Origin of the sequence: Ralstonia soli, from assembly GCF_023955655.1 — a bacterium.
Taxonomy (GTDB): domain Bacteria; phylum Pseudomonadota; class Gammaproteobacteria; order Burkholderiales; family Burkholderiaceae; genus Ralstonia; species Ralstonia soli.
In genome coordinates, this window is sequence record NZ_JAMXHT010000003.1 from 115,344 (window position 1) to 173,014 (window position 57,671).

Consider the following 57,671-nt stretch of genomic DNA (forward strand, 5'->3'; position numbering starts at 1 on the left):
GCGCGGCTCGCTCGTCGGCTCGTTGCCGGGGGTGCCATCGGGATGCACGACAAAGCTCTGCGCCCCCTTGGCGACGACGGCCGACGGTGCAACCGGGGCCTGGCCGTTCTCCTGCAGGAGCGTGTTCGAAATGCGGCCTACATGCCAGAGCTGCTGTGAAATGCGGCCACCCTTGGCGTGCACGGCGTCCACCACGGCCTTCCAGCCGGCTTCCTGCGCGTCGGTGTACATGCCCGGCGTCCAGGCATAGCCCTGGCCCTGGCGGGAAATTTGCGTGGCTTCCGTGACGATGAGCCCGGCGGTTGCGCGCTGCGCGTAGTAGGTCACGTTCAGCTCGGTCGGCACGTCGCCCGGTTGGCCCGCACGCGAACGCGTAAGCGGCGCCATCACGACGCGATTGGCCAGGGTCGTGCGGCCGGTCTGAACGGGGGACAGCAGTTGTTGAGTCATATCAGCTCCTGGACGAGAGACTATTCGACCGGTCATCTAGAACCGGGGAAAAAGAAAAGCGAGGAACATGCCTCGCCGGCAATGGATTCGGTGTGATCAAGGTTTGGGCTTGGCCAGCAGAATCTCGGTTTGCGCCACGCAGCTCTTGAACGCGGCGACAGTGCGATGCGCCTTGGCCAGCAATGCACCGCCCATCCACATGGCGTACAGGCCTTCGGCCAACTGGCGGGCATCTTCCACCGGGGCCAAGGAGCCGTCCGCCATGCCGGCCTCGATCGCGGCGGCAATGCGGTCGACCATGCGCGTCATGCCGGTCGACAGCACCTTGCGCATCGGCTCCGACAGATCGGACACCTCCCCCGACAGCTTGACGGCCAGGCAGGTGACTTCGCACGCGCTGCGCTCGTGCAGGTCGATCCAGGCGGCAAAGTAGCGCAGCAGCCGTTCGCGCGCGGTCAGGCGCGTGTCGTTGAACAGGCTGACGACGCCCGCGTCGTAGTCCTGGAAATAGCGCTCCAGCATGGCAACGCCAAAGTCTTCCTTGGACCCGAAGTAGTAGTAGAACGAGCCCTTGGGCACCTGCGCGCGGCCGAGAATCTCCGCCAGCCCCACGGCCGAGAAACCGCGGCCGAGAATCAGCTCGGCACCGGCGTCCAAAATACGGTCGCGGGTGTCGTGCCGGGCCTCTGCGCCTTCAGCGGTGACGGGTTCGGGGTGCTTGCTCATGGTGGATGGCATTATAGTAGACCGACCGTCTAGTTGCATGACCCTGCTCCAGGCAGGGTCGATGTGACGGATAGCGCTTTTCGCTCAGAGCTTCTCAGTCTCGCCGGTCTTCGGCTGCCAGCGCATCAGGCGCTTTTCCATCAGGCCGACCAGCCAGTCGAGCACCAGCGCAAATACGGTCAGCACCACGATGCCGGCGAACACGGTGTTGATGTCGAACGTGCCTTCCGCCTGCAGGATCAGATAGCCGACGCCGCGCGCGGAGCCGAGGTACTCCCCCACCACCGCGCCAACGAAGGCCAAACCCACCGACGTATGCAGCGACGAGAACACCCAGCTCGTCGCGCTCGGCAGGTAGACGAAGCGCAGCAGTTGCCGTTGCGACGCGCCCAGCATGCGCGCGTTGGCCAGCACCACCGGGCTCACTTCCTTCACGCCCTGGTAGACGTTGAAGAAGACGATGAAGAACACCAGCGTCACCGCCAGCGCCACCTTCGACCAGATCCCCAGCCCGAACCACACACCAAAGATCGGCGCCAGGATCACGCGCGGCATCGAGTTGGCGGCCTTGATATACGGATCGAGCACCGCCGATGCGGCCGGGCTCAGCGCAAGCCACAACCCGGCACCCAGGCCAGAGGCCGTGCCGATGACGAACGCCAGCACCGTCTCGGCCAGCGTGACGCCGAGGTGCTGGTAGATATCGCCTTCGGTCACGAACCAAGCCCAGACGCGCTGGGCCACGATGAGCGGTTCGCCAAAGAAGAACGCGACCTCCTGCGAGCGCGTGGCGAAGTGCCACACGGCCAGCGTCACGACCAACAAGCCAAGTTGCCAAGTGCGCAGCGCGAATGGGGAAAGCGAACGGTTAGCCATGAGAGAGTTCGATCGGATTCGGTTCAGGCCACGCGGCGGTGTTGCGCGTAGCCCTTGAGCACTTCTTCGCGCAGCACATCCCAGATGCGCGCGTGCAAGTCGACAAAGCCGGCCTGGTCGCGAATTTCAGCCACATCGCGCGGGCGCGGCAGGTCGATCACGAATTCGCCGATCGGGTGGGTGCCGGGGCCTGCGGCCAGCACGACCACGCGGTCGCTCATGGCAATGGCCTCGTCCAGATCGTGCGTGATGAACAGCACGGCCTTGCGCTTGGCGGCCCAGAGGTCGAGCACCTCGTTCTCCATCAGCTGACGCGTCTGGATGTCGAGCGCCGAGAACGGCTCGTCCATGAGGATGATGTCGGGGTCCAGCACCAGCGTTTGTGCCAGGCTCACGCGCTTGCGCATGCCACCCGACAGTTGGTGCGGATAACGGTCTTCAAAGCCCGCCAGGCCCACGCGCGCCAGCCATGACATCGCCAGATCGCGCGCTTCCTTGTCGGGCATGCTGCGAAACTGCAACCCCGCCATGACGTTGTCGAGCGCGCTGCGCCACGGCATCAGCGCCTCAGCCTGGAACATGTAGCCGGCGCGGCGGTTGATGCCGACCAGCGGCTCGCCAAACACCCTCACCTGCCCTGAAGACGGCTGCAGTAGCCCCGCCGCCAGATTCAGCAAGGTCGATTTGCCGCAGCCCGTCGGGCCAACCACCGAGACGAACTCGCCGGCCTGGATGTCCAGCGTGGTGTTCTGCACGGCGGTGTAGCGCTGCCCCGGCTTATCGGGGGAGATGAACGTGCAGGTGATCTGATCAAACGAAAGCGCGGGATGGGGCATGATGTGCGGTCCAAAAACAATGCGCCCGGGCGGAACCGGGCGCGTTGCTGAAAGCCTGTTGGGCTTACTTGTACTTGGCGTTGGCCTTTTGCACGAAGGCGTTGGTGAAGGTCTGGTCGAGCTTGATCGGCTTGCCCTTCACTTCTGCGTCGAATTCCGACAGCGTGCGCAGCGCCGTGGCCGGGCCGTCGGCCGGCATCGTGCCGTCCGGCGAAATGGCTTCGCGCACCTTGTCCCATGCGGCCAGGTAGAGCGCGCGGTCGCCCAGCAGATAGGCTTCCGGCACGGTCTTGACGATGTCCGACGGGCCCGCCTTCTGCAGCCACTTGAGCGCGCGCACCATGGCGTTGGTCAGCGCCTGCGTGGTGTTCGGGTTCTTCTGGATGAACGAGGTCGACGCATACAGGCAGCCGGCCGGCATGTTACCGCCGAACACCGCCTTGGTATCGGCCAGCGTGCGGGTGTCGGAGATCACGCGCACTTCGTTCTTCTGCGTGAGCATCGACATCACCGGGTCCAGGTTGGCCAGGGCATCGATCTGGCCTGCGCGCACGGCGGCAATCGCGCCGCTGCTCGCACCCACACCGATGATCGACACCTCGTTGGGCTTGATGCCGGCGCGCGCCAGCACGTAATTGACCATGATGTTGGTCGACGAGCCCGGCGCCGTCACGCCGATCTTCTTGCCCTTCAGATCGGCGATCGACTTGTAGTTGGGCATCGTCTTGTTGTTGACGGCCAGCACGATCTGCGGAGCGCGGCCTTGGAGGACGAACTCCTGATACATCTGGCCCTTCGCCTGCAGCACCAGCGTGTGCTCATACGCGCCGCTCACCACATCGGCGCTGCCGCCGACCACCGCCTGCAACGCCTTCGCTCCACCGGCAAAGTCGACGATGTCAACGTCCAGGCCCTCATCCTTGAAGTAGCCCAGGCGCTCGGCAATCGTCAGCGGCAGGTAGTAGAACAGCGCCTTGCCGCCCACCGCGATGGTGACCTTGCTCTTTTCAGGCTTGCCCTGCGCCAGGACGGCGGGGCTGGCGGCCAGCAGGCTCGTCGCGCACAGTGCAGCGCCCATCCATTTCGCCCAGCGGCTGATGCCTCGTGTCCCCATGCTTGTCTCCTGTTCTGTGGCATTCACTGCCTCGGCGGCGATATTACCGCAATGGTTTGCAACACAATATGCGGGATCGTCCTAGCTGGTTACCCCTTGCCCTCGGCGACGATGCCCTGCGACACCAGCGCATCAATCTGCGCATCGGTCAGGCCATGGCTGCGCAGCACGTCGCGCGTGTGCTGGCCCAGGCGTGGGGCGCTCATCTGCACAGCACCCGGCGTGCCGGAAAGCTTGGGCACCACGCCGGGCATCTCGACATCGATACCGGACTGCGCGCGCACCGTTTCGATCACGCCGCGGGCCCGGTAGTGCGGGTCGGCGGCGATATCCGCGACGGTATAGATGGGGCCGCTGGGCACCTCGGCTTCCTGCAGCGCCACCAGAACATCGGCGATGGGCAATGCACCCGTCCACGCGTTGATGGCGGCGTCGATTTCTTCCACACGGGCAGCGCGGCCATCGTTGCGCGCGAGGCCCGGGTCGTCCGCCAGATCCTGCCGGCCCATCTTCAGCATCAGGCGGCGAAAGATGTTGTCGCCATTGGCGGCAACCAGCACGTACTCACCGCCGGCGCAGCGGTAGGCGTTGGACGGCGCGATGCCCGGCAACGCACCGCCGGCTGGCTGGCGGATCGCCCCGAACACCGAATACTCGGGCAGCAGGCTCTCCGTCAGGTTGAAGACGGACTCGTACAGCGCCACGTCGATCACCTGCCCGCGGCCGCCGCGCGCGTCCCGCTCGTACAGGGCCAGCAGCACGCCCAGCGCACCGTGCAGCCCGGCGATCGTGTCGCCCAGCGACAGGCCGGCACGCGCGGGAGGACGCCCCGGTTCGCCGGTCAGATAGCGCAGGCCGGCCATGGCCTCGGCAATGGCCGCGAAGCCAGGCTCATCGCGCTTGGGGCCGGTTTGGCCGTAACCCGACACGCGCAGCATGATCAGCTTCGGGTTGATGGCGGACAGCGCCTCGTACGACAGCCCCCACTTCTCCATCGTGCCGGGGCGGAAGTTCTCGATCAGCACGTCGGCCTCTGCGGCCAGCTTACGCACGACCTCCTGGCCCTCGGGCACGCGAAGGTCCACGCAGACCGATTGCTTGTTGCGCGATTGCGCCTCCCACCAGACCGACGTGCCCTCATGCAGCATCCGCCATTTGCGCAGCGGATCGCCCTGCCCCGGCGGCTCGATCTTGATGACCTGCGCGCCGAAATCGGCGAGCGTCTTGGCGGCAAACGGCCCGGCAATCAGTTGCCCGAGCTCGAGCACGCGGATGTCCTGCAAAACCTGTGTCGACATGGTCGTAGAGAGAACGTTGAATTCAGAGCGCGGCAGGGTTGCCGAGCAGATGTGTCATCAGCAAACGCGCCGAGCTGGTCAGCGCATCCGGGTCACGCACACCCACCAGCAGGCGGCGATGTGCCCATTCGTCATGCAACGGCACCAGCGCGAGCCCCGCCCCAGGCAGGCTCGATACATGCCCTTGCGCGGCAATGCGGGGCAGCACGCCCACGCCCAGCCCCGAAGCCACCATCCGGCAGACGGCTTCGAAGCTGCGCACCTGGATGCGCAGGCGCAGCGGCTTGCCCATGCGCTGGCTTTCTTCCAGCAACTGCGCGGCAAGCGATGTGCCCGGCGGGAGGCTGACGAAATCGAAGTCGACCGCATCGGCAAAGTGCACGTGCTTGCGCCCGGCCAGCGGATGGTTGCGGGGCGTCACGAGGGCAAGATCGTCCTCGCGGTAGTCGAACGACTGCAGCCCGTCGCACGGCGTGCCGGCCGCGAAGATGCCGAGATCTGCTCGGTTCTCGCGCAGCGCGGCAACGATATCGCCGCTGTCCTGTTCTTCCAGTGCGATGCGAATGGCCGGATTGGCCAGCATGAAGGCGGCCAGGTCGTCGGCCAGGAACTGGGTGATCGACGAGGTGTTCGCCCACACGCGCACCAGCCCGCGCGTGCCGGCGGCAAAGTCCGACAAGGCGCCGGCCATGCGCTCAACGTCCTGCAGGATGCCCACGGCATGGCGGAAGCACGCCTGGCCTGCCTCGGTCAGCTCCACGCCGGCGGCATGGCGGTACAGCAGCGGCGCGCCCACGGCGGCTTCCAGATCGGAAATGCGCTTGCTTGCCGCGGCCACGGCCAAGTGCGACTGCCTCGCCCCCGCCGAGATGCTGCCCAGCCGGGCCACCGCCACAAACAGGCCGAGGGTGACGAGATCAAAGCGGGCGAGGTTCATCGTGGAGCCATCTGGCGAAGTTGGGGAAACGCTACAGGTCAGCAAAAACGGCGCCGTTTTCACCGGCTAGTCATGGCTCGACGTTTACCATCGACGAGTTTTTACCCATCCCGAGCACACAAGCTTGGAATTCTAGCGGTTGCCCGCTCCAGTGCCTCATGCCTTTGCTGCCTCTTCGCCCCACATCCTTCTCCCAGCAACGTCACTTCAGCCGCGCCAACGCCGCCAGGCAGGGGCTCACGGCCATCACGCTGGCGATCGGGCTGCAAGGCATTGCGGTGGCAGCGGACGCAAGCGCACCCAGCACAGACATGCCCGAACCGGAGCGCTGGAACATCCACGGGCAGGTCACCAACGTGACGCAATGGCACCCTTCGTTTCACGCGCCCTACAGCGGCACGAACAGCCTGACGCCCGACAATAGCAATAAGGAAACGACCGACGTCACGCTCTACCTGGGCCTGCGCCTCTGGAAAGGGGCCGAGCTGTACGCCAACCCTGAAATCGACCAGGGTTTTGGGCTGAGCAATACAGTGGGCCTGGCGGGTTTTTCCAGCGCCGAGGCCTACAAGGTTGGCAACAATACGCCTTATCGCAAGCTGCCTCGCCTCTTTCTGCGGCAGGTGATCGACCTCGGCGGCGAGCAGCAGGCCGTCGAGTCGGGCCCCAACCAGCTCGCCGGCAGCCATGCCGCGGACAACGTGACCATCACCGTCGGCAAGTTCTCGGTGGTCGATATTTTTGATACCAACACCTACGCGCACGACCCGCGCGGCGACTTTCTGAACTGGGCCGTCGTCGACGCCGGCGCATTCGACTACGCGGCCGACGCCTGGGGCTACACGCACGGCTTGGCGGTCGAATGGACGCAATCGTGGTGGACGCTGCGCGGCGGGCTCTTCACGCTGTCAAAGGTACCCAACAGCGAAACGATCGACACCACCTGGAAGCAATACCAGTGGGTGGGCGAATTCGAGGCGCGCCAGAGCTGGTTTGGCCGCCCCGGCAAAGTCAAGCTGCTCGCCTTTGCAACGCGTGGCCGCATGGGCGGTTACGGCGATGCAATGAGCCTCGCGCAACAGTCCGGCAGCACGCCGGACACCGGCCTCGTGCGACGCCTCGCCTGGCGCCCCGGCGTCGCCGTAAACGTTGAGCAGGAAGTGACCGACGAGCTGGGCGTCTTTGCCCGTGCCAGCATGAACGACGGCAGCAAAGAAACGTACGAGTTCACCGACATCAATCGGTCGATATCGGCAGGGCTCGCACTCAAGGGAACGCGGTGGGGCCGGCCGAACGACACGTTTGGCGCAGCGGTGGTGGTGAACGGCTTGTCAGGCGCGGCGCGCCAGTATTTCGCGGCCGGCGGCATGGGAGTGCTGATCGGCGATGGCGCGCTCAACTACGGCACCGAACGCATCGCCGAGCTGTACTACAACGTGGCGGTCATCAAACACCTCACGCTCGGGCTGAACTACCAGTACGTGGTTCACCCGGCCTACAACCGCGATCGCGGCCCGGTGTCGATCGTCGGCGCGCGCATTCACGCCGAATTCTGAGCAGCCGCCCGGGAAATCAAAGCTGGCGCCGGTCGAGCACCGCGCGGGCAATGGTGCCCGCATCGACATATTCCAGCTCGCCGCCCACCGGCACACCACGCGCCAGGCGCGTCGCCTTGATGCCGCGCGCCTTGAGCATTTCGCCGATGTAGTGCGCGGTCGCCTCGCCTTCGCTGGTGAAGTTGGTGGCAAGGATGACCTCGGTGCACGGCCCGCCCAGCGCCGGGTCGGTCGCACGGGCCAGCAGGCGTTCGAGGTGAATCTCTTTCGGGCCGATGTTGTCCAGCGGCGAGAGCCGCCCCATCAGCACAAAATATTGGCCGCGATACGTGAGCGTCTGCTCGATCATCATCTGATCGGCCGGCGTTTCCACCACGCAGAGCACAGAGGCATCGCGGCGCACGTCCAGGCAGGTTTCGCAAACATCCTGCTCGGTGAAGGTATTGCAGCGGCTGCAGTGCTGGATCGACTCCGTGGCCTCGGCCAAAGCCTGCGCCAGGTGTGCAGCGCCATCGCGATCGTGCTGCAGGAGGTGATACGCCATGCGCTGCGCCGACTTGGGACCGACACCCGGCAGCACACGCAAGGCCTCAACCAACATCTGCAGCGCCGACGGCGTACCCGAGCTGTTGCGCATCACGCGTACTCCGGAAGCGTTGTGACCGACGGCAGCATCACGCAAATGACGTGGCGCGCCTTGCCGAAGGCCGCCTTAACGGCAGCCTCCTGGCCCGGCTCGACATACGGCAGCGCGGATTCCAGCACCATGGCGATCCTGACCGGTGTGTCGGCTCAGAACGGCAGCTTGAAACCCGGCGGCAGCATGCCAGCCATGCCGCCCAGGCCCGAGGTGACCGAGCCCATCTTCTCTTGCGTGGTGGCCTCGGCCTTGCGCACGGCATCGTTGAACGCCGCGGCGATGAGGTCTTCCAGCAGGTCCTTGTCCTCCCCTTCGGCCAGCAGGCTCGGGTCGATCGACACGCGCTTCACATCGTTCTTGCAGGTCATCACCACCTTCACGAGGCCGGCGCCGGACACGCCTTCCACCTCGATCTGGGCGAGCTGGTCCTGCATCTTCTTCATGTTTTCCTGCATCTGCTGGGCTTGCTTCATCAGCCCGGCGATCTGGCCTTTCATCATGGTCGTTGCTCCTTGGAATGGGTCATACGAGGCGCGCCGTTCGGAGGGGCGCGCCGTTGTTCAGTTCGGGATGGCGATTCAGTGCGCGTGCGGTTGGATCGAACCCGGGACGACCTGCGCAGCAAAGTCCCGGACCAGCGCCTGCACAAACGGGTTGGCGGCGATGGCGTCTTCGGCATCGCGCTGGCGCTGAGCCCGCTGCTCGGCATCGACGGCAGCCGCAGTGGCGCGTGCAGCGCCGATATCGCACGCCACGCGAACGGGCGTACCGAAGTGCTCGGTCAGTGCCGCCTCAAGGCGCTCGACGACATTGGCTTCGGTCAGTGGGGGCAGCGGCACGCGCACGCGCATCGTGACGCCTTCCACAGCCACCAACTCACTCTGGTATGCCAACTGCTGAGCCAAGCCGCGGATCGGCAGGCTCGCCGCCAGTGCAGGCCAGTTGCCGTCGAACGTGGTCAGGCTGCTGGCACTCAGGTCAGGCGGCGTGGCGGCGGCCACGGGCTCCGGCGAGACAACCTTGGCGGGAGCAGGCACAGCAGCGGGGGCTTCGATCTGCGCGGGGCGCGTAGCGGGCTCAGGCGTGCCCGGGCGCGCGCTCGAAGCGGAATCCCAGCCGGCGAATGCGGCATTGATCTCCTCGAGCGACGGTGAAGCAAACTCGCCCGGCATTTCATCCCAGGGCGGCGGGCCATCGTCGACAGGTTTGGCAACCGCAGCCGGCGATTCGCGACGCGGCGGCGCCGATGCCGGTGCAGCAACAGGATTTGGGCGCGGCCCGGCAACCGCAGGGCGCGCGACGGGCGCGGGCGCGGCAACAGGCACAGCCGCGGGCGCCGCGGCGCCGCCACGACCACGACTCGATGCCTGACGCGCCGCGGCCAATGCCTCCATGGCCGGCGAGCGACGCGCCGGTGCCGCGACCGAAGCCTCAGCCACGGGCGCAGTTGGCGCAGAAGCCGGCGGGCTCACCTGATAAGTCGCGCGCGGCGCCTCAACCACGGGTTCCTGACGCGCAACTTCCACCGGAGCCGCCTGAGCAACCGGCGCCGCCACAGGCGCGGCTGCGGCCATCGCCGAGCGCGCCGATGCGGCCGGCGTACTCGCCAACGACATCGTGCGCTTGCCACCACCGCCCGAAGGCGGCGTGGGGGCTCCACCCGACTGCCCGGGCTGGAACGCCAGCATGCGCAGCAGCGTCATCGTGAAGCCGGCGTACTCATCCGGTGCGAGCGCCAGCTCGTTGCGGCCGAGGTTGGCAAATTGATAGAACAGTTGCACCGACTGCGCATCGAAACGCTCGGCCAGGCGGCGCACATCGTCCGCTTCGGGCCAATCGTCCTGCACGGCAGCGGGCACGACCTGCGCCAGCGCAATCTTCTGCAGCAATGACGCAAGATCCTGCAGCGCGCCCGAGAAGCTCAGGCTGCGCCCGGCCATTTCGTCGGCAATCTCGACGAGCGCGGCGCCGTTCTCGTCGGCCAGCGCATCGAGCAGCCGCACGAGATAGCTCTGGTCAATCGCGCCGAGCATCCCGCGCACGGCTCCCTCGCTCACCTCTCCGGCGCTGTAGGCGATGGCTTGGTCGGTGAGCGACAGCGCATCGCGCATCGAACCCTGTGCCGCGGCGGCCAGCAGGCGCAACGCATTCGGCTCGTGGGCGATCCCCTCTTCACCGAGGATGCGGTCGAGATGGGACACAATATGCCCCGGCGGCATCTGCTTGAGATTGAACTGCAGGCAGCGCGAGAGCACCGTTACCGGAATCTTCTGCGGATCGGTGGTCGCGAGGATGAACTTGACGTGCTCGGGCGGCTCTTCCAGCGTCTTCAACATCGCGTTGAAGGCGTGGTTGGTCAGCATGTGCACTTCATCGATCATGTAGACCTTGAAGCGGCCGGCCGTCGGCGCGTAAACCGCTCGGTCGAGCAGCTGCGCCATCTCGTCGACGCCGCGGTTGGAGGCGGCATCCATCTCGATGTAATCGACAAAGCGCCCCGCATCGATCTCGGTACAGGCGCGACACACGCCGCACGGCTGCGCGGTGATGCCGCCCTGCCCGTCCGCGCCCACGCAGTTCAGCGATTTGGCAAGGATGCGCGACAGCGTGGTCTTGCCGACACCGCGCGTACCCGTGAACAGGTAAGCGTGGTGCAGGCGCTGCTGTTCGAGCGCATGCGTGAGCGCTTTCACCACGTGTTCCTGACCGACCAGCGTGGTGAAATCGCGAGGGCGCCACTTGCGGGCGAGCACTTGATAACTCATGCGGCGGATTGTAGCAAAGCGAGTTGGATTTCCGACGCGGTTTCCGTGCGATCAACCCGCATGCGCGCCGAGCGAATTGCAAGGATATTCAGGTGGGGACGTGCGAGTCGGTTACAATGGCGGTCGGACGGGCCTCCTCGCATGGTGGCGCGGTCAACCTGGTCAGGTCGGGAACGAAGCAGCCACAGCCGTTTCCTGCCAGTGCCGAGGGTCAGGCTCGTCCCCCTTCTCTTTTCCCTCCTGCCTCATCCCTCCCCGGTTTTCATTGATCTCGCCCCGCGTCAGAACAGCGCGCCCTGGGTGTCGTCGTGTGACGTCTGTGCCGGCTTGGGCAACGACTCCAGATCGATCCATTCGCCCTGTGCGGTGGCGACACCCGCACGCACGGAGCGCCCGGGATACATCGGCGTAACAGCGCTTACATAGCCACGCAACTGATCGGCATACGCCGCGCGCTCCACGGGCAGCAGACGCAGCTTGTAGTCGACCACAAGAACCTCGTCGCCGCGTTCGATGAGACGATCGATGCGCAGCAATGCGCCATCCGGGCCGAACAGTTCGATCTCATTGTGAGCGGCATCAAAGCGTGCGGGGTCGAACACGTGCGTCAGGGCTTCTGCGGACAGCATGCGGTGCACCGCATCGGCAGCACGCGTGGCATCGGCCTGCGTCACGCCGCTCGCGCCGAACCAGCGCGCGATCGTCGCGGCGTCGAGGGCTTGCTGAGGGCGCCCATAGCGCGTCAGGCGCTCAAGCACGGCGTGCAACAGTTCACCCTGGGCGACGGCGCCCTGATCGAAGACGATGTCGGTCGCGCTTTCCGCCGATGCGCCTGCATTGCCGATACGCACCGTGACCGTGAGCGGCGCGCGGAAGTCGTGGTACGAAACCGTTTCGGCTTCGGCAGGCATGGCATCCGCGCTGTCAGACGTATCGAGCACCGGTGCCGGTGACGCCACGCCCGCGGTGGCCAACAGCGTGTACCAACTGGCTGTGCCGTCCACCTCGGGCGCATCGCCCTCATCCACCGATTGTGCCGCCGCTGTATCGCGCTTGTTCGCCACCCCGGAAACGATCAGCGCCTGCCGTGCGCGCGTCATTGCCACGTACAGCAGGTTCCAGTTTTCACGCTCGGCGAGATCGTTTTCTTGCTTGAAGAGAGGCTCACGCGCGAGGCCACGCTCGGACGTCTTCCCGAACGCGGAGAAGTGCGTGGGCGCCTGCGCCCCAGGCGGCCAGTCGATCAGGATGCCAGCGGTATCGACACGCGCATCACTGTGGTGGCTGTCGAGGAGCACGACAAACGGCGCCTCCAGCCCCTTCGAGGCATGGACGGTGAGGATCTGCACAGCATCCAGGCCTTCGCTGGCGACTTCGGCGTCGATGGCGTCGGGTGCCTCCGTTTCGCCTTGCACGCCTTCATCGGGGCTCTCATCGTCGTCGCCCTGGCGAATGGCACGCAGCTCGGCCATGAACTTCGGCAGGCTGGGGTACCGGCCACCGTCCAGATCGAGCGCGAGCTTGAGAAACGCGTCGAGGTTGGCAAGCACCTGGTCGCGGTTGGCGGCGGGGGCACGCTCGGCATAGCGGCGCTTGAGCTCGCCGGTGTAGACGATGTGGTCCAGCAGATCATGCACGGGCAGCGTGGGCGCCACGGCCAGCCAGCGCGAAAGCATGCGGTGCGCGTGGAGCAACGCGGGCGCTGCCTCAGTCCGGCCAGCCAACGCTGTCAGGCGCTCCCACCACGTCAATGCAGGGGCGCCGTCGCCAGCCTGAGCCAGCGCGATCAGGTCGTCATCGGTGACGGCAAAGATTGGGCTACGCAACACGTGCGCGAGCGACAGATCCGCCTGCGGCGTCATCAGAAAATCGAGCAGCGCGCACAGGTCAAGGGCTTCAAGCGTGGCCAAGAGGCCACCGCGACGCGGGCTCAGGTACGGGACGCCGGCGTCGCGCAGCGCACGCTCGTAGTCGGCAAGGTGGCGCTTGCGGCGCACGAGCAGTTGGAAGTCGCTCCAGTGCACAGGGCGCTCGACACCGCCCTCGCGGATGCGCTCGTTGGCGTGCAAAGCGCGCAGGCATGCGGCGACCTGGCGGCCTTCTTCGTAGCGCTGGGAATCACCGGCTTCCTCACGCGGCTCGGTGAGCGTATCGCGCGGTGCTGCGTCGTCGGCTTGTTCGGTTTCGGGCACCGGCACCAGGGGCAGCAGCAGCGCTTGCCCGATCGGGGCATCGACAGCCGTGCTTTGCTCGGCGTAGATCGGATAGTCGCCCCGCGCACGCGCCTGCAGGAACACGGCGTTGACCCACTCCAGCACCGCCGGCGCATTGCGGCGCGTGCGGTTGGTGCGCAGCACGGTGGCGCCAAATTCCGCGACCAACATCTCGCGTGCGGCGTCGAACAACCGAGCATCGGCGCGGCGGAAACGATAAATGGATTGCTTGGGATCGCCCACCAGGAACACGCTCGGCTGCGTGCCAGTACCCGCATAGCCATCCAGCCAGCCCTGCAGGATGCGCCACTGCATCGGGTTCGTATCCTGGAACTCATCGAGCAACAGGTGCTTGTAGCGCGCATCCAGCCGCACCTGCAGATAGGCCGCCGTGTCCTCCTGCTGCATGAGTCGGGCGGCTTCCCATTCGAGGTCGGCGAAATCCATCGCGCGCGCCTGGCGCTTGTAGGCCTGGTAGCGATCGATGAGCGCATCGCCGAGCGTGAACAGCGCTGCGTTGACCGCGCGCACACGCGCTTCCTGGCGGCGCGCTTGCACCGTGGTCAGCGCTTCGCACAACGCGGTGTGCAAAGTCACCAGTGTTTGCGCAGCATCGTCGCCGATGGCCTTGATGAGCGCCTTGGTCGGCTTGCAGGCGCGCGCCTTGCCGGCCTGCGTGTGGAATGCGGCGAACAGCGCATCGAATGCCGGCGCACGGGCGGCTTCATTCGAAAGGTCGATCCCGCGGGCTGCCGTGACCGCGGATTCGATCATCACCGCACGCTTGCCCTCGGCTGCACCGCCCTGCCCCAGCCAGCCGGATACACGCAGCATGTCGGCCAACAGCGCAGCATCCTGCAACACCTCGATCAACGGATCCGTGGTGGCATCGTCGCCGAGCAGCGCATCGAGTGCATTCAGCGGATGCGCTCCGGCCTGCGCCTTGTACGCCCACCAATCGCTGCGTTGATGGAACATCGCGTCGAGCAAGCGGCCTGCTTGAAAGTCGCCGACCAGATCCGCCAACGCCTCATACGCGGCACGCAGATCGGCGTACCCCTCCGCCAGCAGCCCGCGCCAGAACGGCGCCCAGGCCTCCCGCCGCAACCGCCCCGCATCCTCACGCAGCGATGCACCCTGCTGCACGCCCGACGACAACGGCGCTCCGCGCAGCAATGATCCAAACCAGCCGTGGAACGTATCAATCGCCATGCGTTGCGGCGATTCCAGCACGCGTGCGTACAAACCGCGTGCCGTTTCGACCAACTGCGGTGCGTCGCGCTCATCCACCGTGCGCGCGATCAATTCGCGCACGACACCAGCATCGTCGGCACTGGCCAGCTGCGCGAGGATGTCCAGCAAGCGCTGCCGCATCTCTTCAGCCGCCTTGCGTGTGAAGGTAATGGCGAGGATGTCAGCCGGTGCCGCCCCCGCCAGCAGCAGGCGCAGCATGCGCGTGACCAGCAGCCACGTCTTCCCGCTACCCGCACAGGCTTCCACCACGACGGAGCGCAACGGGTCGCATGCGGCGCGCGAGAAGTCTTCCGGCGAAACGGCGGCGCCGTCACGTTCATAGGCGTGGTCGCTCATGACCGGCCCTCCGGTTCACGCGGCGCGCCGTCGGTCCAATACCCCTTGCGGCACAGGCCACGCGCCGCGCAATAGCGGCACGCCGATTCATCGCCAAACGCCGGCAGCGGCGCACCGGCGGCAAGCGCGGTCATATCCTTTTGCATCTGTTCGATCAGCCAGTCGACGATTTGCGTGAAGTCGGGCAGCACCACGTCGCGTTTATCACCGCGCGCTTCACCATCGAGCGACACCCAGGCGCCCGCATCGGCGCGCCTGTCCAGGACTCCGTAGAACGGGAGCTGGCAATCCTCGAACGGCGTCTTGGCACGCCGTGCCAGCACCATCTGTGATTGCGTCTTGTAGTCCAGCACCGCCACGCCGTGCTCGTCGTGCACGTCGATGCGATCGATGCGGCCGCGCAGGCGCAGTGGGCGTTCATTCGGTAGCGTGATCGAAGTGTCGGCATCAATTTCGCCAGCTTCAAAACGCCAGCCCTCGGCCTCACGGGCGGCCTGCCACGCCAGATACGACGGCATCACGCCCTGCCAGCGACGATAGAACCGCAGCGCATTGCCGTCCTCGGCCAGCAGCGGGCCGAACAGCGCGTCGGTAATCCCTTGCAGCAGCACCAGACGATCGGTCGGATCGTGCATCGGCACCTCCAGCAACTGCCGATGGAAACGATGCAGGATCGCGTGCAGGATCTCGCCGATGTCGCGCTTCTCCAGCTCGTCGGACACCTCTTCCAGCTCGCCCAGCCGCAGCATGCGGCCGACGAAGAACTGGTACGGGCAGCGGCGCAGACTGTTGTACGCGGCCGCGCTCAGCGTGGAAGGCACCAGCGCGGGTGCGGCAGGCGCGGGCATGTCGGTCGGTTGGCTCGTGGTCTGGAGGCTGGGCAGAACGACGGGCGTATCGATACGCACACCACCCACTGCCAGCCTCCGCTGCAGGCGTTCGAGCCAGCCGGACAGGCGATGCGGCTCTCCGCGGCCGCCGTGACGTTGCCAGGTGAGCACCACTTCGGGCTGATTGAGCAGCACCTCGGCCAGGTCGCGCGCCTGCTGGGCAAAGCGCTGCGCGCGATCGGGCAAGCCCAGCTCACGGCGCACGTCGTTGGAGAAGAACAGCCACTCCGGCTGCGCTGACGGCAGCTGTGCATCGTCGCAGCCAACCACCACGACACCATCGAAGCGCCGCATGCGCGCCCCGTTCAGCGGCAGGATGACCACGCGCCGATCCGCCGGCGGCGCCGGCTCACTGAAGACGGCGGACTCGAGCAACATCGACAGCAGCGCCCGCCATTCCGTGAGCGAGAAACGGGCACCGGCGTCGGCACTGCCATGCACGGATACGCGCAGGCGGTCGATCCAATCGAGCAGTTGTCGGCCGGCATCGTCGTTCTGCAAACCGGTGCGCATGTGCAGGCGATCGAGTGTGCCAGCCAGCAGCGTCACCCACGCGTCAAGCGTGGCGCTGCCGGCGCGGCGCCACAGTGCAGCCTCGTCGGCCAGAAGGCCAAGGCGGTCGGCCAGGCGGCTGACCTTCGGCTCGCCCTCGGCGGCGTCGGCGGGACGGTCCGCAACCAGCCGGCGCAATCGCCCCCACCCACCCGACACGTTGTGTCGGCGCACGCGGCGCTCCAGCTCGGCGACCCACGCGGGCGTGGCGGTGCCGGCATCGGTGTCGCGCAGACAAAACGGGCTCTTGATGAGATCCAGCAGCGCGCCGGTGTCGCCATCGCCCTGCACGACATCGACCCAGCGCATCAGTGCGGCAGCGGCGCGGGTGGTAGAGAGCTTCCAACCGGTCTCGTCGCGCACCGGCACGTTCACACGCGCGAGCAGCGCACGAACGCGCCGCGCGACGATGCGATCCTGCGCCACCAGCGCCAGCGAGCGGCGCCCTGCGTTCAGCCAGTCGACCAGCGTATGCGCGGCGAAGGCGGCTTCGTCCTCAAAGCGGGCAGCACCTGCAATACGCAGCACCGGCGCGGGAATCTGGGCGTCGGACGCATCGTCCGTGGTCTGCGCCGGCGTGGCGCATTCGGGCCACGCATGCAACAGCAGATCGCGAAAATCCGCGTGCGTGGAAGGCGCTGCGGATGCTCCGGCGTCCGGCGCATTCCAGTCGTAGCCGATGCTCAGGACCGGCACGCGTTCGGCAGCGCGCTGAAGGAAATCGAGATCAACGGCTTCGGGGTCCGTCGGGCTCATCCACACGATCGGCCCGCGCAGTTCGTCCAGCAGGCGCCGCATGGCACGCAACCGCATGGGGATCGGGTCGGCGGCACCGGAAAGCAAGCGCCAGAATGTCAGCACGATGCGGGACTCGGTCCCGAGAAAGCGCTCCGAGAGTTGCGCGTAGGTGTGCTCCAGCGCTTCGGCCAGCGCCGCCTCCAGTTCATCGGATCGGCCTTCGGTATCGCTGTGGGCGGCTTCCAGTGTCAGCCAGCGCTGCGACAGCTCGTCCGATACGGTCACCAGCACCTGCGCGACGCCCCACAGCGCGGCATCGTCCTGTGCGCCAAGCGCTTCGCGCAGCCAGCTCTGCGTCTTGATCGCCTGCTGTACCGCCAACAGCCGCGAGAGTGGCGTACGCGCCGACGGCAGGTCAGGTTCGGGTGGCAGATCCAGCAGCCAATGGCCCAGCGTCAAGATGCGCGGCAGCAGGCGCGGCGTGCCCGCGGCCTGCGCACTGGCATGCAGGGCACCGCGCACCCCGGGGATCTGCGCGGCCGTCGGCACGACAACCGTGGCTGCACCGGAAGAGAGCGCATGCGCATCCAAAAAACGCCATGCAGCGTCGGCGGCACGGGAAAGAAATGCTGGGCCAGGCGCGAAGGCAAGCGTCTGCATGCGGGGTGGTGTGTAGCGATGAACCGAAAGACGAGGAAGACGAAGATGCGCGGCTATCGGCGTGATAGCCACAATCAACGATTGAAAACGAGGGCGTCGGTACTATATCAGCAGCACCCGCGCCGACAGTGGTCCCAATGCACGCCGGTTCGCGTAATCGTGTAATGTATGGGTTCGGCGCACGTCGCCAGCTTTTACGAAATAACAGAGGTTCCCGCCATGAGCGAACAGATCAAGTATGTGAGCGACGCGTCCTTCGAGGCCGACGTGCTCAAGTCCGACAAACCCGTGCTGGTCGATTTCTGGGCCGAATGGTGCGGCCCCTGCAAGATGATCGCCCCGATCCTGGACGAAGTCTCCAAGGATTACAGCGACAAGGTGCAGATCGCCAAGATCAACGTCGATGAAAACCAGGGCGTGCCAGCCAAGTTCGGCATTCGCGGCATCCCGACGCTGATCCTGTTCAAGAACGGCGCTGTGGCCGCGCAGAAGGTGGGCGCGCTGTCCAAGTCGCAACTGACGGCATTCCTGGACAGCCACCTGTAAGCCGCAGTATCCGGCAGCGCACAGCACCTCGCGTTGCCCATCCACACGCTGGCGCACTTCCGCCTGGAAGCCCGCCAGCGTTGTGCTAAGATTGCAGCCAATCTGTTTCCCCGAGCGTTCGCTCGACCTTTTCCCCCTCCCCCCGTTTTTCGTTTCGCTGCCCGTTCGGGCCCTTCCCATTCTTTCGTCTATGCATCTGACAGAACTGAAATCCTTGCACGTGTCCCAATTGCTGGAAATGGCTGGGCAGCTGGAGATCGATAACGCGCAGCGCATGCGCAAGCAGGAATTGATGTTTGCCATTCTGAAAAAGAAGGCGAAACAAGGGGAAACGATTTTCGGCGACGGCACGCTTGAAGTGCTGCCCGACGGCTTCGGTTTTCTGCGCTCGCCGGAAACCTCGTATCTGGCCAGCACCGACGACATCTATATCAGCCCGTCGCAGATTCGCCGCTTCAATCTGCACACCGGTGACACGATTGAAGGCGAAGTCCGCACGCCCAAGGATGGCGAGCGCTACTTCGCGCTGGTGAAGGTCGACAAGGTCAACGCGCAGCCTCCTGAGGCGGTCAAGAACCGCATCATGTTCGAGAACCTGACGCCGCTGCACCCGAACAAGCCGCTCACGCTCGAACGCGACATCAAAGCCGAAGAGAACATCACCGGCCGCATCATCGACATGATCGCCCCGATCGGCCGCGGCCAGCGCGCGCTGCTGGTGGCATCGCCCAAATCGGGTAAGACCGTGATGCTGCAGCACATTGCGCACGCCATCGCGACCAACCACCCCGAAGCCGAACTGTTCGTGCTGCTGATCGACGAGCGCCCGGAAGAAGTGACCGAAATGCAGCGCACCGTGCGCGGCGAAGTGGTGGCTTCCACGTTCGATGAACCGGCCGTGCGTCACGTGCAGGTGGCCGAGATGGTCATCGAAAAGGCCAAGCGCCTGGTCGAACTGAAGAAAGACGTGGTGATCGTGCTGGATTCGATCACGCGTCTGGCCCGCGCGTACAACACCGTGGTGCCGACCTCGGGCAAGGTGCTGACCGGCGGCGTGGACGCCAACGCGCTGCAACGCCCGAAGCGTTTCTTCGGTGCGGCACGTAACCTGGAAGAAGGCGGCTCGCTCACCATCATCGGCACGGCGCTGATCGAAACCGGCAGCCGCATGGACGACGTGATCTACGAAGAGTTCAAGGGCACCGGCAACATGGAAGTGCACCTGGAGCGCCGCCTGGCCGAGAAGCGCGTCTACCCCGCGATCAACCTGAACAAGTCGGGCACGCGCCGCGAAGAACTGCTGATCAAGCCGGACATCCTGCAGAAGGTGTGGATCCTGCGCAAGTTCATCCACGACATGGACGAGGTCGAGGCAATGGAATTCCTGCTCGACAAGCTGAAGTCGACCAAAAACAACGCCGAGTTCTTCGACATGATGAAACGCGGCGGCTAAGCCTCCTGCTCGCATTACCAAAAGCGCACCCTCCGTGGTGCGCTTTTTTATTGCCGTGTCACTCACATGCCGGTTGTACCGCGTCTGCTGAGCAGCCTCGTGAAACTCGCTAGTTCATTTGCATTACACGTCTGACGGGCAAGCGTTTGCGTTCCTCCTCCGTAAACGTCATCGCAAAACGCAAACCCGGCAACCATACTGCAAGCCTGCCCTGGCTGAGCCGCCTCGGGCAGGAAGGAACCACGAAAAAATCGAACGGGGGAACCATGCGCGACGAGTCGCTGGATTGTACGGGTGCGTGCCGAACCGTTGTCGTGGCATCACGTACAGGAATGGGGGAAATCGACGAGACGATTCTGGGCGCCGACTGGAACGTGCGCCGCGTCACGTCGATGCGTGAACTGGGCTGCGCGATCCGTGACGGCGTGCCCAAGGCGGGCCTGATCGATTTCAGCAGCGCGTTTTCGGCCGCCGAACTGGACTTGCTCGAGCGCTGCATGCAGGTGCCACACGTGGGCTGGGTGGCCGCACTGCCGCCGGCCATGCTGAGCCATGAACGCGTGCGCCAACTCGTGCGCGATTACTGCGTCGACTACGTGCAGATGCCGCTGCGCACCGAAGAGGCTGCGTATTCGCTGCGCCATGCGTGGGGCATGGCGACACTTGCACAGGAAACCACACCGACCCCCAAAGCCAACCACGCACGCATGCTGGGCGAGTGCCCCGCCATGCACAACCTGTTCCGCGCCATTCGCAAGGTCGCGCAAAACAGCGCCCCGGCATTCATCGCAGGTGAATCCGGCACCGGCAAGGAGTTGACCGCGCAGGCGATTCACGAGGCTTCGGCGCGTGCAAGCGGGCCGTTTATCGCCATCAATTGCGGGGCGATTCCGCCGCACTTGATCCAATCCGAGCTGTTCGGCTACGAGAAAGGCGCCTTCACCGGCGCGCATCAGCGTCACATCGGCTGGGTTGAACATGCCAACGGCGGCACGCTCTTCCTCGATGAAATCGGCGACCTGCCGCTGGAGAGCCAGGTCAGCCTGCTGCGCTTCCTGCAGCAGGGCACGATTACGCGGCTGGGCGGGCATCAGGCGATTCCGCTCGACATCCGCATCATTTCGGCAACGCACGTGGACTTGGAAGCGGCCCAGCACCACGGCGGTTTCCGCACCGACCTCTTCCACCGGCTGTGCGTGCTCACGCTCTCGGTGCCACCGCTGCGCGAGCGCGGCAGCGACATCGTGCTGCTGGCCGAACACATTCTCGCCCAGCACGCCAGCGAGGCCTCGCACCGCATCCGCGGCTTCACGCCCTGCGCGCTGCACGCGATGATGCACTACCCCTGGCCGGGCAACGTGCGCGAACTCATCAACCGCGTGCGCCGCGCGCTGGTGATGACGGATAACCGCAAGATCTCCGCCGCTGACCTGCACCTGGAAGGCTACGCATCCGTGTCAGGCCAGACCTTGGAAGAAGCGCGCGAAGGGGCCGAATCAGATGCCATCCGCACGGCCATCGCGCGCAACGGCTTTCACATGGGCATGACGGCGCGCGAGTTGGCCGTATCCCGCGTGACGCTGTACCGGCTGATGCAGAAGCACGGCATCCGGGCAGAGCACCCGTTGCATCCGGCTTGACCCGACCGGTTTGATTGCCTTCTACGGGGCGTGGCCAGGGGCCGCGCCCCGATTGCTTTAGGACGTCGATTGCGATGCGCAACTTGATGCCCCCCGTCACCCTCGCCCCAAGTGCCTCATCCGACACCGGAAAACCAGTCAGTTCGGAGACGCCTGCAAAAAAAAAAGAGTGCCCGCCGGGGGACGGAGCACAAAACCGTTGAGCGCGCCGCAGCGCCGGCCGGAGCTTGGCACGTTGCGGTAGCGCCACATTCGTGGGACCACATCGTCGCGGGCCACCCATCCAGCCCGCCAAAGTGCATAGCAGGCCCCAGGGATCGGACTCGCCGACAGACACACCCCACTTCCGGGGGGATTGCGCCCGCCCGTTTGCCGTTGGATTGTTAAGCCACGCATGCGACGTACTCAGTTCGCCGTCCGAAAGCACGGACACGATAGAACCGGTGGATGGATCGAATGCGCGGGTGGGAAGCAGACCGAAGGTGAGTCGCGCCGGCAACGTATCGGCGAGAACGCTTCGAAGAGCGGCAAGCAGCGCGATTGCGCGTTGCACGAAGATGCCGCTGTCTACTGCGAGTGCTGGCCCCATGACGACCATGGCCGCACGATTCGCGACCACTCCGGTCCCCTCGACCGTCCACCCGAACGGCAAACGTCGAGCACAGCGCTGCGCGATGATCGGCATGGCTCGCTCCTCCCCGAAGAGGACAGAGCGACAACCATGCCATGATGGGTAATGCCTTGTTTTTACGGGATATTCTGCACGCGGAAGACGGATTGCCCGCTGCGGCGCGCGATTTTTGTGTCAAGGCTGAAACGGCCCTTGCCGCAAAAATGTTGCCACAGCCCCCTCCGCTTCCTCGAATAAGTGAATTGCGCGCCCTGGCAAAACGCCGACTGATGAGCCAGGACGCGGCAACGAGAGTCCCGACGCATGACCGTGGCGGCTGTCATTTTTGACGTCGGCCACTAAAATGATTCGGAACGGGGGTCTGCTCCGGCCTGCTTCCTGCCGGGGCGACAAGGATGTTCGCAAGATCGGTAACAGGTCGAGAACAACGATGAACACTGTTTTGATCGAAGCCCATCCGTTGGTGCGTACGGGCATTGCGCATCTGCTGCGGACGCTCAAAGGCGTCACCGGCGTCACAGTCGTCGAGCCAGACGAAGGGATGTTCGACGCCATCGAGACCAATGCCGACGCCGGTCTTCTGGTGATCGGCCTGCCGCTGCCACACCTCGACGAGTTGTCGGCCATCGGCGAGATCATGCATCGGCCGCACGCGCGCCACGTGGTTGTGCTGGCCGAATCCGAGTCCCCCGACATCATCCGCACGCTCATGCAGATGGGCCTATCGGGCTATACGCTCAAGCATTCGCCGGGCGAGGTCATCGCGGCTTCGCTGGAGCTGGTGCTGGTGGGCGGGCAGTACATCCCCGCCAGCGCCCTGCTGCCGGAATCGCGTTTGGACGGTACTCCCAACCCGGCACTGGCCGGCGATCCGCAGACCGATCCCAAGCTGCTCGGCATCACGCCGCGCCAGTACGAGATCCTGGTGTTGCTCTCGCGCGGGCATCCGGTCAAGACCATCAGCCGCATGCTGAACATCTCCGAGGCGACAGCCAAGGCGCATATCAGCACGCTGTATCGCCGCCTGAAAGTCCGCAGCCGGACCGAGGCCGTGTACGTCGCCAACCAGCGCGGCGCGCGGCTGCTGTCGGTGGCCTGATCCGCCTGGAACGAAGGCACGCGCCGATATACTGGACGCATGCTTTCGTCTGTCTTCCGCTGGTTCTCCGGCCGCGCACGATCGCGGCGCCTTGCCCGCTACGCCATCTCCGACACGCTGTGGTCGCGCACACGCATCGGCTTGCCGTTCCTGCAGGATTGGTCGGACGCTGATCTTGCCCGCCTGCGCGAAACGGCCACGCTCTTCATCGCCGAAAAGGAATTCACCACCGCCCACGACCTGCCGCTCACCGACGAGATGGTGATCAGCATTGCCGTGCAGGCCAGCGTGCCGATTCTTGAGCTGGGCATGGCGTGGTACGGCGGATGGCATGGCGTGGTCATCTATCCCGGCGAGTTCGTCATCCGCAAGGAAGTCATGGACGAAGACGGTGTCGTGCACGATGTGCGAGAAGAAGCCGCCGGCGAAGCATGGGAGCACGGTCCGGTCATCCTCTCGTGGCAGGACATCGAACTCGGCAGCGCATTGGCCGAGCCCGGCGCGCAGCCGTACAACGTGGTCATACATGAGTTCGCGCACAAGCTCGACATGCTCAATGGCGAATCGGATGGCATCCCGGCGTTTTCGTCGCGGCTGCATGCCGACATTGACCGCGAGCAGTGGGCTGACGATCTCTACGCCGAATACGACGCCTTTGCCGGGCTCTGCGAACAGATTCCGGAGCGCCGATGGGATACCGACCCGATCCTGGCATTGCTCGATCCCTATGGTGCCCAACATCCGGCCGAGTTCTTCGCAGTCGCCTCGGAAGTGTTTTTTGTCGAACCTGTTGCGCTGCTGGGAACGCTGCCTTCGCTGTACGCACTCTTGCAGGCCTTCTATCGGCAAGACCCGGCACGGCGCGTGCTGCACGCGGAGCAACGCCAGGAAGGATTCTTGCCATGACGATTCGCCAAGCACTCCATGCAACGCTGCTCGGCTGCAGCCTCGCCACAGGCACGGTGTGGGCCCAAATGGCGGCTCCTGTGGTGATCAGCGTGACAGCGCAATTCGATGGTCAATCCGAAACCAAACGCGTCACGCTACCGATGGAAACCTCCGGCACGGGCCAGCATGTTGCGCTGCTCGAACGCACCCAAACATACGATGTGGGCGGTTCGATGCCGCGTGCGCAATGGGAAGCGCGCTTCGCTGCCGGCCTGCCCGACGATACGGCCCCGCTCGGCTGCGATGCCACTACCTGCCAGTTCATGCGCCATCGCTGGGCCAAGACCGGCGTGGACGTGACCTTGCGCCCGATGGTCGTTTCTGGCGAATTCCAGACGCTTTCCATCGGCGTGACATTGCATCGCTTCCAGCCCTCACCTGACGCCGACGCGCCCGCCCGCGTCGACACATGGACGCGCAATCTCGATACCTCGTTGCGCGTGGGCGACAATCGGGTCATCGATCTGGACGGCCACGGCGTGCTGACGATCGAGCGCCTCGGCGCACCATGATCAAAGAAGAGATTTATACGACACTTTTTAATGCACTGGCACGACGCAATTTGGGACAAGCGCGTTGCCCAAGCCTTTGTTTCTCTGGCATAATCTGCGTTTCTCCACCCGGCAAGTGATTCGACGGCTGGTCGCACGGTGCTCCCACCATGTGGCACCTGAAGCGCGCCGCGAATTGGCTACCTCAACCCCAGGGCCCATCATGAAAGAAGGCATTCACCCGAATTACCGCGAAGTCGTGTTCCAGGACATGTCCAGCGACTTCAAGTTCATCACCCGCTCGACCATCCAGACCAAGGAAATGATCACGCTGGACGGCAAGGAATACCCGCTGGCCAAGATCGAAGTCTCGTCCGAATCGCACCCGTTCTACACGGGCCAGCAAAAGGTGCTGGACACGGCCGGTCGCGTCGAGAAGTTCCGCAACAAGTTCGGCAGCAAGATCGGCAAGGCTGCCAAGTAATACCGGCGCCGGAGACGGCTCAGCGCATGACCCGCTCAGTGCAGACCGTCCCACTGGTCAGAAAAAGGCAGCTCCGGCTGCCTTTTTTATTTGCCGGCAAATCGGCGGGCTGATACGCCTCAGCCTTCGTTCCTACGATCTGCACGTCGCTGTGCAACCCCGGCCGGGCTCGCTCGGTCTGACACTCGATGAACACCACCCGCGTCTCGCGAATCCGCCTGACTGCCGCCGCCACCCGCGAGTTGCCGCGCTGGCTGCTGCTCGCTATCTGCGTGATCTACGGCCTGTCGGGCTTGTTCTCCCGCGACCCGTGGAAGAACGAAGACGCCGCCGGCTTCGGCGCGATGTGGACGCTGGCCACTGGCAATGCACAAGACTGGCTGATGCCCAACATCGTCGGGCGCCCGGTCGTGCAATCGGGGCCGCTGGTGTTCTGGATCGGCGGAGCGTTCATCCGCGTGTTCGGCCAATGGCTGGGCCCGGCAGATGCGTCACGCCTGGCAACCGCGCTCTTCTTTTTCGTCACCTGCGCATGCATCTGGTACGGCGCCTACCTGCTCGGCCGCCGCGCTGAAGTCCAACCGTTTGAATTCGTTTTCGGCGGACAGCCGAACACGCGCGATTACGGCCGTACGCTAGCCGACGGCGCGCTGCTCATTTTCCTGGCTTGCGTGGGCCTGGCACAGCGCGGCCATGAAACGACGCCGCTGGTCGGTGCACTGTGCTTTGTGGCTGTGGCGGTGTATGGCTTGATTCGCGCGCTGGACAAGCCCGTGTACGGCAGCCTCATCTACGGCATCGGCATCGGTTGTCTGGCGCTGGCGGGCGGCCCGATTTTGCCGTTGACGATCATGGTGGCCGTGCTGATCACCGCGCATGCCACACGCGTGCTGCCACTGCGTCCGCTGCTGACGGTGTCGCTGCCTGTGTCGCTCGCGCTCGGGTGCGCATGGCCCGCCGCGGCCTACTTGATAGCCAACAATCCCGCCGACGCCGTCGCTTACGTCCGCGACTGGGCGCGCTTCGATCGCCACCAGTACGCTGGCCCGACCGGCCATTCGCTCGGATTTGTCGCACGCAACCTGCCGCTGTTCGCGTGGCCGGTATGGCCACTGGCCGCATGGGCATGGAAGAGCTGGGGCGGCATGCGCACGGCCCCGCATATCTCGCTGCCGCTGGCGGTGCTGGTGCCTCAGCTGGTACTGCTGCTGATGCAGCCCCGCCCCAGCGACGATGCGTTCCTGCTGCTGATCCCGCCAATGGCCATGATGGCCACGTTCGCCCTGCCCACGCTCAAGCGCGGCGCAATCAGCGCAATCGACTGGTTTGCGCTGCTGGCGTTCACGATCCTGGGCGGCACGGTGTGGCTGCTCTGGATCGCCAAGATGACGGGCTTCCCTCCGCAGCTGGCGCGCAACGTGTACCGCATCGTGCCGGGCTACCGCCCCGAATTCAGCTGGACCGCCCTGGCCTGCGCGCTACTGGTGACAGCGGCGTGGGTGCTCATTGTTGTCTGGCGCACGTCGCGCGCACCGAAGGCCATCTGGCGCGCGGTGGTGATCTCTGCCGCCGGCACCACGCTGATGTGGGTGCTGATGATGACGCTGTGGCTGCCGACCATCAATTACGCCAAGACCTATCGCGACGTCGCGCAATCGGCCGCACTAGCGTTGCCGCGCACCTATACATGCGTGCAGCCGATTCGCATGGGCGACGCGCAGCTCGCCTCGTTCGCGTACTTCGGTCACATCCGCTTTGGCGGTGCCGAAGACAGTTGCGACATCCTGCTGCGCCACGACCCGTACGACTACGGCGCGCCGTCGAGCATCTCCAACTACGAGTGGAACCTCATCTGGGAAGGCCGCCGCCCCGCCGACCGCGACGAGCACTTCCGCATGTACCGCCTGACCGAAGCGGCAGCCGCCACGCATCCGCCGCCCACGCCGTCAACCACGCGTCGGCACAAGCTGCGTCAGTAACGTCTTCGGGCGCATCCCCCATGTTTCTTGCCGACGTCCGCCGCATTGCCGCACTGGCTTGGCCGGTACTGATCGGCCAGTTGGCCGTGATCGCCTTCGGCGTGCTCGATACCGCGATGGCCGGCCGCGCCTCCGCCGCAGACCTGGCTGCAATCGGCCTGGGCGGGTCGATTTATGTGACGGTGTACATCAGCCTGATGGGCGTGCTGCAGGCGCTCTCCCCCATCGCGGGCCAACTCTATGGCGCGCAGAAGTACGACGAAATCGGCGAGGAAGTGCGTCAGGCCATCTGGCTCGGACTCGCGCTGGCCGCCATCGGCATGCTGCTCCTCTGGTTTCCCGCCCCGCTGCTGCGGTTGGCGGACGCGACCCCCGAGCTCACCGACAAGGCCACCGCCTACCTCCGTTACGAAGCCCTCGCGCTGCCTGCGGCGCTCGGCTTTCGGATCTACTCGGCGCTGAACAACGCGCTCTCACGCCCGGTGATGGTGACGGTGCTGCAGCTTGCCGGCCTCCTCATCAAGTTCCCGCTGAATGCACTATTCCTTTACGGCGGCATGGGCGTCCCTGCGATGGGCGGCGCGGGGTGCGCACTCGCCTCGATGATCATCAGCTGGCTCTGGTTCATTGCAGGCGCCGCCATCCTGATGCGCAATCCGGCCTACAAGCCGTTCGCGATCTTCACGCACTACTCGGCGCCCAACCGCGCGCGGCTATGGGCACTGGTTCGGCTGGGCGTGCCGATGGGTTTCACTTACCTCATCGAGATTACGTCGTTCACATTGATGGCGATCTTCATCGCGCGCCTGGGCACGGTCGTGCTCGCCGGTCACCAGATTGCCGCCAACCTTGGCGCGGTGGCTTATATGGTGCCGCTGTCGCTTTCCATCGCCACCTCGACGCTGGCCGCGCAGTCGATCGGCGCACGTGATCGCGTGGCGGCGCGGCGCATCTCGCTGAATGGCATCAAGCTGGCGGTGATCTGCGCGGCGCTCGTAGGCACGGCGGTTCTCTTGTTGCGCCACGAACTCGTCGGCTTGTACACACGCGATGCCGCCGTCCTGGCGATTGCCGTGCCGCTGCTGCCTTTCATCGCGTTCTATCAAATGTTCGATGCATTGCAGGTGATGGCCGCGTTTATCCTGCGCGCTTACAAGATCGCGTTGATCCCGACGGTGATCTATGCGCTCTCGCTATGGGGCGTCGGCCTGGGTGGCGGCTATGTGCTCGGCTTCGGGCTTCTGGGGGACATGGCTATCGCACTGCGTGGCGCAGCCGGCTTCTGGGCCGCCAATGGTCTGAGCTTGATGGTGGCTGGCGCCCTGCTCGTGGGATATTTCAACCGCGTCAGCCGTCCTGCTAATTAAAGCCGCCCGTTAAACGACACGCTGCCCCATTTTTAAAGCATGGGGCAATCGCTGCAATTGAATTGGAAGTGCAAAAGAAAAAACCCGCTGCAAGCAGCGGGTTTTGATTTGGCGGAGCGGACGGGACTCGAACCCGCGACCCCCGGCGTGACAGGCCGGTATTCTAACCGACTGAACTACCGCTCCTTGTCGGTTGCAAAACCAGCTAGAGACTGGCTTTGCGATTGAGCTTCTGGTTAAGCTCTTGTTATGGCGTCCCCTAGGGGATTCGAACCCCTGTACTCACCGTGAAAGGGTGATGTCCTAGGCCTCTAGACGAAGGGGACAGAAACTGTTTTGCAACGCTTTCTGTCTTACGCTGCGAAGTCCGCTACTATAACGAACTTTTTAGCGTTTTGGAAGCTTCTTTTCAAATTTATTTTTGAATCGAATCTTCCGGCATTTTGGTGGAGCTAAGCGGGATCGAACCGCTGACCTCTTGCATGCCATGCAAGCGCTCTCCCAGCTGAGCTATAGCCCCAATCACTAACTGCACTTTACTGCTTGCTTCTTACTGCGTTTCGCTTCGTGTTGCAGCGAAAACAAGAGTATAGGGGAAGTGTTCAGCGCTTGGCAATACCCTTTCGCAAATTTTTTTGCGATGCTCCCATCACGCTGCCAAACGGCGCAGGACGACGTCGCGACCGAACAGTTCCAGCACCGCATCGATCGACGGCGTCTGCAATTGTCCAGCCACCAGCAGGCGCACCGGCATCGCCAGCTTGGGCATCTTCCAACCCTGTGCGGCCAGCACTTCCTTGAAGGCAGCGCTGATGGCCTCGCGCTTCCACTCGGGCAAGGTGCCGAGCTTCTCGGCCAGGGCGGCAATACCGGGGCGCACGTCATCAGTGAGGTGCTGGGCGGCAAGTTCGGGCTCGATGGTCAGATCGGTGCGATAGAACAGCAGCGCGGTCTGGGCGACTTCACGCAGCGTGTTGGCACGATCCTTCACCAGCGCAATCACATCCGCCAGCACGGGGCCGCCGTCAACCTTGCCGCCGAGCTCCTCGATGAAAGGCTTCACCAGACCGGCCAGGCGCGTGTTGTCGGCTTGCTTGATGTAGTGGTTGTTCAGCCAAGCGAGCTTCTCGGGGTTGTATTGCGCGGGCGATTTGCCCAGGTGCTCGAGGTCGAACCATTCGATGAACTGCTCGCGCGAGAAGATTTCGGCGTCGCCGTGCGCCCAGCCCAGGCGGGCGAGGTAATTCACGATGGCTTCAGGCAGGTAGCCGGCGTCACGGTAACCGGTGACGCTCATCGCGCCATGGCGCTTGCTCATCTTCTCACCCTGCTCGTTGAGCACGGTCGGCAGGTGCGCGTAGACCGGCGGCGTGCCGCCCAGCGCGCGCAGGATGTTGATCTGGCGCGGGGTGTTGTTGACGTGGTCATCGCCGCGGATCACGTGGGTGATCCGCATGTCCATGTCGTCAACGACTACGCAGAAGTTGTACGTGGGCGTGCCGTCGGGGCGGGCGATGACGAGGTCGTCCAGCTCGTCGTTGGAGATCTCGATGCGGCCCTTGACGGCGTCATCCCATACCACGCTGCCGCCAATCGGGTTCTTGAAGCGCATCACAGGCTTCACGCCCTCGGGCGGGGTCGGCAGAATCTTGCCGGGCTCGGGGCGCCACGTACCGTCGTAGCGAGGCTTTTCGCCACGCTCGCGTTGCGCTTCGCGCAGGGCGTCGAGTTCTTCCGTACTCATGTAGCAGGGGTAGACCAACTCCTGCTGGACCATCTGGGCGATGACCTCGCGGTAACGGTCCATGCGCTGCATCTGATAGAACGGGCCCTCGTCGATGTCCATGTCCAGCCAATCCATCGCCTCCAGGATCACGTCGACCGCCTCCTGGCTGGAGCGCTCCACGTCGGTGTCTTCGATGCGCAGGACGAAGTCGCCCTTCATCTTGCGGGCGAAAGCCCACGGATAGAGAGCCGAGCGGATGTTGCCGAGGTGAATGAAACCGGTGGGGCTGGGAGCGAAACGAGTACGGACGCGCTGTGTCATAGGAATGGCTTGAACGAACAAGGCCGCGTGGCGGGACCCAAGGTGGGTTCCTGATGCGGCCTCTATCAAAACCGAAATTATAGCAACCGTGCCACGCACGTCCGGTCGACCCATTGCCGAACTTTGGCACAATGGCGGCCGGCCGCAGCGCGCCAGCAACTCATTGCCGGTGACTGCGCGGCATCTCACACTGCCCCGACCTCCTCATGCAACGCCGCCTCTTCCTGGGTGCCACCGGCGCCTCTTTGCTCTCCGCCTGCACCGTGACGGGTTTTTCGTCCGGCAAGACTGAAACGCCGGTCACACCGACGACAGCCGTCCTGCCGCCCACGGCCCAACCGGCCACGCAACCTGTGCGCATCGGATTGGCGCTCGGCGGCGGCGCTGCGCGCGGCTTCGCGCACATCGGCGTGATCAAGATGCTGGAGGCGCAGGGTATCCAGATCGACTTCATCACCGGCACGAGCGCCGGCAGCGTGGTGGCGGCCATCTATGCATCGGGCATGTCGGGCTGGAGATGAACCGCCTGGCACTCAAGATGGACGAAGCCATGATTGCCGACTGGGCATTGCCGTTCGGCACCCGCTTCGGCGGCTGGCTCAAGGGCGAGGCGCTGGAGAAGTACATCAACCGCCTGGTGAAGCAGCGGACGATCGAGCAGATGCGCACTCCGCTGGGCATCGTCGCGACGGATCTTGCCAGCGGCAAGCCGATTTTGTTCCGGCGCGGCAATACGGGCCAGGCGGTACGCGCGTCGTGCAGCATCCCCGGCGTGTTCCAGCCCGTCACGATCAGCGGCCGGCAATATGTGGATGGCGGCCTGGTGGCGCCGGTGCCCGTGACCTACGTCAAGCAGATGGGCGCGACGTTCGTGATTGCGGTGAACATCTCGGCGGACCCGGCCAACCAGGCGGTGTCGGGCCAGGCCAGCATGCTGCTGCAGACCACGGCCATCATGGGCCAGAGCATCAACAAGACCGAACTGGCCCAGGCGGATGTGGTGATCACGCCGTCGCTGCCGTTCGTGAAGGGCAGCGACTTTACCGCTCGCAACGAGGCGATCCTCGCCGGCGAACAAGCCGCCCAGGCTGCGATGCCGCTCCTGCGAGAAAAACTGCATCTGACGCAAACCATCGTGGGCGCCCCGTTGCCCACGCGCTGACGCCTTGTCAGCGGGCAACAAAAAAGACCGCCTTGGCGGTCTTTTTATTTGGCGATGCGTAGTGAATCAGCCACCGTACATGGCCAGCGGCTTGCCGGCGGCGTTCGGATCGACGCGCTTGAGCTGCTCGACGAAGTTGTCGGCGCCGTCCTTGATCGCGGCACCGGAATTGCCTTCGATGCGGCGTGCGCCGTTGTAACGCGTCACCCAGTACGAGGCAGTCATGTCATCCACGCGGATCTTGCTGCCAGTGGACGGCGCATGCACGAACTTGTTGTCGCCGATGTAGATGCCAACGTGCGAGAAGGTGTGACGCATGGTGTTGAAGAACACCAAGTCGCCGGGGCGCAGTTCGGCCGTCTCGACGCTGGTGCCGACGCGGCTCATTTCGACAGCGCGACGCGGCAGCAGGAAACCAAAGGTGTCGTTGAAGACGTAGCGGACAAAGCCACTGCAATCGAGGCCCGATTCCGGCGTGTTGCCGCCAAAACGGTAGCGCAGGCCAATCATGCCCAGCGCGTTCATGACCACGTCGCTGGTCTTGCTCATCACGTTGGAGATGAGGCCGGGCTTGGCTTCCGGCTTGACGTCGGCGCGAACTTCCGTGTCTTTGAAGACCGTATCAGCCTGTACTGCATTCGACACGATCACGCCGCAGCCGATCACAACCCCTACCGCCAGGCGCGCCATGGAATGAAGTACGAAATGCTGCATTGGTTCTCCCTCGGAAACTCACAATGATCCGGCGAACATATGCCGGCGCAAATGAGACCAGTCCGAATCCTGTTAAAACAATCTCGCAGGATGATAAAAGTGACACATTGACTTGTCAAAGGTCGTTACAAATTCGCTTGAATTCATATGCGAATCAGTCACTTAGACATGACTTTAGATGCGCATTCTTACGACGGGAGCGCGCCCGGATCGCACCGAATTGGGGCAAAAGCGGCAAATCTTACGGGTTATCCCGCGCGGGGATCAGTGATGCGGCCGCCATCAGCTTGCAGGTATAGGGGTGCGAAGGTGACGCCAACACCGCCTCCGTCTCGCCCTCTTCCACCACTTTTCCATCCTTCATCACCACCACGCGATGCGACATAGCGCGAATGACCGCAAGGTCGTGGCTGATGAAGAGATACGACAAGTTGTACTTTTTCTGAAGGGCAGCCAGCAGAGAAAGCACCTGCTGCTGAATCGACACGTCGAGTGCCGAAGTCGGCTCATCGAGCACCAGCACCTGGGGCTTGAGGATCAACACGCGGGCGATGGCCACGCGCTGGCGCTGGCCGCCCGAGAATTCATGCGGATAACGCCCTAGCGCCGTGCGGTCCAGGCCGACTTCGCGCAGCGCCTCGATCACGCGATGGCGGCGCTCGGTAGCGTTGATGTGCGGCTGGTGCAGCGCCAGCCCTTCGCCGACGATCTCTTCGATCGTCATGCGCGGCGACAGCGAGCCGTATGGGTCCTGAAACACCACCTGCATGCGTGCACGCACGGCACGACGCTCATCGCGCGAGATGTGCAGCAGCGAATTGCCGAGAAAACGCAAATCGCCGCCCTTTGGCGCCTGAAGACCCAGCAGCGTCTGGGCGAGCGTGGTCTTGCCCGAGCCAGATTCGCCCACGATGCCGAGTGTTTCGCCTTCGCGCAGTTGCAGCGATACGGCATCGACCGCGGTGAACGGATCGGTGCGGAACCACCCGGCAAACCCCGGGCGATGGCGTTCGTAGGTGACGGTGAGCTTGTCGGCTTCGAGCAGCACGGGGGCGAGCGGCACCAACGGCAGCACGTCGCGCTGCGGGCGGCTTTCCAGCAGGCGCACGGTATACGGGTGCTGAGGCGCGGCAAACACGGTGGCGGTGTCGCCAGTTTCAACCAGCACGCCCCGCTCCATCACGCCAACGCGTTCGGCAAAGGCTCGCACCATGTTCAGGTCGTGCGTGATGAGCATGATGGCCATGCCGAACTCGGCCTGCAGCTCGCGCAGCAACTGCAGGATCTGCATGCGCACGGTCACATCCAGCGCGGTGGTCGGCTCGTCGGCCAGCAGCAACTTGGGCGAGCACGCGAGCGCCATGGCAATCATGGCGCGCTGGCGCTGACCGCCCGAGAGCTGGTGCGGAAACGCATCGAAACGGCGCGGCGCTTCGGCAATGCCGGTGCGCTCCAGCAGCGCAATCGCGCGAGCCTTGGCGGCGCGTTTGTCCAAGCCCTCGTGCAGCTCCAGCGTCTCAACGATCTGGTTGCCGATGGTGTACAGCGGGTTGAGCGCCGTCATCGGTTCCTGGAACACCATCGCGACATCGGCGCCGCGCAGGCCGCGCATCTCGCGCTCGCTGGTGGCCAGCAGATCGCGCCCTTCCAGCAGGATGCGACCGCTGTAATGCGCGTCGGCCAGCAGGCGCATGATCGACAGCGCCGTGACGGATTTGCCCGAGCCCGACTCCCCCACCAGGGCGAAGCGCTCGCCGGCGTGCAGTTCGAACGAGACATGCTTGACGGCTTCCGTCGCCTCGCCGTGCTCGGATTCAAAATGCACGCACAGATCGTCCAGCCGCAGCAGCGGCCCGTCGTACTTGGGCGCGGAGGCGCGCAGGTCAACGCGGGTCATTTCACCCCCGCCGGTTTCTGGCGCGTGCGCAGGTGCGCGAACGACAGGCGTGTATCAAAGGCATCGCGCAGCGCGTCGCCCATGAAAGTCAGCAGCACGAGGGTCAGCACGAGCGCAACGAACGTCGACAGTGAGATCCACCAGGCATCCAGGTTGGCCTTGCCCTGGGCAAGCAGCTCACCCAGGCTGGGCGTCGATGGCGGCACGCCCAGGCCGAGAAAGTCCAGGCTCGTGAGCGCAAGGATGGCCGCGCTCATGCGGAATGGCAGGAACGTAATGACCGGCGTCAGGCTGTTGGGCATGATGTGGCGCCACATGATCTGCCAGCTCGACAGGCCCATCGCCCGCGCGGCCTTCACGTAATCGAGCGAACGGTTGCGGTAGAACTCAGCGCGCACATAGTCCGACAGGCTCATCCAGCCGAACAGCGACAGCAGGATGATCAGCAAGCCGAGGCTAGGCGTGAAGATCGACGCGAAGATGATCAGCAGGTAGAGCTCGGGCATCGAACTCCAGATCTCGATCAGCCGCTGCGAGACCATGTCGAAACGCCCGCCGAAGAAGCCCATCAGCGCGCCGGTGAGCGTGCCGACCAGCACGCCGATCAGCGTCAGCGCAAGCCCGAACAGCACCGACACCCGGAAGCCATAGAGCAGCCGCGCGAACACATCGCGCCCGCGGTCATCGGTGCCGAGCCAGTTCTCGGCCGAGGGCGGCGCCGGGTTGGGCTCTTTCGAGAAATAGTTCAGCGTCTCGTACGAATACGGATTGGGCGGGTAGATCGCGAAGCTGCCCGGCTCCTTGAACTTGTCGCGGATGTACGGATCGAGGTAATCCGTGGGCGTGGGGAAGTCGCCGCCGAAAGCGGTCTCGGGGTACGCCTTCACGATCGGGAAGTACCAGGTGCCGTGGTACCTGACCACCAACGGCCGGTCGTTCGAGATGCACTCCGCGCCCAAGCTGAGCACGAACAGCGCGACGAACAGGATCAGGCTCCAGTAACCCAACCGGTGCTGCTTGAAACGTCGCCACGCGCGCTTGAGCGGTGACGGTGAGTGACGCACCGCATGCGGCGCAGCCACGTTGGACGGATGATGAGACGCACGTGAATACTGGGTCATGGTTGACGGCCCGCCTATCGCCCGACCGAGCCGAAATGAATGCGCGGATCGACCAGCACGTAGCACACGTCGGAAATCAACCGCGCGGCCAGGCCGATCAGCGTGAACAGGTACAGCGTGCCGAGCACGACCGGGTAGTCACGCCGCATCACCGCTTCGTATGAGAGCAGGCCCATGCCGTCGAGCGAGAACAACTGCTCGATCAGCAGCGACCCCGTAAAGAACGCACCGATGAACGCGGTCGGGAAACCCGTCACCAGCGGCAACAGCGCGTTACGGAAGATGTGCTTCCACAGCACGCGCCGCTCCGACAGGCCCTTGCTGCGCGCCGTCAGCACGTACTGCTTGCGGATCTCTTCCAGGAACGCGTTCTTGGTCAGCATGGTGATCACGGCAAAGCTGCCCACAACCGAGGCCGCCACGGGCAGCGCGATGTGCCAGAGATAGTCCGTCACCTTGCCCAGCAGGCTCAGTTGATCCCAGTTGTCGGACGTGATGCCCCGTATCGGGAACCACTGGAAGAACGTGCCACCGCCAAATAGCACCAGCAACAGCACGCCCAGCACGAAGCCAGGAATGGCATAGCCCACCAGCACGATGATGCTGGTCACCAGGTCAAACCGGCTGCCCGCCCGCACCGCTTTCGCAATGCCGAGCGGCACCGCTATGAGGTACGTGAGGAAGAAGGTCCACAACCCAATCGAGATCGATACCGGCAGTTTGGATTTGATGAGCTCCCACACGCTGCGATGCTGGAAATAGCTTTCGCCCAGGTCGAACCGTGCAAAGCGGCCAAGCATCAGGAAATAGCGCTCGACCGGGCTCTTGTCGAAGCCATAGAGCGCGCGGATTTCCTTGATCTTGTCGGCATCCACCCCGCGGCGGCCGCGGTAATCGAAGGCGCCGCCGCCGCTGGCCTCACCGCCGGCACTGGTGCCCCGCCCTTTCATCTCCATCATCATCTGCTCGACAGGGCCGCCGGGCACGAACTGGATCACCACAAACGTGAGCGTCACCACGCCGATCAGTGTCGGGATCAGGAGCAGCAGCCGTTTGATCAGGTAGGCGAACATGGCGTCACCGATGCAGTCATTGGGCGGGTTGTTAGGGGGCTCATTGGGCAGGTCCGGGCTTGCGCCACCAGGCCGTCAGCACCCAGGCCTCGGCCGAGTAGTAATACGGCAGGCGATCCGGATACATCAGGTTCTTGTTGTAGGCAACGCGGTGCACCGCCGAATACCAATGCGGAATCACATAGCAACCGTTCATCAGCACACGATCCAGCGCGCGCGAGGCCAGGATCAGCTCATCGCGGTCATTGGCGCGCAGCACATCGTCGATCAGCGCATCCACCGCGGGTGACTTCAAGCCGATCACGTTGTCCGAGCCGGGCTCGTCAGCGGCAGCGGAGCCGAAGCGGTCCTTCAGTTCGTTGCCGGGGCTCTGCGAATCGGGAAAGCGCAGCGAGATCATGTCGAAATCGAACTCTTCCAGCCGCTTCTGGTACAGCGCGAAATCGGTCATGCGCTGGTTCACCTCGATGCCGAGCTTCTCGAGGTTGCGCGCATACGCGGCCATCACGCGGCTCATGGCTCCGCCGTCATCGAGCATCTCGAAGACGAACGGTTCGCCTTTGACATTGCGCAGCGCACCGTCGGCATACGTCCAGCCAGCCTGTGCCAGCAGGCGACGCGCCTGGCGCAGGTTGTCGCGCAGCGAACTGGGGGGATCGGTCGAAGGCGGCGCGGGAAGCACGCCGAACACGTTGGGATCGAGCTTGCTGCGCAGCGGTTCCAGCAGCGCCAGTTCGCCCTTGCTGGGGGTGCCGGTGAGCGAATCCGCTGCGGCCAGCTCGCTGTTGGCGAAATAGCTGTCGAGCCGCCGATACGCACCGTAGAAGAGCTGCCGGTTCAGCCACTCGAAATCGAGCGCCAGCGTGAGTGCCTTGCGCACGCGCAGGTCCTGGAACAGCGGCCGCCGCAGGTTCATCACGAAGCCCTGCATACCGGCGCCGTTGCGGTGCGGAAATTCGCTCTTCACCAGCTCGCCGCTGCGGAACTTCACGCCGACGTAGCTCTTGGCCCAGTTCTTGGCGCGATACTCGACCATGGCGTCGTACTCCCCGGCCTTGAAGGCCTCCAGGCGCGCGGTTTCGTCTTTGTAGAGCTTGTACTGGATGCGCTCAAAGTTGAACGAGCCCCGGCGCACGTTCAGGTCCCGGCCCCAGTAGTCCGGGTTGCGCCGGAAGGTGATGCCGCGCGACGGGTCAAAGCGTTCGATGATGTACGGGCCGCTGGCGATCGGATCCTGGAAGGTCAGCTTGTCGAAGGCGACGTCTTTGCCGCTGTCCGGGTTATCGGGGTCCACCGGCTTGCCGCTGCCCTTGCCCCACTTGGGTGAGAACACCGGCAACCCGCCGACGATCAACGGCAGTTCCTTGTTCCTGCGCTTGAAGTCGTAGCGGATCGTGCTGGCGTCCACCACCGTGACCTTCGCGACGTCGGTGGTCATGCTGCGGTAGGCGGGGCTGGCCCCCTTGCCCATCAGCATGTCATAGGAGTATTTGACGTCCGACGCGTGCACCGGGTCGCCGTTGGAAAAGCGCGCGCGCGGGTTGATGTGGAACGTCACCGAAAGCTCGTCGGGCGCGACCGCCACGTCGTCGGCAAGCAAGCCGTAGCCGCTGGCGGTTTCGTCCCAGCTCGTGATGAGCAGGCTTTCAAAGACCAGCTGAGTCAGCCCCGGCGCAGACGTCCCCTTGATGGTGAACGGGTTGAACTTGTCGAAGCTCGTGCGCCGGTCGGGATTGCCCAGCAGCAGAATGCCGCCGATGGGCGCCTTGGGGTTCAGATAGCCGAAGTTCGAGAAGCCAGCCGGATACTTGAGGTCGCCATATTCGGCGTAACCGTGTGCCGCCCAGACGGGCGTCGCGCAAATGGCCGCCAGCAGGCAGGCCAATGCTCTGAATCGGCTGTGTGCCGCAACACGCACGCTCATTGCGCCTCTTGCCCCCATGGTTCTTGCATGCGTTGATCCGATTGATTGCTGTCTGAAAAGCTGTTTCAGACGATTCTAACGCTCTCACGCGGCTTTCCCGTCAATTTGAGTCCGGGATCGTCCCGCATTGACAAGGCGGGCATGGCGCACGCAGCGCGGCGCAAATGCGGAGGCAGCCTGCGCTTTCCGGTATGATCGCGCCGACTCGAATCACCTCGTACCCCACAAAATTGCCGCCGCGGCGTGATCGCGATGGCATGCGGGTACGGCGGTGCCCCACATTTGTACGGAGAAACCATGGGATTCCTCGCTGGCAAGCGCATTCTGATTACCGGCCTTCTGTCCAACCGCTCGATCGCCTACGGCATCGCCAACGCCTGCAAGCGCGAAGGCGCTGAACTGGCCTTCACCTACGTCGGCGAGCGCTTCAAGGACCGCATCACCGAATTCGCCAACGAGTTCGACAGCAAGCTGGTGTTCGACTGCGACGTCGGCAGCGACGAGCAGATCGCCAAGGTGTTCGAAGACCTCGGCCAGCACTGGGGCCACTTCGACGGCCTCGTGCACTCGATCGGCTTTGCACCGCGCGAGGCGATTGCCGGCAACTTCATCGATGGCCTGTCGCGCGAATCGTTCCGCATCGCACACGACATCTCGGCCTACAGCTTCCCGGCGCTGGCCAAGGCTGCGCTGCCGATGCTCTCGCCCAACGCCTCACTGCTCGCCCTGACCTACCTGGGCGCCGAGCGCATCGTCCCGAACTACAACACGATGGGCTTGGCCAAGGCCTCGCTGGAAGCCGGCGTGCGCTACTTGGCCGGCGCGCTGGGCCCGAAGGGCATCCGCGCCAACGGCATTTCGGCTGGCCCGATCAAGACGCTGGCCGCCTCAGGCATCAAGGATTTCGGCAAGCTGCTGAAGTACATGGAAGACGTGGCCCCGCTGCGCCGTAACGTCACGATCGAAGAAGTCGGCAACGTGGCTGCGTTCCTGCTGTCGGACCTGGCGAGCGGCGTGACTGGTGAGATCACCTACGTCGACTGCGGCTTCAACGTGACCGCAGGCGTGCCGGAGAGCGTCGGCCAAGGCTGATTTGGCTGCCGACAAAAAAGCCCGCATGGTTTGCGCCATGCGGGCTTTTTCTTTGTCGGCAACCTCAACGCTTGGGCGGCTTGGGCGCATCGGTTGGATCCACAGGTGCGCCGGGCTGGCCTTGATGCTGTGCGGCCAACTCCAGCTCGCGCGTCAGTGCTCTCTTGCTGGCCGGCGTCAATTGCGCATGCTGCGCGTTGTCGAGCGCGGGCAGTACGAAATCCTTGACCATGTGCCGAATCGCCAGCACGTTCTTTGATTCGCGCAAGCCGCCTTCGATGGGCAGCATGCTGGTCATGACCACTACCGCATTGCGCTCAGGCAGGGCCACGATGAACTGCCCCTTGAAGCCCATCGCATGGGTCTCCGGTTCGGTCGGCACGATATCGTTGATCCACCAGTACAGCCCATACCAGGGTGCCGACGACGGCGCCGTCATGGTCCGCACCCAGGCCTGCGACACGACCTGCTGACCATTCCAGCGGCCCCCGCTGAGCACCAGCATACCGATCTTGGCCATATCGACCGCACGCAGACGCAAGCCCCAGCCGGAAGACACCAGCCCCTTGTCGTCAGCGCGCTCCCACGCGTAGTTAGCCATCCCCAGCGGCTTGAAGAGCTTCTGCTCGGCGAAATTCTGCAGCGGCATACCGGCATCTGCGCCCAGCGTGGCACTGGCGAGGATGGGGTTCACGTCGGTGTAGTCAAAGGCCTCGCCGGGCGGGCGCTTGGGCGTCGTCTCTGCGGCAAGCTTCAGGCGGTCGGGGGCACCGTAGTAGATCGGGTCGTCCGTCGGCTTGAAGTTGTAGAACAGACCGGTCGACATCGATAGCACGTGCCGCAGCTCGATCGCCTGCTTGTCGGCCAGGGCCTCTTTCAAATCGGGGCGGGCCTTGGACAGAATCGGCGCGACCTTTTCATCCAGACGCGTGCGGCCCTCATCGACCAGTACGCCGGCCGCCAGCGCGGTGACGTTCTTGGTGATGGAGTACAGCTCGTAGTTGTAGTCGCGATTGAGGCCCTTGCTGTAGCGCTCGAAGATCAGCTTGCCGTCCTTGATCACCAGAAAGCTGCGCACGTCGAGGTTCTCCTTGCGGATCCACTCCGACAATTGCACCAGCGGACGCGAATCGACGCCAACGCTCTCTGGCCAGGCCTGCGGCAGATTGGTAGCGGGCTGAGAGGAAGTCGGCGCGGCGCCCGCATGCGGGCCCTCTGCAGCCGTTGCGGCGAGGGGCATGGCAAGGGCCGCTGCAACGGCCAATGCCAAGGTGGGGTGGGCGAACATTTTCACGGCGGTCTCCGGTGTCGGTGTTGTTATGAACGGAGACTTTACCCGCCGGAACACCGGAAAAACGCCAGTGAATACCACTTCGCCGTTAACTACAGAACGTCCTGTTCTGCAGGAATCGCCAGCCAGCGCCAACGACTGCGGGCGCTCAAATCGGCCGCACAAAAAAGAAAACCCCGGAAGACCGCGATCTTCCGGGGTTGTTCCGCCATTGCTGGCGGAGACGGAGGGATTCGAACCCTCGATCCAGGTTTTGGCCCGGATGCTCCCTTAGCAGGGGAGTGCCTTCGACCTCTCGGCCACGTCTCCCAAACTGACCGTCGCACGAAGGAGCCCGTGCGACGAAGCGCGTATTCTAGCCATTTCACCCTACCCGGTCAACGACAACTGCATGACAACGCGGTGAGAATGTGTGGCCCCGGGTCGCCACCCGGCACCGGCTCAAGCGATTACGCCTGATCCAGCTCGAACGCCTTGTGGAGCGCGCGCACGGCCAGCTCCATGTACTTCTCGTCGATCAGCACCGAGATCTTGATTTCCGAGGTGGAGATCATCTGGATGTTGATGCCCTCTTCCGACAGCGTGCGGAACATCTTGCTGGCGATGCCCACGTGCGAGCGCATGCCCACGCCCACCACCGACACCTTCGACACCTTCGGGTCGCCAGACACGCTGGCCGCGCCGATGTGCGCCTTCACGCTATCGTTCAGGATCGCCAGCGCGCGCTGGTATTCGCCGCGCGGCACGGTGAAGGTGAAGTCCGTCTTACCTTCGACCGACTGGTTCTGGATGATCATGTCGACGTCGATGTTGGCGTCGGCGACCGGGCCCAGGATCTGGTACGCGATGCCGGGCTTGTCCGGCACACCGATCACGGTGATCTTGGCTTCGTCGCGGGCAAAGGCGATGCCGGAAATGGCGGCGGCTTCCATGTTCGAATCTTCCTCAAAAGTAATCAGCGTGCCCGAGTTCATCTCGACGTCGAGCGGCATCAGCGGGTCGGTCAGCGACGACAGCACGCGGGTCTTCACGCGGTACTTGCCGGCAAACTCCACCGAGCGAATCTGCAGCACCTTCGAGCCGAGGCTGGCCATTTCCAGCATCTCTTCGAAGGTGATCTTGTCCAGGCGGCGGGCGTCGTCCACCACGCGCGGGTCGGTCGTGTACACGCCGTCCACGTCGGTGTAGATCAGGCATTCGTCGGCTTCGAGCGCAGCAGCAACCGCCACCGCCGAAGTATCCGAGCCACCACGGCCAAGCGTGGTGATGTGGCCTTCGCCGTCGATCCCTTGGAAGCCCGTGATGACGACCACGCGGCCGGCGTCGAGATCGGCGCGCACGCGCTCGTCGTCGATCGACTGGATGCGGGCTTTGGTGTAGGCGGAATCGGTCTTTACCGGCACTTGCCAGCCGGTGTAGCTGCGGGCATCGATGCCTTCGGCATGCAGCGCGATGGCCAGCAGGCCCACGCTCACCTGCTCGCCCGTCGAGGCAATCATGTCGAGTTCACGCGGGTCAGGTTGGGCCGAAATCTCTTTGGCCATACCCAGCAGGCGGTTGGTTTCGCCGGACATGGCCGAGGGAACGACCACGATCTGGTGACCTGCGCGGTGCCACTTGGCGACGCGCTTGGCGACGTTCTTGATGCGTTCAACTGAACCCATCGAGGTGCCACCGTATTTGTGAACGATGAGAGCCATCTTGGAAAGATCGAGAGGAGGCGGGTGGTGCGATGCAAAAGCCTTTGAAAATACAGCAATTTGCACTGATCGGCAAGCAATCCGCCGGTCAATATGCGTGTCAGCGCACGCCGTGGCCCGCTTGGCACCAGGCGATGTCCCAACCTGAACCACGCTCCACCACTGCCCAGTCGATACCGAGGCCGGCCGCGAAGACCAGTGTTCCACCGGCGTAGAGCAATGGCAGCCGAGCCCGCTCCCAAGCAGGAATTCCGGCTTCCTGATAGGCCTGCTTGAGCGCCCGCGAAGGGCCTTGCCGCCGCAGCATGATGCGCTCGCCGCCTCGGCGAGGCTGGAGTAAAAGCGGCGCCTGCAAGGTCCTGGTAGCGATGCCCTCCTCTACAGGGGAGAACAGCAGCGCCCCACCCCACTCGGCCGCCTCCACCTGCTGCTCAATACGCCGCGTCGGATCGAAGGTGACGGAGGACGTGCCGACGGGCGTCTGCACCGGAGCCGTTTGAACCACCTCGATGAATGCCCACCCGCGATAACGCCGGACCCGCCCCGCCGGCAAGTCGATGCACAACGCACGGTCGGCGCGCGCGTCAGTCAGTTGCTTGCGCAGATCCTCCAGGCGGCGCGCGGACACAGCGCGCGCACCATCCCGAGCAAGCCACGCACGCAACACCGCACGCTGGCGCGGTACCGAGAACGCCATCAGTGCCGCAACGCTGAGGCCCTCCGATGAAGTCATCCTGGCTAGATCCGCCTGCGCAATCTCATCGATCAGCGCAGCCGCATCGGCCAGATGTGCTGCACTGCGCGTCAAGGTCTCGCGATAGGCAGGGAAATGCTCGGCCATGCCCGTCAAGAGCGGCCGCAGCGCGTTGCGCGCATAGCGTGCGTCATCGTTGGATGGATCTTCGACCCACGTGAGCGCATGAGCTTGGGCGTACTGCGCGATCTCGCTGCGCGGTGTGTCGATCCACGGGCGCAACAACGTGACAGCACCGACGCGGATCATCGGCATGGCGGCAAGCCCGTCGACGCCGGCACCGCGCATCAATTGCAGCAGCACGGTTTCGGCTTGATCGTCCTGGTGATGCGCCGTCAACAAAATGGAGCCACCGCTTGCTGTGCAGAGCGATTCCAACGCGGTGTAGCGGGCCTCGCGCGCGGCCTCTTCAACCCCCCGCCCCGCATCAGTGTCGACGCAAACGCGACACGCGTGGAACTCGACGCCAACAGCCTCCGACATGGCCGCGCAAGCCGATTCCCATCCATCGGCATCGGCCTGCAGGCCGTGGTGGACATGCAAGGCGACAAGACGCACCGAAGCGCCCGCATCGCGCCACGCCGCACATGCGTGCAGCAGCGCAGCAGAGTCCCGGCCGCCCGACAGGGCAATCGCTACAGTCGGCGCCTCGGTCTGGCCAGAAACAACAAAGGCCGCACACGCGGCAACGCGTTGTGCGACCTTGTTGACCAGCGTGGCGGACAAATCAGCGGACTTCAGTTTCCTTGAACTTGCCATAGGCCATCAGGCGCTCGTGACGGCGCGCCTGCAACTCCGACGTCTTCATGCCCTGGAACTGGCGCAGCGATTCAGCCAGCGCGCGCTTGAGCATCGCTGCCATGGCCTTCGGATCACGGTGCGCGCCACCCAGCGGCTCGTTGACGATCTTGTCGATCAAACCCAGCGCCTTCAGGCGGTGCGCGGTCAGGCCCAGTGCCTCGGCGGCTTCGGGAGCCTTCTCGGCAGTCTTCCACAGGATCGACGCGCAGCCTTCCGGAGAGATCACGGCATACGTGGCGAACTGCAGCATGATCACCGAATCACCCATGGCGATCGCCAGCGCGCCGCCCGACCCGCCTTCACCGATGATGGTGGCGATGAGCGGCACCTTCAGGCCGGCCATCACGAACAGGTTGTGGCCGATCGCTTCCGACTGGCCGCGCTCTTCGGCATCGATGCCCGGGAATGCGCCCGGCGTATCGACGAAGGTGAAGATCGGCAGGCCGAACTTGTCCGCCAGCTCCATCAGGCGCTTGGCCTTGCGGTAGCCCTCGGGCTTGGACATGCCGAAGTTGCGCAGCGCGCGCTCCTTGGTGTCGCGGCCCTTCTGGTGACCGATCACCATGCAGGGCTGGCCATTGAAGCGGGCCAAACCGCCCACGATCGACAGGTCGTCCGCGAAAGTGCGGTCGCCGTGCAGTTCGTGGAAGTCGGTGAAGATTTCGCGGACGTAATCGAGCGTGTACGGACGCTGCGGGTGCCGCGCGATCTGCGCGACCTGCCACGGGGTCAGGTTGGCGTACAGATCTTTGGTGAGCTGCTGGCTCTTGGCCGCCAGGCGGGAGATTTCTTCAGAAATATCGACAGCGGAATCGTCTTGTACGAAGCGAAGTTCTTCGATCTTCGCCTCAAGTTCTGCGATCGGCTGCTCGAACTCCAGGAAGGTTGTTTTCATGGATCTTCTGAAAGGCTCTTGAAGGCGCGCATTCTACCGGATTTTGGCCACCGGTCGACGCCGCACGTTTCATCGAAATGACCAGATCAATAGGTGGTCGCAGTGTCGAGGCTGCGCCACATGTACCAGGTCGCCACAGTGCGCCACGGTTCCCAGTTGGCGGCCACTTCGCGCGCCTCGCTGCGAGTGACGGGTTCGCCACTGAAATAATTCTGTGAGATGGCGTTGATGAGCCCGATGTCGTCCAGCGGCAGCACGTTCGGGCGCATCAGATTGAACATCAGGAACATCTCTGCCGTCCACCGGCCGATACCGCGGATCTGCGTGAGCTCGGCAATGACGTCCTCATCGTCCATCTCCGCCCACTTGGCGACGTGCACCGTACCGTTGCGAAAGTGATCGGCCAGGTCGAGGATGTACTCCGCCTTGCGCTTGGACAGGCCGCAACCCGCCAGCTTCTCCTGCCCCGCACGCAGGAACTGCGCCGGCACCAGCTTGGGGCACACAGCCACCACACGCTCCCACACCGACTGCGCCGCCTTGACCGAAATCTGCTGGCCGACAATCGACCGCGCCAGCGTGACGAACGGGTCGCCGCGTGACGCCAGGTGCGCCGGGCCGTACGCCGGGATGATCTTGCGCAGGATGCGGTCGCGCTTCATGAGATCTGCGCATGCCTCCTGCCAGTACTCGGGCGGGCCCGAGAGCACCACTTCGGCCGGCACCGGCAACGGCTCACTCGGGGCGAGCGTTTCGGGCAGCGGCACCTTGCTCACGGCCGCGCGCTTGGCCGGCGCCTTGGCGGCAACCTTGCCTGCCTTGATGGTCGTACTCTTGGCGACGATCGTCTTGCTCGCCACCCCGTCGACTTTCTTGGCGACCGACTTCTTTGCAGCCGGCACCTTCACAGCCGGTACCTTCTTGACGGCGGTGCTGCGCCCAACGCTGACCTTGCTGGCTTTCTTGGCCACCGCGTTCATGCACGTCTCCACTCGGTCACGCCGCCCGGCTTGTCTTCCAGGACGATGCCCGCGGCCAGCAGATCGGCGCGGATGGCGTCGGCGCGCGCGAAATCGCGGGCGGCCTTGGCGGCGCGGCGCTCTTCGATGCGAGCCTCCACTTCTGCACCATCCAAGCCGTCAGCCGTCACGCCGCCTTGCAGGAAGGCATGCGGATCGCGGCCGAGCAGGCCCATCACACCAGCCAATGCGGACAACTGATTGGCCAACTCGGGCGAGCGCGTCTTGTTCACTTCGCTCGCCAGTTCGAACAGCACCGACACAGCGACCGGCGTGTTGAAGTCATCGTTCATCGCTTCGAGGAAGCGCTTGCCGTGCGGCTCACTCCAGTCGGGCGTGGCGCCAGCCGTGGCGGGCACATCCTTGAGCGCGGTGTACAGGCGCGTGAGCGCGTGGCGTGCGTCGTCCAGGTGGGCATCGCTGTAATTCAGGTCGCTGCGGTAGTGCGAGCGCAGGATGAAGAAGCGCACGACTTCCGCGTCGTACACCTTCAGCACGTCGCGGATGGTGAAGAAGTTGCCGAGCGATTTCGACATCTTCTCGTCATTCACGCGCACGAAGCCGTTGTGCATCCACGTGTTGACGAAGGTGGTGCGATTGGCGCCTTCGGACTGGGCGATCTCGTTTTCGTGGTGCGGGAACTGCAGGTCGGCGCCGCCGCCGTGCAGGTCGAAATGCTCGCCCAGCAGTTCGCAGCTCATGGCCGAGCACTCGATGTGCCAGCCCGGGCGGCCCTCGCCCCACTGCGACGCCCAGCGCGACTCGGCCGGCTCGTCTGCCTTGGCGGATTTCCACAACACGAAGTCCAGCGGATCCTGCTTGGCATCGTTGGCGGCCACGCGCTCGCCGGCGCGCAGGTCTTCGAGGGACTTGCCCGACAGCCTGCCGTAGCCGGGAAACTTGCGCACGGCGTAGTTCACGTCGCCATCGGTCGCCTGATAGGCCAGGCCGTTCTGCTGCAGCTTGCCGATCATGCTCAGCATCTGCGGCACGTATTCGGTGGCACGCGGCTCGTGATCGGGGGGCTGCGTACCGAGCGCGGCGAAATCTTCGTGCATCGCGTCGATAAAGCGGCCGGTGAGCGCGCTCATGGTCTCGCCGTTCTCGACCGCCCGCTTGATGATCTTGTCATCGATGTCGGTGATGTTGCGCACGTAGGTCACGTCGTAGCCCGACGCGCGCAGCCAGCGCTGCACCATGTCGAACACCACCACCACCCGCGCATGCCCCACATGACAGTAGTCGTACACCGTCATCCCGCACACGTACATGCGCACGCGGCCGGGCTCGATGGGGACGAACGTCTGTTTTTCGCGCGCGAGCGTGTTGTAGATCTTGAGTGATTCCATGAAGCGGTGTCGGGAGATTCAGCGCGCCGCGCATGCGGGATGAGCCGATGCGGACGGACCAAATTGGAGGCAGTCGGCGACGGTACGGCGCCTGCAAAAACTAGCGGCATATCTTACCGGAACTGCGCCGACGGGGCGGGCTGCCGGCGCGCCTGGCATGCTCCCCGTCAAGAACCTGTTCCGCTGCGCAATGCCGCTGCTGCGCACAAAGGCGGTTTGTTAGAATGCGGCGGAGTATAACGGAACCCATTCTCATGAACAGTTCGCTGCCGCGTCGCGCTATCACCCTGTGCGCTGTGACCCTGGGCTGCCTGCTTGCTGTATCGGCGGCGCCCACCTTTGCTCAGACCGCGGGCATCGCCCTGCCGGCAGACTTGACGCCGACCAACCAGCAACCACCGCAGGTCGCACGTCAGAAGCGCATCGACGACGAACTCGCCAAGAAGCAATACGCTGCAGCGCTCGCCGAGCTCGACAAGGACGTCGCCTCGCAGCCACGCAATGCGCAGGCCCGCTTCCAGCGCGCTGTAGCGCTCGCCGGCCTCGGCCGCGCTGACGACGCCATCACCGCCTTCAGCCAGATGACGCAGGATTTCCCTGAACTGCCCGAGCCGTACATCAACCTGGCCGCGCTGTATGCGGAGCGCGGCGAACTGCTTCGCGCCCGCGACAGCCTGATCATGGCGAACCGCGTGGCGCCGGAAAACGCGCTGGCGCAATCGAACCTGGGCGATATCTATGTCCGCCTGGCCGCGCAGTCCTACCAGAGCGCGATCAAGCTGAACCCGAAGAACACCACGGCGCGCGCACGCCTGGATGCGCTGCCCAATGTACAGGGCGTGCGCCCGGCCGCAGCACCCGCAAAGCCCGCCGCAAGCGGCGCGAACGCCAAGCCGACCAAGGCTCAGTAAGAACGCGACCGCCCCGCTCTCCCGGTTTTCTCACCCCCAAGGCTCTCTCTTCCCGACCATGCTCCGTATCCGCTCTCTCTTTGCCGGGCTCGTGTGCGCACTGGCCGTGTCCGCTGCTGCGGCAGCCACGCCCCAAGCTACGTCAACCCAGCGTGTGCAGTTCAAGACGTCGATGGGCAACTTCACCGTCGAGGTCTATCCGGACAAGGCACCCAAGACGGTCGCCAACTTCCTGCAATACGTGAAGGACGGCTTCTACAAGGGCACGATCTTCCACCGCGTGATGGACGGCTTCATGATCCAGGGCGGCGGCTTCACGCCCGACATGAAGCAGAAGGACACCCGCCCGCCCGTCGAGATCGAATCGAAGAACGGCCTGAAGAACGACAAGTACACCATCGCCATGGCGCGCACCATGGACCCGAACTCCGCCACCGCGCAGTTCTATGTGAATGTGGTCGACAACAACATGCTGAACTACCCTGGTCAGGACGGTTACGGCTATACCGTCTTCGGCAAGGTCGTCGACGGCACCGACACCATCGACAAGATCAAGGCGGTGGAAACCACCACCAAGTTCCCGCACCAGAATGTGCCTGTGAAGCCGATCGTGATTGAATCGGCAACCGTCGTCTCCAAGTAACGCCCGAGCAACACCAGAACAACGTATCCGCATCCCCCCAAGGAACTCACCATGACCACAGTCAAGCTGCACACCAACCACGGCGACATCACCCTGCTGCTGGACGCTGAAAAGGCACCGAAGTCGGTCGCCAACTTCATCAACTACGTCAAGAAGGGCCACTACAACGGCACGGTGTTCCACCGCGTCATCAAGGGCTTCATGATCCAGGGTGGCGGCTTCGAAGCCGGCCAGGACATGAAACAAAAGCCCACCGATGCCCCGATCGAGAACGAAGCCAACAACGGCCTGAAGAACGAGCGCGGCGCCATTGCCATGGCACGCACCAACGATCCGCACTCGGCCACGGCGCAGTTCTTCATCAACACTGTCGACAACGACTTCCTGAACCACACCTCGCCGACGCCGCAAGGCTGGGGCTACGCCGTGTTCGGCAAGGTGGCCGAAGGCATGGATGTGGTCGACAAGATTCGCGGCGTGCGCACCGGCAACCGCGGCTTCCACCAGGACGTGCCGATGGAAGACGTGGTGATCCAAAGCGCCGACGTGATCGAATGAGCGACGCAGCGCACGCCTCACCGGCATCCGCGCTGAAGACACCGGTCCGGGTTTCCGGGCCGGTGTTTTTTATTTCGGATCTGCACCTGACGGCCAGCATGCCGGCCACCGCGGCAGCGTTCGAGCGCTTCATGCGCACGCGCGCACGCGAGGCCCGTACGCTTGTCATCCTCGGTGACTTTTTCGAATACTGGGTCGGCGATGAAGAGCTCGCCGATCCGTTCCACCGGCACGTCGCCACCCTGCTCGCCGACGTGGCAAATGCGGGTACGCGCGTGCTGTTCATGCACGGCAACCGCGATTTCCTGCTCGGCAAGCGCTTCCTGGCGGCCGCGCACGCGGCGCTGCTGCCCGACCCGAGCGTGCTGGAGTTGGATGGGCAACGCCTTGTGCTCGCCCACGGCGATGCCCTCTGCACGCGTGATGCGGCCTACATGCGTTTTCGTCACTGGACGCGCAAGCGCTGGGTGCAGCGGATTTTCCTGACGATGCCGCTGCGCTGGCGGCTGAAGATCGCGCAGAAGATGCGTGCAGAAAGCGAAGCCGGCCGCGCCATGTCCGCCAACGTGGCGGGCGAACCACGGGCCGCCGCCATGATGGGCGACGTCGCACCCGAAGCCGTCGATGCGTTGTTCAAGGCATCGGGCGCACATACGCTGATCCACGGCCACACGCACCGCCCGCAGCTGCATCACGAGCCGAGCGGTGAACGCTGGGTGCTCTCCGACTGGGATTTCGATACGCCGCAACCGCGCGGTACTTTCCTCAAGCTGGAAAACGGCGCGCTGACGGTCGAACAAGTGACGGCGTAGGTTGCGTCACCTCGCGCCGCCACCCTGCCCTTACTTCAACATCCGCTTGAGCTCGCTCGCATCGAACGGATCGTTCGGCGAGTTCTCCAGATGCGCGCCCAGGCGATCGAGCGCCGAGAGGATCGACTCGATGCGTTCCTGCTGAAGTTCGCTGTGGTCGATCAACCGCTTGAGTGCGAGCGACACCGGATCGTCCGCATCCGGCGTGATGCCATAGGCCGAAAACTCCTGCTTGAGCGCCGACTTGGCCTCGGTGGCCGCATCGCGCTCGATGATGCGCGCCGGAATGCCCACGGCCGTCGCGCCCGGCGGCACCGGCTTGAGCACCACCGCGTTGGACCCGACGCGCGCGCCGTCTCCGATGACAAAGCCGCCGAGCACTTTGGCGCCCGCGCTCACCACCACGCCCTTGCCGAGCGTCGGATGCCGCTTGGCGCCCTTGTACAGCGAGGTGCCGCCCAGCGTCACGCCCTGGTAGATCGTGCAGTCGTCGCCGATTTCCGCCGTTTCACCGATCACGACGCCCATGCCGTGGTCGATGAACACGCGCCGGCCGATGGTCGCGCCCGGGTGGATCTCGATACCGGTCAGAAAACGCCCCAGGTGCGAGAACCACCGCCCCAGCAGCTTGAAGCCACCGTGCCAACACGCATGCGCGACCCGATGGACGATGACGGCGTGCAGACCCGGATAGCAGGTCAGCACTTCCCAGCGGCTGCGCGCGGCCGGGTCTCGCTCCATGATGGCGCCGATATCTTCGCGAATGCGTGTGAACATCTTGAGGTGTGGGTGGATCGTTATATCGATATGCGCAATGCGCTGAGGGCAGTGTAAGGCATCCGCCTACCGCGCTGCGGCAAGGGTTTTTGGCCCGACATGCAGGGAGCGCCGCCGCGTTGGGTCGACAACGGGCGGCTTCTCAGGGGTCAGCGACAGTCGTCGGCAGCGCCGGTCGGCGGCATGGTCGCCTCGGTACGGCGGGCGAGCATGCGCTTGGCGATCCCGCGCAGGATGTTGACCTCCTCGGCCTCCAGCTGCGTGCGGGCAAACAGACGCCGCAGGCGCGGCATCAGCTTCTTCGGCTGGGCGGGGTCGAGAAAACCGATCTCGACCAGGCCCTGCTCCAGGTGTTCGAACATCCCGTCGATCTGTTCGGCGGTGGCCGGCTCGCCGACAAAGCCAACGCCTTCCATGCGGGTGTCGCCCGTGCCGGTGTCAGCCAGCAGCGCCATGCGCACTTCATACGCAATCAACTGCACCGCCTGCGACAGGTTCAGCGAGGCATACGCCGGGTTGGCCGGAATGTGCGTGACGACGTGGCAACGCTCCACCACCTCGTTGGGCAGGCCGAAACGTTCGTTGCCGAAGACGAAGGCAACAGTCGTATCCGGCGCGGCCAGCAAGGCCGCCACCTCTTCCGCTGCGGCGCGCGGGCCGATGCGGCGCGGGCCAAACTCGCGCGGACGCGCCGTCAGGGCGATCGTGAGGGATGCACCCGCCAACGCATCGCCAATGTCTTCGACCACACGGGCGTTGGCCAGCACGTCATCCGCGCCGCTTGCCATGGCAACGGCATCGGCGTGGGACTGCGCATCGGCCTCGCGCGGGCGCACGAGCACGAAGCTGCCGGGCTCACCAAAGCCCATCGTCTTGAGCGCACGTGCAGTGGAGCCGACATTGCCCGGGTGACTGGTCTCGACCAGCACGAAACGGCAACGCGCTGTGCGCTTGCGCAGCGTTTCAGGGTCGGCGGGGGAAGTGTTTGATGTGGTTTCCGGGGCGCCGGAGGCGGGGTTCATATACAATACGGCCACTCTTTTGACGGCGGGCTGGATCGCGAGATTGGCCCGCCGCTCGTTCTTCTACAATTCGCTGTGTTGTTCGCCTGCCGTCGTTTCCAAGAAGAAGCACGCCAGGCGCGGAGATCCGTCATGCATCCGATGCTCAATATCGCCGTCCGGGCTGCCCGCAAGGCCGGCACCATCATCAACCGCGCGTCCTTCGACGTCGATACCCTGCGCGCCGAGCGCAAACAACACAACGATTTCGTCACCGAAGTCGATCGCGCAGCTGAAGCGGCGATCATCGAAGTCATCAAGACTGCCTACCCCGATCACGCGATTCTAGCGGAAGAGTCCGGCCAGTCCTGGGCCGACGGCGAAACCGCCAGCGAAAACGTCTGGGTGATCGACCCGCTGGACGGCACCACCAACTTCATCCACGGCTTCCCGCAATACGGCGTGTCGATCGCGCTGATGCAGCGTGGCGTCGTCACGCAGGCCGTCGTGTACGACCCGACGCGCGACGAACTCTTCACCGCCTCCAAGGGCGCCGGTGCGTTCCTGAACAACCGCCGCATCCGCGTCACGCGCCGCGACAAGCTGGCCGACTGCCTGATCGGCACCGGCTTCCCGTACCGCGACATGGAAGGCCTGTACGACTACACCCGCCTGTTCGCCACCATGACGGAAAGCTGCAAGGGCCTGCGCCGCCCGGGCGCCGCCGCGCTGGACCTCGCCTACGTGGCGTGCGGCCGCCTCGATGGCTTCTTCGAGCAAGGCCTGAACGCGTGGGACATGGCTGCCGGCTCGCTGCTGATCACGGAATCGGGCGGCCTGGTGGGCAACTACTGTGGCGAATCGGGCTACCTGGACCAGGGCGAAATCCTGGCCGGCAACCCGAAGGCCTTCGTGCAGATGATCAAGATCACGTCGCCGTTCTCGCGCTCGAAGCCGGACGCCTGATCTGCGCCGTGTGCCGCTGCCAGAAGAAAGCCCGCACTTGCGGGCTTTTTCTTTTTCGCTCCCGAACTCGCACATCAGGCACGTAGCCAACCGCGTGGAGCGCCGAACCCGACGAGCCGAATTTTCTGCTCGGCATTCCGAGTTCTGAGCGCGACACCTGACATCTTTTGCTCGAAGTTCCGAGCTCCGAACTCGAGCAGTCGAGCTTTTTGCTCGGCGTGCCGAGCTTTTTTCTCGGCGTGCCGAGCTCAAAAGACGACGCGTGGACCTTTTTTCTCCGCGTTCCGAGCTCATCACTCGGCCAATGGACCTTTTTGCTCGACGCTCTCCGAGCTCCGAGCTCCGTGCGTGACTCTTTTTGCTCGACACGCCGAGCTCCGAGCTCCGCGCGTGACTCTTTTTGCTCGACACGCCGAGCTCCGAGCTCCACGCATGACTCTTTTTGCTCGACACGCCGAGCTCCGAGCTCCACGCATGACTCTTTTTGCTCGGCGCCCCGAGCTCCGAGCTCCGTGCGTGACTCTTTTTGCTCGACACGCCGAGCTCCGAGCTCCACGCATGACTCTTTTTGCTCGGCGCCCCGAGCTCCGAGCTCCACACGTGACTCTTTTTGCTCGACACGCCGAGCTCCGAGCTCCACGCATGACTCTTTTTGCTCGGCGCTCCGAGCCCTGAACTCCATGAGTGGGGCTTTTAGCTCGACACATGCCGCGTTGAACGCCGCGCGCCGCGTCCGGAACCCGCCACACGACAAACAAGCCCTCGCCGAGCGCGCGGGTCTTGTCTCGATCGCTCGTCCTTCGCGGCAGGGCGGCTGTTAGAACGTTTCCCAGTCGGAATCGTCGCCGACGGCTACCAGGGGCTTGGCCTTTGCAAGGCCGGCCGAAACGGCAGCCGGTGCGGACGCAGACGGATCGGTGGATCGGTCGGCCGGCTTGGCAGCCGTCTTGCGCAGCAACGGCGCCTTGCGCGACGTCAGCTTGGGCTTGGCCGCTTCGGCACTCGGCTTGGCGGGCTCGCGGCGCGGTGCTTCGGTCTTCGGTGCGGCCGGTGCAGCCGGTGCTGCAGGGGCACTCGGAGCACTTGAAGCAATCGGCGCTGTCGGAGCGACCGGGGCGATGGCGGGTTCGACCTTCTTCGCCACCTTGGCCGGAACCGCACGCACAGCCTGCAGTGCATGCCCATCCAGGCGGAACTGCGCGACGATCTGCGTCAGGCTGACGGCCTGCTCTTCCAATGATTGCGCGGCCGCGGCGGCCTGCTCCACCAGTGCGGCGTTCTGCTGCGTGGCGTCGTCGAGCTGCGTGACGGCGTGGCTCACCTCTTCGATGCCCGAGCGCTGTTCCTGGCTGGCGGCGGAAATCTCGCCAACGATGTCGGTCACGCGCTTCACGCTGGCGACGACTTCACGCATGGTCGTGCCGGCCTCTTCCACCAGCGCACTGCCCGCATCCACGTTGACGACGGAATCGTCGATCAGCGCCTTGATCTCCTTGGCGGCGGCCGCGCTGCGCTGCGCGAGGCTGCGCACCTCACCGGCCACCACGGCAAAACCGCGGCCCTGTTCACCGGCGCGGGCGGCTTCCACCGCGGCATTCAGCGCGAGGATGTTGGTCTGGAAGGCAATGCCGTCGATCACGCCGATGATGTCGACGATCTTGCGCGACGAGGTGTTGATCGAGCCCATGGTCTCGACCACGCGCGTCACCACGTCGCCGCCGCGCACAGCCACATCGGAGGCGGACACGGCCAGCTGGTTGGCCTGCTGCGCGTTGTCGGCGTTCTGCTGCACGGTCGACATCAACTGTTCCATGGCCGAGGCCGTTTCTTCGAGCGAGCTGGCCTGCTGCTCGGTGCGCGATGACAGATCGAGGTTGCCGCTGGCGATTTCGCGCGTGGCGGTGCCGATGGTTTCTGACGCGCCCTTGATGCTGCCGATGGTCTGCACCAGCGCGCCGCGCATGCGGCCCATCGCGTAGAGCAGGCTGTGGGTATCGCCGGGGCGGGTGGCAATCTCCACGGTCAGGTCGCCGCCGGCAATGCGGTTGGCCACGTCAGCCGCATAGGCGGGGTCGCCGCCCAGCGTGCGCTGCAGGCTGCGGTTGGCGACGCTTGCCAGCGCCACCAGCACCAGGGCCACGAGCACGAGCAGGCCGCCCGTCTGGTACAGCGAGGTCATGAACGCGGCGTTGATGTCGTCCATGTACACACCCGTCGAGAACACCCAGTCCCACGGCTCATACCGCATGGCGAAGGCCGTCTTGGGCACCGGCTCGGTGCCGCCGACCTTGGGCCACACGTAGCTGGTGAAACCGCCCTTCGGGTCCTTCGCGGCATTCGTCAAACCCACGTAGACGGCATTGCCCTGCGCATCCTTGAAGCCGGACTGGTCCTTGCCGATGAACTCGGCCTTGATCGGATGCATCACCACCACGTTGCTGGAACTGGTGATGGTGAAGTAGCCGTCCTTGTCGTAGCGCAGCGCCTTGAAGCGCTCCAGCGCCTGCTTCTGTGCCTCGTCCTTGGTCAGCGTGCCGCTCTTGGCCAGCTCGTCGTATTGCCTGGCGAGGTTCAGGGCCATGGTGGTCACGCTCACGAGGTTGTTCTTGCGCTCTTCCATGCGGATCGCGCGCGCCTGATACGCGTTGAACACCGACATCAGCGTCAGTGCGACAAGGCTGATGACCAGCGGCAGCCAAAGCTTTTGGCGGAAGCTGAGCTTGCTCATTCCAGGGTCTCCGGGTGCGGAATCACGCATGCCTTTTGCGCAAACGCTTTCCGCTGTGGGTTTAAGGTTCCGGATGGTCTATCGGCAGGCGGTTCATTGATCTTGAGTCGGCATATCCCCGTAGTCATTCCCGTAGAGGCGATGGACCACGTTGGCGCAGGACATTGCGGACATTTCGCGCGGAGCCGGCTGCCCACCTGTGCAACAATTGCGCGATTCCACACACACCTTCCGCGCGCAGCCCCATCGGATCACCCCGGGCCGCGCGCGCCGCGTTTTAGCACCCCATTTGCACCGCATGGCAGAACACTCCGCTCCGGCTCTGGAGATCGACCCGAAATACGGCCCCTTCGACAAGCACACGCCGATGATGCAGCAGTACCTTCGCTTGAAGGCCGGGCATCCGCACACGCTTGTCTTCTATCGCATGGGCGACTTCTACGAGCTCTTCTTTGAAGACGCTGAGAAAGCCTCTCGCCTGCTCGACATCACACTCACCGCGCGCGGCAGCTCCAACGGGCACCCGATCCGCATGGCGGGCATTCCGTTCCACGCTGCCGAGCAATACCTCGCCAAGCTCGTCAAGCTGGGCGAATCGGTGGCCATCTGCGAGCAGATCGGCGATCCGGCCACCACCAAGGGGCCCGTCGAGCGCAAGGTCGTGCGCGTGGTCACGCCCGGCACGCTCACCGATGCGGCGCTGCTCTCCGACAAGGTCAACAACCACCTGCTGGCCATCGCGCATCTGCCGGGCAAGCGTGGCGCGGCGCCGCTGATCGGCCTGGCGTGGCTGAACCTCGTCGGCGGCGAACTGCGCGTGATGGAGTGCAGCCCCGACCAGCTCGACCGAGAACTCGAACGCGTCCGCCCCGCCGAAGTGCTGGCCGACGACGCCACGCTCAATGCCCTCTCTTTCGACGTGGCCCGCACCCGCTTGCCCGACTGGCACTTCGACGTGGAAGCCGGCGCGCGCCGCCTGCGCGAGCAACTGGGCGTGGCAAGCCTCGTCGCCTTCGGGGCGGAAACGCTGACGGCCGCACTGGCCGCAGCGGGCGCGCTGTTGAATTACGCGGCGGCCACGCAAGGCCAGTCGCTGCGGCACGTGATCGGCCTGACCGTCGAGCACGAAAGCGAATTCATCGGCCTGGACACCGCCACACGCCGCAACCTGGAACTGACCGAAACGCTGCGCGGGCAGGAATCGCCGACGCTGTTTTCGCTGCTCGATACATGCGCGACCAGCATGGGCAGCCGCCTGCTGCGCCACTGGCTGCATCACCCGCTGCGCGATCGCGCGGTGCCGCAGGCGCGCCAGCAGGCCATCGAAACCTTGCTCGAAGGCGATTGGCAGACACTGCGCGCGACGCTGCGCACGCTGTCGGATGTGGAGCGCATCACCGGGCGGCTGGCGTTGCTCTCCGCCCGTCCACGCGATCTGTCGTCACTGCGCGATACGCTCGCGCGCCTACCCGAGATCCGCGAAGAATTGCCGCAGAGCGACGCTGCACCGCTGCTCGCCGAGCTGTACGCCGCGCTCACGTTGCCCGAAGAGGCCCACGCCCTGCTCCAGCGCGCCGTGATGACCGAACCTGCGGCCATGGTGCGCGACGGCGGCGTCATCGCCCGCGGTTACGACGCGGACCTGGACGAGCTGCGCGACATCTCCGAGAACTGCGGCCAGTTCCTCGTCGATCTGGAAGCGCGCGAACGCGAGCGCACCGGCATCGCCAACCTGCGCGTCGAATACAACCGCGTGCACGGCTTCTACATCGAAGTCACCAACGGCCAGGCCGACAAGGTGCCCGACGATTACCGCCGCCGCCAGACGCTCAAGAACGCCGAGCGCTACATCACGCCCGAACTGAAGGCGTTTGAAGACAAGGCGCTCTCCGCGCAAGACCGCGCCCTGTCGCGCGAAAAGCTGCTCTACGAAGAGCTGCTGCAGAAGCTGCTGCCG

The 57,671-nt window shown here is 64.5% G+C and carries 45 protein-coding genes, 4 tRNA genes, 1 other RNA gene and 1 pseudogene (2 of these 51 cut by a window edge); 19 read left to right on the forward strand and 32 right to left on the reverse strand.

The features are described 5' to 3' along the window. From NG900_RS07530 to NG900_RS07560, 7 genes are all read right to left on the reverse strand, one after another. On the reverse strand, window positions 1-450 hold the beginning of the coding sequence (locus tag NG900_RS07530; RefSeq protein ID WP_252678736.1) for an alkene reductase. 657 nt of this gene lie to the left of the window's left edge; only the first 450 of its 1,107 coding nucleotides appear in the window; its start codon is at window positions 448-450; the stop codon falls past the left edge of the window. Window positions 451-546: 96 nt separating this feature from the next. Then, window positions 547-1,176 (reverse strand): TetR/AcrR family transcriptional regulator, encoded by a 630-nt coding sequence (locus tag NG900_RS07535; RefSeq protein ID WP_252678738.1) that lies wholly within the window; start codon window positions 1,174-1,176, stop codon window positions 547-549. An 84-nt stretch (window positions 1,177-1,260) separates the two neighbouring features. Continuing rightward, window positions 1,261-2,052, reverse strand: coding sequence for an ABC transporter permease (locus NG900_RS07540; protein WP_252678740.1), 792 nt, complete (start codon window positions 2,050-2,052; stop codon window positions 1,261-1,263). Window positions 2,053-2,075: 23 nt separating this feature from the next. Then, on the reverse strand, window positions 2,076-2,888 hold the full coding sequence (locus NG900_RS07545; protein ID WP_252678744.1) for an ABC transporter ATP-binding protein: 813 nt from the start codon (window positions 2,886-2,888) through the stop codon (window positions 2,076-2,078). A gap of 64 nt (window positions 2,889-2,952) precedes the next feature. Further along, window positions 2,953-4,002 carry an ABC transporter substrate-binding protein gene (locus NG900_RS07550; protein WP_252678746.1) on the reverse strand — a complete coding sequence of 350 codons (1,050 nt, stop codon included), beginning with the start codon at window positions 4,000-4,002 and terminating at the stop codon, window positions 2,953-2,955. Window positions 4,003-4,091: 89 nt separating this feature from the next. Next, entirely contained in the window at window positions 4,092-5,300 is a 1,209-nt protein-coding gene (locus tag NG900_RS07555; RefSeq protein ID WP_252678747.1) for a CaiB/BaiF CoA transferase family protein, read from the reverse strand. A 22-nt stretch (window positions 5,301-5,322) separates the two neighbouring features. Next, window positions 5,323-6,237, reverse strand: coding sequence for a LysR substrate-binding domain-containing protein (locus NG900_RS07560; RefSeq protein WP_252678749.1), 915 nt, complete (start codon window positions 6,235-6,237; stop codon window positions 5,323-5,325). A gap of 158 nt (window positions 6,238-6,395) precedes the next feature. Between NG900_RS07560 and NG900_RS07565 the strand changes: the two genes are divergently transcribed. Beyond that, complete coding sequence (locus tag NG900_RS07565; protein WP_252678751.1) at window positions 6,396-7,793, forward strand: carbohydrate porin; 1,398 nt, start codon at window positions 6,396-6,398, stop codon at window positions 7,791-7,793. A gap of 16 nt (window positions 7,794-7,809) precedes the next feature. Here NG900_RS07565 and recR read toward each other — a convergent pair whose 3' ends face one another. The 4 genes from recR to NG900_RS07580 form a co-directional block, all read right to left on the reverse strand. Continuing rightward, on the reverse strand, window positions 7,810-8,430 hold the full coding sequence (gene recR, locus NG900_RS07570; RefSeq protein ID WP_252678753.1) for a recombination mediator RecR: 621 nt from the start codon (window positions 8,428-8,430) through the stop codon (window positions 7,810-7,812). Further along, window positions 8,430-8,561: a hypothetical protein gene (locus NG900_RS26600; RefSeq protein WP_289813714.1), complete on the reverse strand. Its 132-nt coding sequence runs from the start codon at window positions 8,559-8,561 to the stop codon at window positions 8,430-8,432. The genes recR and NG900_RS26600 overlap by 1 nt, the downstream gene beginning before the upstream one ends. A 24-nt stretch (window positions 8,562-8,585) precedes the next feature. Continuing rightward, a complete protein-coding gene (locus NG900_RS07575; RefSeq protein ID WP_252678761.1) occupies window positions 8,586-8,933 on the reverse strand; it encodes a YbaB/EbfC family nucleoid-associated protein in 348 nt (115 codons plus the stop codon). 78 nt (window positions 8,934-9,011) lie between these two features. Continuing rightward, window positions 9,012-11,198: a DNA polymerase III subunit gamma/tau gene (locus NG900_RS07580; protein ID WP_252678762.1), complete on the reverse strand. Its 2,187-nt coding sequence runs from the start codon at window positions 11,196-11,198 to the stop codon at window positions 9,012-9,014. Between the two features lie 126 nt (window positions 11,199-11,324). Here NG900_RS07580 and ffs point away from each other — a divergent pair. Next, window positions 11,325-11,423: signal recognition particle sRNA small type (ffs, locus tag NG900_RS07585), an RNA gene on the forward strand. Window positions 11,424-11,479: 56 nt separating this feature from the next. Here the strand turns inward: ffs and NG900_RS07590 are convergent. After that, a complete protein-coding gene (locus NG900_RS07590; protein WP_252678763.1) occupies window positions 11,480-15,001 on the reverse strand; it encodes a UvrD-helicase domain-containing protein in 3,522 nt (1,173 codons plus the stop codon). Further along, a complete protein-coding gene (locus tag NG900_RS07595) occupies window positions 14,998-17,841 on the reverse strand; it encodes a PD-(D/E)XK nuclease family protein (protein ID WP_252678765.1) in 2,844 nt (947 codons plus the stop codon). The genes NG900_RS07590 and NG900_RS07595 overlap by 4 nt, the downstream gene beginning before the upstream one ends. Before the next feature lie 219 nt (window positions 17,842-18,060). Here NG900_RS07595 and trxA point away from each other — a divergent pair, with 219 nt between their 5' ends. The 9 genes from trxA to NG900_RS07640 all read left to right on the forward strand — a co-directional run bounded on the left by trxA (window position 18,061) and on the right by NG900_RS07640 (window position 28,479). Further along, window positions 18,061-18,387, forward strand: coding sequence for a thioredoxin TrxA (gene trxA / locus NG900_RS07600; protein WP_252678766.1), 327 nt, complete (start codon window positions 18,061-18,063; stop codon window positions 18,385-18,387). A 190-nt stretch (window positions 18,388-18,577) separates the two neighbouring features. Then, a complete protein-coding gene (rho, locus tag NG900_RS07605; protein ID WP_252678767.1) occupies window positions 18,578-19,840 on the forward strand; it encodes a transcription termination factor Rho in 1,263 nt (420 codons plus the stop codon). 266 nt (window positions 19,841-20,106) lie between these two features. Then, window positions 20,107-21,480 carry a sigma-54 dependent transcriptional regulator gene (locus tag NG900_RS07610; protein WP_252678769.1) on the forward strand — a complete coding sequence of 458 codons (1,374 nt, stop codon included), beginning with the start codon at window positions 20,107-20,109 and terminating at the stop codon, window positions 21,478-21,480. A 1,061-nt stretch (window positions 21,481-22,541) separates the two neighbouring features. Then, a complete protein-coding gene (locus NG900_RS07615; protein ID WP_252678771.1) occupies window positions 22,542-23,210 on the forward strand; it encodes a LuxR C-terminal-related transcriptional regulator in 669 nt (222 codons plus the stop codon). Between the two features lie 39 nt (window positions 23,211-23,249). Further along, entirely contained in the window at window positions 23,250-24,116 is an 867-nt protein-coding gene (locus NG900_RS07620) for a M90 family metallopeptidase (protein ID WP_252678776.1), read from the forward strand. Then, on the forward strand, window positions 24,113-24,670 hold the full coding sequence (locus NG900_RS07625; protein WP_252678777.1) for a hypothetical protein: 558 nt from the start codon (window positions 24,113-24,115) through the stop codon (window positions 24,668-24,670). The genes NG900_RS07620 and NG900_RS07625 overlap by 4 nt, the downstream gene beginning before the upstream one ends. A 202-nt stretch (window positions 24,671-24,872) precedes the next feature. Next, window positions 24,873-25,133: a type B 50S ribosomal protein L31 gene (locus NG900_RS07630; protein WP_004626237.1), complete on the forward strand. Its 261-nt coding sequence runs from the start codon at window positions 24,873-24,875 to the stop codon at window positions 25,131-25,133. 188 nt (window positions 25,134-25,321) lie between these two features. Continuing rightward, complete coding sequence (locus NG900_RS07635) at window positions 25,322-27,112, forward strand: ArnT family glycosyltransferase (protein ID WP_252678778.1); 1,791 nt, start codon at window positions 25,322-25,324, stop codon at window positions 27,110-27,112. 20 nt (window positions 27,113-27,132) lie between these two features. Next, a complete protein-coding gene (locus NG900_RS07640; protein ID WP_252678779.1) occupies window positions 27,133-28,479 on the forward strand; it encodes an MATE family efflux transporter in 1,347 nt (448 codons plus the stop codon). Between the two features lie 109 nt (window positions 28,480-28,588). On the opposite strand, the gene NG900_RS07645 is transcribed toward NG900_RS07640, so the two are convergent. The 4 genes from NG900_RS07645 to gltX all read right to left on the reverse strand — a co-directional run bounded on the left by NG900_RS07645 (window position 28,589) and on the right by gltX (window position 30,526). Then, window positions 28,589-28,665, reverse strand: a tRNA-Asp gene (locus NG900_RS07645). Between the two features lie 64 nt (window positions 28,666-28,729). Then, window positions 28,730-28,805, reverse strand: a tRNA-Glu gene (locus NG900_RS07650). 118 nt (window positions 28,806-28,923) lie between these two features. Next, window positions 28,924-28,999: transfer RNA gene (locus NG900_RS07655), tRNA-Ala, on the reverse strand. 129 nt (window positions 29,000-29,128) lie between these two features. Then, window positions 29,129-30,526, reverse strand: a complete 1,398-nt coding sequence (gene gltX / locus NG900_RS07660; RefSeq protein WP_252678781.1) for a glutamate--tRNA ligase — start codon at window positions 30,524-30,526, stop codon at window positions 29,129-29,131. A gap of 206 nt (window positions 30,527-30,732) precedes the next feature. On the opposite strand from gltX, the pseudogene NG900_RS07665 reads away from it, so the two are divergent. Further along, window positions 30,733-31,688: pseudogene (locus NG900_RS07665) on the forward strand (patatin-like phospholipase family protein). 66 nt (window positions 31,689-31,754) lie between these two features. Here the strand turns inward: NG900_RS07665 and NG900_RS07670 are convergent. From NG900_RS07670 to NG900_RS07690, 5 genes are all read right to left on the reverse strand, one after another. After that, window positions 31,755-32,402, reverse strand: coding sequence for a C40 family peptidase (locus NG900_RS07670; protein ID WP_252678783.1), 648 nt, complete (start codon window positions 32,400-32,402; stop codon window positions 31,755-31,757). A gap of 241 nt (window positions 32,403-32,643) precedes the next feature. Continuing rightward, window positions 32,644-34,299, reverse strand: a complete 1,656-nt coding sequence (locus NG900_RS07675; protein WP_252678785.1) for an ABC transporter ATP-binding protein — start codon at window positions 34,297-34,299, stop codon at window positions 32,644-32,646. Continuing rightward, entirely contained in the window at window positions 34,296-35,420 is a 1,125-nt protein-coding gene (locus NG900_RS07680) for an ABC transporter permease (RefSeq protein WP_252678787.1), read from the reverse strand. The genes NG900_RS07675 and NG900_RS07680 overlap by 4 nt, the downstream gene beginning before the upstream one ends. 14 nt (window positions 35,421-35,434) lie before the next feature. Next, window positions 35,435-36,493, reverse strand: coding sequence for a microcin C ABC transporter permease YejB (locus NG900_RS07685; protein WP_252678789.1), 1,059 nt, complete (start codon window positions 36,491-36,493; stop codon window positions 35,435-35,437). Window positions 36,494-36,533: 40 nt separating this feature from the next. Continuing rightward, window positions 36,534-38,417, reverse strand: a complete 1,884-nt coding sequence (locus NG900_RS07690; RefSeq protein WP_252678791.1) for an extracellular solute-binding protein — start codon at window positions 38,415-38,417, stop codon at window positions 36,534-36,536. Window positions 38,418-38,714: 297 nt separating this feature from the next. On the opposite strand from NG900_RS07690, the gene fabI reads away from it, so the two are divergent. After that, entirely contained in the window at window positions 38,715-39,509 is a 795-nt protein-coding gene (fabI, locus tag NG900_RS07695; RefSeq protein ID WP_021194147.1) for an enoyl-ACP reductase FabI, read from the forward strand. Window positions 39,510-39,573: 64 nt separating this feature from the next. Here the strand turns inward: fabI and NG900_RS07700 are convergent, their stop codons facing one another. The 7 genes from NG900_RS07700 to cysS all read right to left on the reverse strand — a co-directional run bounded on the left by NG900_RS07700 (window position 39,574) and on the right by cysS (window position 47,318). Continuing rightward, complete coding sequence (locus tag NG900_RS07700; RefSeq protein ID WP_252679819.1) at window positions 39,574-40,797, reverse strand: serine hydrolase domain-containing protein; 1,224 nt, start codon at window positions 40,795-40,797, stop codon at window positions 39,574-39,576. Window positions 40,798-41,015: 218 nt separating this feature from the next. Then, a tRNA-Ser gene (locus NG900_RS07705) sits at window positions 41,016-41,109 on the reverse strand. A gap of 140 nt (window positions 41,110-41,249) precedes the next feature. Further along, window positions 41,250-42,500 carry an aspartate kinase gene (locus NG900_RS07710; RefSeq protein WP_024976002.1) on the reverse strand — a complete coding sequence of 417 codons (1,251 nt, stop codon included), beginning with the start codon at window positions 42,498-42,500 and terminating at the stop codon, window positions 41,250-41,252. A gap of 100 nt (window positions 42,501-42,600) precedes the next feature. Continuing rightward, window positions 42,601-44,013 carry a tRNA lysidine(34) synthetase TilS gene (tilS, locus tag NG900_RS07715; protein ID WP_252678799.1) on the reverse strand — a complete coding sequence of 471 codons (1,413 nt, stop codon included), beginning with the start codon at window positions 44,011-44,013 and terminating at the stop codon, window positions 42,601-42,603. Continuing rightward, window positions 43,982-44,950, reverse strand: coding sequence for an acetyl-CoA carboxylase carboxyltransferase subunit alpha (locus NG900_RS07720; RefSeq protein ID WP_252678801.1), 969 nt, complete (start codon window positions 44,948-44,950; stop codon window positions 43,982-43,984). Before NG900_RS07720 ends, tilS begins: the two co-directional genes overlap by 32 nt. A gap of 86 nt (window positions 44,951-45,036) precedes the next feature. Beyond that, window positions 45,037-45,930, reverse strand: coding sequence for a DNA-3-methyladenine glycosylase family protein (locus NG900_RS07725; protein WP_252678804.1), 894 nt, complete (start codon window positions 45,928-45,930; stop codon window positions 45,037-45,039). Next, a complete protein-coding gene (cysS, locus tag NG900_RS07730; RefSeq protein WP_252678806.1) occupies window positions 45,927-47,318 on the reverse strand; it encodes a cysteine--tRNA ligase in 1,392 nt (463 codons plus the stop codon). Before cysS ends, NG900_RS07725 begins: the two co-directional genes overlap by 4 nt. A 254-nt stretch (window positions 47,319-47,572) precedes the next feature. Here cysS and NG900_RS07735 point away from each other — a divergent pair, with 254 nt between their 5' ends. From NG900_RS07735 to NG900_RS07750, 4 genes are read left to right on the forward strand one after another with little or no spacing between them, the layout of a single operon-like run. Next, window positions 47,573-48,229, forward strand: a complete 657-nt coding sequence (locus NG900_RS07735; protein ID WP_252678808.1) for a tetratricopeptide repeat protein — start codon at window positions 47,573-47,575, stop codon at window positions 48,227-48,229. Window positions 48,230-48,287: 58 nt separating this feature from the next. Continuing rightward, window positions 48,288-48,872, forward strand: coding sequence for a peptidylprolyl isomerase (locus NG900_RS07740; protein ID WP_252678810.1), 585 nt, complete (start codon window positions 48,288-48,290; stop codon window positions 48,870-48,872). Window positions 48,873-48,923: 51 nt separating this feature from the next. Further along, on the forward strand, window positions 48,924-49,430 hold the full coding sequence (locus NG900_RS07745) for a peptidylprolyl isomerase (RefSeq protein ID WP_021194116.1): 507 nt from the start codon (window positions 48,924-48,926) through the stop codon (window positions 49,428-49,430). Beyond that, entirely contained in the window at window positions 49,427-50,242 is an 816-nt protein-coding gene (locus NG900_RS07750) for a UDP-2,3-diacylglucosamine diphosphatase (RefSeq protein WP_252678812.1), read from the forward strand. The genes NG900_RS07745 and NG900_RS07750 overlap by 4 nt, the downstream gene beginning before the upstream one ends. Before the next feature lie 30 nt (window positions 50,243-50,272). Here NG900_RS07750 and cysE read toward each other — a convergent pair whose 3' ends face one another. Both cysE and NG900_RS07760 read right to left on the reverse strand, forming a co-directional pair. Further along, window positions 50,273-51,019 carry a serine O-acetyltransferase gene (cysE, locus tag NG900_RS07755; RefSeq protein WP_252678814.1) on the reverse strand — a complete coding sequence of 249 codons (747 nt, stop codon included), beginning with the start codon at window positions 51,017-51,019 and terminating at the stop codon, window positions 50,273-50,275. A gap of 149 nt (window positions 51,020-51,168) precedes the next feature. Further along, window positions 51,169-52,041, reverse strand: coding sequence for an RNA methyltransferase (locus NG900_RS07760; protein ID WP_252678816.1), 873 nt, complete (start codon window positions 52,039-52,041; stop codon window positions 51,169-51,171). A 132-nt stretch (window positions 52,042-52,173) separates the two neighbouring features. Between NG900_RS07760 and NG900_RS07765 the strand changes: the two genes are divergently transcribed. Then, window positions 52,174-52,986, forward strand: coding sequence for an inositol monophosphatase family protein (locus NG900_RS07765; RefSeq protein WP_252678818.1), 813 nt, complete (start codon window positions 52,174-52,176; stop codon window positions 52,984-52,986). 817 nt (window positions 52,987-53,803) lie between these two features. Here NG900_RS07765 and NG900_RS07770 read toward each other — a convergent pair. After that, window positions 53,804-55,714 carry a methyl-accepting chemotaxis protein gene (locus NG900_RS07770; protein ID WP_252678820.1) on the reverse strand — a complete coding sequence of 637 codons (1,911 nt, stop codon included), beginning with the start codon at window positions 55,712-55,714 and terminating at the stop codon, window positions 53,804-53,806. Window positions 55,715-56,012: 298 nt separating this feature from the next. Here NG900_RS07770 and mutS point away from each other — a divergent pair, with 298 nt between their 5' ends. After that, window positions 56,013-57,671, forward strand: partial view of a DNA mismatch repair protein MutS gene (mutS, locus tag NG900_RS07775; protein ID WP_252678822.1) — the 5' portion only. 990 nt of this gene lie beyond the right edge of the window; the window shows 1,659 of its 2,649 coding nt (coding positions 1-1,659); its start codon is at window positions 56,013-56,015; the stop codon falls past the right edge of the window.

What these genes read in the sequence shown, in the direction of transcription:
- NG900_RS07595 (WP_252678765.1), bottom strand. Translation starts at nt 17,841, where the DNA reads ATGCAGACGCTTGCCTTCGCGCCTGGCCCAGCATTTCTTTCCCGTGCC.
- NG900_RS07610 (WP_252678769.1), top strand. Translation starts at nt 20,107, where the DNA reads ATGCGCGACGAGTCGCTGGATTGTACGGGTGCGTGCCGAACCGTTGTC.
- NG900_RS07685 (WP_252678789.1), bottom strand. Translation starts at nt 36,493, where the DNA reads ATGTTCGCCTACCTGATCAAACGGCTGCTGCTCCTGATCCCGACACTG.
- NG900_RS07565 (WP_252678751.1), top strand. Translation starts at nt 6,396, where the DNA reads ATGCCTTTGCTGCCTCTTCGCCCCACATCCTTCTCCCAGCAACGTCAC.
- cysS (WP_252678806.1), bottom strand. Translation starts at nt 47,318, where the DNA reads ATGGAATCACTCAAGATCTACAACACGCTCGCGCGCGAAAAACAGACG.
- NG900_RS07560 (WP_252678749.1), bottom strand. Translation starts at nt 6,237, where the DNA reads ATGAACCTCGCCCGCTTTGATCTCGTCACCCTCGGCCTGTTTGTGGCG.
- NG900_RS07765 (WP_252678818.1), top strand. Translation starts at nt 52,174, where the DNA reads ATGCATCCGATGCTCAATATCGCCGTCCGGGCTGCCCGCAAGGCCGGC.
- NG900_RS07625 (WP_252678777.1), top strand. Translation starts at nt 24,113, where the DNA reads ATGACGATTCGCCAAGCACTCCATGCAACGCTGCTCGGCTGCAGCCTC.
- NG900_RS07620 (WP_252678776.1), top strand. Translation starts at nt 23,250, where the DNA reads ATGCTTTCGTCTGTCTTCCGCTGGTTCTCCGGCCGCGCACGATCGCGG.
- NG900_RS07680 (WP_252678787.1), bottom strand. Translation starts at nt 35,420, where the DNA reads ATGACCCAGTATTCACGTGCGTCTCATCATCCGTCCAACGTGGCTGCG.
- NG900_RS07735 (WP_252678808.1), top strand. Translation starts at nt 47,573, where the DNA reads ATGAACAGTTCGCTGCCGCGTCGCGCTATCACCCTGTGCGCTGTGACC.
- NG900_RS07670 (WP_252678783.1), bottom strand. Translation starts at nt 32,402, where the DNA reads ATGCAGCATTTCGTACTTCATTCCATGGCGCGCCTGGCGGTAGGGGTT.
- NG900_RS07750 (WP_252678812.1), top strand. Translation starts at nt 49,427, where the DNA reads ATGAGCGACGCAGCGCACGCCTCACCGGCATCCGCGCTGAAGACACCG.
- NG900_RS07635 (WP_252678778.1), top strand. Translation starts at nt 25,322, where the DNA reads ATGAACACCACCCGCGTCTCGCGAATCCGCCTGACTGCCGCCGCCACC.
- NG900_RS07630 (WP_004626237.1), top strand. Translation starts at nt 24,873, where the DNA reads ATGAAAGAAGGCATTCACCCGAATTACCGCGAAGTCGTGTTCCAGGAC.
- NG900_RS07550 (WP_252678746.1), bottom strand. Translation starts at nt 4,002, where the DNA reads ATGGGGACACGAGGCATCAGCCGCTGGGCGAAATGGATGGGCGCTGCA.
- trxA (WP_252678766.1), top strand. Translation starts at nt 18,061, where the DNA reads ATGAGCGAACAGATCAAGTATGTGAGCGACGCGTCCTTCGAGGCCGAC.
- NG900_RS07535 (WP_252678738.1), bottom strand. Translation starts at nt 1,176, where the DNA reads ATGAGCAAGCACCCCGAACCCGTCACCGCTGAAGGCGCAGAGGCCCGG.
- NG900_RS07725 (WP_252678804.1), bottom strand. Translation starts at nt 45,930, where the DNA reads ATGAACGCGGTGGCCAAGAAAGCCAGCAAGGTCAGCGTTGGGCGCAGC.
- NG900_RS07720 (WP_252678801.1), bottom strand. Translation starts at nt 44,950, where the DNA reads ATGAAAACAACCTTCCTGGAGTTCGAGCAGCCGATCGCAGAACTTGAG.
- NG900_RS07575 (WP_252678761.1), bottom strand. Translation starts at nt 8,933, where the DNA reads ATGATGAAAGGCCAGATCGCCGGGCTGATGAAGCAAGCCCAGCAGATG.
- NG900_RS07770 (WP_252678820.1), bottom strand. Translation starts at nt 55,714, where the DNA reads ATGAGCAAGCTCAGCTTCCGCCAAAAGCTTTGGCTGCCGCTGGTCATC.
- NG900_RS07690 (WP_252678791.1), bottom strand. Translation starts at nt 38,417, where the DNA reads ATGAGCGTGCGTGTTGCGGCACACAGCCGATTCAGAGCATTGGCCTGC.
- NG900_RS07555 (WP_252678747.1), bottom strand. Translation starts at nt 5,300, where the DNA reads ATGTCGACACAGGTTTTGCAGGACATCCGCGTGCTCGAGCTCGGGCAA.
- NG900_RS07540 (WP_252678740.1), bottom strand. Translation starts at nt 2,052, where the DNA reads ATGGCTAACCGTTCGCTTTCCCCATTCGCGCTGCGCACTTGGCAACTT.
- recR (WP_252678753.1), bottom strand. Translation starts at nt 8,430, where the DNA reads ATGCGCAACAGCTCGGGTACGCCGTCGGCGCTGCAGATGTTGGTTGAG.
- NG900_RS07760 (WP_252678816.1), bottom strand. Translation starts at nt 52,041, where the DNA reads ATGAACCCCGCCTCCGGCGCCCCGGAAACCACATCAAACACTTCCCCC.
- NG900_RS07745 (WP_021194116.1), top strand. Translation starts at nt 48,924, where the DNA reads ATGACCACAGTCAAGCTGCACACCAACCACGGCGACATCACCCTGCTG.
- tilS (WP_252678799.1), bottom strand. Translation starts at nt 44,013, where the DNA reads ATGGCAAGTTCAAGGAAACTGAAGTCCGCTGATTTGTCCGCCACGCTG.
- gltX (WP_252678781.1), bottom strand. Translation starts at nt 30,526, where the DNA reads ATGACACAGCGCGTCCGTACTCGTTTCGCTCCCAGCCCCACCGGTTTC.
- NG900_RS07580 (WP_252678762.1), bottom strand. Translation starts at nt 11,198, where the DNA reads ATGAGTTATCAAGTGCTCGCCCGCAAGTGGCGCCCTCGCGATTTCACC.
- NG900_RS07740 (WP_252678810.1), top strand. Translation starts at nt 48,288, where the DNA reads ATGCTCCGTATCCGCTCTCTCTTTGCCGGGCTCGTGTGCGCACTGGCC.
- NG900_RS07700 (WP_252679819.1), bottom strand. Translation starts at nt 40,797, where the DNA reads ATGTTCGCCCACCCCACCTTGGCATTGGCCGTTGCAGCGGCCCTTGCC.
- NG900_RS07615 (WP_252678771.1), top strand. Translation starts at nt 22,542, where the DNA reads ATGAACACTGTTTTGATCGAAGCCCATCCGTTGGTGCGTACGGGCATT.
- cysE (WP_252678814.1), bottom strand. Translation starts at nt 51,019, where the DNA reads ATGTTCACACGCATTCGCGAAGATATCGGCGCCATCATGGAGCGAGAC.
- fabI (WP_021194147.1), top strand. Translation starts at nt 38,715, where the DNA reads ATGGGATTCCTCGCTGGCAAGCGCATTCTGATTACCGGCCTTCTGTCC.
- NG900_RS07675 (WP_252678785.1), bottom strand. Translation starts at nt 34,299, where the DNA reads ATGACCCGCGTTGACCTGCGCGCCTCCGCGCCCAAGTACGACGGGCCG.
- NG900_RS26600 (WP_289813714.1), bottom strand. Translation starts at nt 8,561, where the DNA reads ATGGTGCTGGAATCCGCGCTGCCGTATGTCGAGCCGGGCCAGGAGGCT.
- rho (WP_252678767.1), top strand. Translation starts at nt 18,578, where the DNA reads ATGCATCTGACAGAACTGAAATCCTTGCACGTGTCCCAATTGCTGGAA.
- NG900_RS07545 (WP_252678744.1), bottom strand. Translation starts at nt 2,888, where the DNA reads ATGCCCCATCCCGCGCTTTCGTTTGATCAGATCACCTGCACGTTCATC.
- NG900_RS07590 (WP_252678763.1), bottom strand. Translation starts at nt 15,001, where the DNA reads ATGAGCGACCACGCCTATGAACGTGACGGCGCCGCCGTTTCGCCGGAA.
- NG900_RS07710 (WP_024976002.1), bottom strand. Translation starts at nt 42,500, where the DNA reads ATGGCTCTCATCGTTCACAAATACGGTGGCACCTCGATGGGTTCAGTT.
- NG900_RS07640 (WP_252678779.1), top strand. Translation starts at nt 27,133, where the DNA reads ATGTTTCTTGCCGACGTCCGCCGCATTGCCGCACTGGCTTGGCCGGTA.